Source organism: Microbacterium sp. NPDC064584 (genome assembly GCF_040687315.1).
Classification (GTDB): domain Bacteria; phylum Actinomycetota; class Actinomycetes; order Actinomycetales; family Microbacteriaceae; genus Microbacterium; species Microbacterium lacus.
In genome coordinates, this window is record NZ_JBFBMZ010000003.1 from 170,889 (window position 1) to 228,032 (window position 57,144).

Here is a 57,144-nt window from a genome sequence, read left to right on the forward strand (position 1 = left end):
CGACGTGACGGTCCTTGCGTCCCGTCCGGGTCAGGGCCCGTGACACGCCGTCCGCCCAGCTGAGGGAGCTGGACGCGTGCGAGGACTCCACGACGTCGTGCGGGCTCTCGGAGCGCTGGGGGTAGCCGGCCAATCCCCCGCGCGAGCGCAGTCCGGTGAAGTCCTGGCGCCCGGTGAGCATCTTGTGGACGTACGACTGGTGCCCCGTGTCGAAGATCATCGGGTCGTTCGGCGAGTCGAACACGCGATGCATGGCGATCGTGAGCTCGACGATGCCGAGGTTGGGACCGAGGTGCCCGCCGGTGCGGGAGACGTTCTCGATGAGGAACGCGCGGATCTCGGCGGCGAGCTGCTCGAGCTGCTCGAGGCTGAGCGCGTCGAGGTCCCGCGGAGTCGAGATCGATGACAGCAACGACATCCTGGTTCCTTTCGGGGCCACGGACGGGCCCTGTCAGTCTAACGGCGGTGGGTGCGCGAAAGGGCGGGGTGAAGCCACCCCGCCCCCCGTGGAACGCTCGGATCAGACGAGCGAACGCAGGACGTACTGGAGGATGCCGCCGTTGCGGTAGTAGTCCGCTTCTCCGGGCGTGTCGATCCGCACGACGGCGTCGAACTCGATCGGCTCCTTGCCGGCGGCGGAGAACTCGCTCGGCTCGGCCGTCACCCGGACTGTCTTCGGCGTCACGCCGTCGTTCAGCTGCTCGAGCCCGTGGATCGAGACGATCTCGGTGCCGTCCAGGCCGAGCGACTCCCAGCTCTCGCCCGCCGGGAACTGCAGCGGAACCACGCCCATCCCGATCAGGTTCGAGCGGTGGATGCGCTCGAAGCTCTCGGTGATGACGGCCTTCACGCCGAGCAGGCTCGTGCCCTTGGCCGCCCAGTCGCGCGACGAGCCGGACCCGTACTCCTTGCCGCCGAAGATCACGAGCGGCGTGCCCTGAGCCTGATAGTTCTGGCTCGCGTCGTAGATGAACGACTGCGGGCCGCCCTCCTGCGTGAAGTCGCGCGTGAAGCCGCCCTCCACGACCGCGCCGTCGTTGACCGCGCTGACGAGGGCGTTCTTGAGCCGGATGTTCGCGAACGTGCCGCGGATCATGACTTCATGGTTGCCGCGGCGGGATCCGTAGGAGTTGAAGTCCTTCTGACCGACCCCGTGCTCGGTCAGGTACTGCGCGGCGGGCGTGCCGGCCTTGATGTTGCCGGCCGGGCTGATGTGGTCCGTGGTCACCGAGTCGCCGAGGGTCGCGAGTACCCGGGCGCCGGTGATGTCTGCGACCGGGGTGAGCTCCATCGACATGCCGTCGAAGTAGGGCGCCTTGCGGACGTACGTCGAGTCCGCGTCCCACTCGAACACGGGTCCGGTCGGGGTCGGCAGGTTCTTCCAGCGCTCGTCGCCCTCGAAGACCGTCGCGTACTGCGTGATGAACTGCTCGCGCGAGATCGAGGAGTCGATGATCTCCTGCACCTCGTCGGGCGCCGGCCAGATGTCCTTCAGGAAGACATCGTTGCCCGCCTCATCCTTGCCGAGCGCGTCGGTCTCGAAGTCGAAGTTCATCGAGCCGGCCAGCGCGTAGGCCACCACGAGGGGCGGCGAGGCGAGGTAGTTCATCTTCACGTCGGGGCTGATGCGACCCTCGAAGTTGCGGTTGCCCGAGAGGACGGCCGTCACGGCGAGGTCGTGATCGTTCACCGCGGCGGAGACCTCCTCGATGAGCGGTCCCGAGTTGCCGATGCAGATCGTGCAGCCGTAGCCGACGGTGTAGAAGCCGAGTCCTTCGAGGTCCTTGTCCAGGCCGGACTTCTCGTAGTAGTCGGTGACGACCTTGGATCCGGGGCCGAGCGTGGTCTTGACCCACGGCTTCTGCTTCAGACCCTTCTCGCGGGCCTTCCGGGCCAGCAGGCCGGCGGCGATCATGACCGAAGGGTTGGACGTGTTGGTGCACGAGGTGATCGCCGCGAGGGTGACCGCGCCGTTGTCGAGCACGTACGGCGACCCGGTCGGCGGCGTGATGCGCACCGGCCGCGAGGCGGCAGCGGGCCCGCCGCTGGAGATCAGGATCTCGCCCGTGTGGGTCTCCTCCTCGCCGGGGACGGAGCCCGGGTCGGATGCCGGGAAGGACTGATCGACCTCGAGGTCGACGATGGAGTCCGAGGAGGTCGCCGTGGCGTAGTTGAGGATGTCCTTTTCGAACTGGCTCTTGGCCTCCGAGAGCAGGATGCGGTCCTGGGGGCGCTTGGGACCGGCGATCGAAGGCACGACCGTCGACAGGTCGAGTTCGAGGTATTCGCTGAAGACCAGTTCGCGGGACGCGTCGTGCCAGAGCGACTGCTCTTTGGCGTAGGCCTCCACGAGCGCGACCGTCTGCTCGTCACGACCCGTCAGGCGCAGGTAGTCCAGCGTGACGTCGTCGATCGGGAACATCGCGGCGGTGGAGCCGAACTCCGGGCTCATGTTGCCGATCGTGGCGCGGTTGGCCAGGGGCACGGAGGCCACGCCCTCGCCGTAGAACTCGACGAACTTGCCGACCACGCCGTGCTTGCGCAGCATGTCGGTGATCGTGAGGACCACATCGGTGGCGGTCACACCGGCGGGGATCGCGCCGGTCAGCTTGAACCCCACGACGCGCGGGATGAGCATCGACACGGGCTGACCGAGCATCGCGGCCTCGGCTTCGATGCCGCCCACGCCCCAGCCGAGGACGCCGAGTCCGTTGACCATCGTGGTGTGCGAGTCCGTGCCGACGCACGTGTCGGGGTATGCGCGCAGCGTGGCGTCGACCGTGCGGTCGTAGATGACTTTCGCCAGGTGCTCGATGTTGACCTGGTGGACGATGCCGGTGCCGGGGGGCACGACCTTGAAGTCGTCGAATGCGGTCTGGCCCCAGCGCAGGAACTGGTACCGCTCGCCGTTGCGCTCGTACTCGATCTCGACGTTGCGCTCGAGGGCGTTCTCGGTGCCGAAGAGATCGGCGATCACGGAGTGGTCGATCACCATCTCTGCGGGCGAGAGCGGGTTGATCCGGTTCGGGTCGCCGCCGAGAGCGGTGACGGCCTCACGCATCGTCGCCAGGTCGACGATGCAGGGCACGCCGGTGAAGTCCTGCATCACGACGCGCGCGGGCGTGAACTGGATCTCGGTGTCGGGCTCGGCCGCGGCATCCCAGGAGCCGAGGGCCTCGATCTGGGCCTTCGTCACGTTCGCGCCGTCCTCGGTGCGCAGAAGGTTCTCCAGGAGCACCTTCAGGCTGAACGGGAGCTTCTCGAAGCCCGGCACCGTATCGATGCGGAAGATCTCGTAGTCGGTGCTGCCGACCGTCAGGGTGCTCTTCGCACCGAAGCTGTCAACCGTGGACACGTGTGTCTCCTTCGTCGGCGGCGGAGCGGATCTACGACCCGGAATCCCCATCTTCCCCGTCCTCACGGGCACTGGCTAGCAAGGCTCGCCTAACTGGAGGAACAGGGCAATTTATCTCGATGTCAAGATAAATGTATCACTTGGCCGGCGCGGGGTAGAGCGCTCGCACCGCCAGCCAGGTGACCGCCACGAGCGGCGCGAACAGCGGCAGCCCCATGATGAGCTTGAGGGTTCCGAGCGCGGTGACGTCGCCCGCGAAGTAGAGCGGGAGCTGCACCGCGAGCCGGAAGGCGAACAGGCCCGCCCACGCGATCGCGAGCCAGAAGAACACCCTCCGCTTGCGCTTGTCCGACCGCCACCGTGTCCCTTCGTTCATGAGGAACCCGACCGCCAGACCGATGAGCGACCAGCCGATGAGGGCCGAAACGAGGAACGCGGTGCCGTAGGCGGCGTTCGTGATGAATCCGAAGACGAAGTTGTCCTGCCCACGTCCGGTCAGAAGGGCCAGGGCTGCTGCGCCCGCGGTGGCGACGAGGCCTCCGATCGCCGCGCCGGCGGGTGATCTGGTGAGCAGCCGGATGAGCGTGAACACCGCGGCGAGGCCCACGGACAGTCCGAGCGAGAGCCAGAGGTCGCCGCGCTGGGTCTCCGGGTCGTACGTGACGGTGAACAGGATCACGAAGACGAGGCTCGGCAGCACCGATTCGAGGATGCCGCGCCATCCGCCCATGGCCCGCCAGACCACGTGCCCGGTCGGTCCGCCGGCGGACGGGTCGAGCCCGGCCCGGCGCGCGGCGTCGCCGAGCGCGGCGCCGACCAGCTCCGAGGCGGAGGGAGGCGTGAGGGAGGGAGCGCGCTCCGGCTCGGGCGCGGCGGACTCGGGCGAGCGCGGGGCGTCGGTCACGCGGAACCCGGGGTCGCGGGCATCTTGAGTGGGATCAGATCGCGGGGCGGCATGGGCGTCCCGCCCCGGACGACGACGATCGACCGGAACAGGTCCTCCACCTGCGCTGCGGCATCCACGTCGGCGGTCGCCGCGCCGCCGATCACCCCGCGGAGGAACCAGCGCGGACCGTCCACGCCCACGAACCGCGCCAGACGCTTACCGGCCGGTGCGTCGGCGGTGGCGGCCACGGGCACCTCGGCCAGCAGCTCGGCGCCGAGGGGGCCCTCGCGCTCTTCCACACGTCCGCCCTGCTGGCGGATCTGCTGTCGGATCTGCTCGCGCGTCTCCTCCCACAGTCCGCTCGATCGGGGCGCCGCGAACGGTTGCACCTGCAGGGTCGAGCCCGCGTAGTCCAGTCCCACCGCGACGATGCGCTTCGTCTGCTCCTCGACCTCGAGGCGGAGGTTCAAACCTTCCCGCGGAAGGATCTTGATGCCGCCGAGATCGATGTAGGGACGGACCGGATTGGCTTCGGACTCGTCGAACGGACCGGTCACGGCCCGCTCCCCCGAACTCTCCGGCTGGGCGCTCTGCGCGGGTGTCGCGTCGGTCATGCTCGGACTCCGTCCTTCTGCTGGTAGCCGGTCGAGCCGAAGCCGCCGTCCCCGCGCACGCTCTCGGGGAGGTCGTCGACCGGGATGAATCGGGCACGTGTGACCGGCATGACGATCAGCTGGGCGATGCGGTCGCCGACCGCGATGTCGTACGCCTGGCGGGCATCCGTGTTCAACAGGGTCACCTTGATCTCGCCACGGTAGCCGGCATCTACCGTGCCCGGACTGTTGACGATCGTGATGCCGTGCTTCGTCGCCAGACCACTGCGCGGAACGACGAACGCGGCGTAGCCGTCGGGCAGGGCGATCCGCACCCCGGTTCCGACAAGCGCGCGTTCGCCGGGCTCGAGGCGAAGCGCCTCGGCGGAGACGAGGTCGGCGCCGGCGTCGCCCGGGTGCGCGTACGCCGGAACGTCGGGGGCGATAATGAGGACGTCCGCAGTTTCAGCCACGCAACGAGGGTAGTCCAGAACACCGTGACCGATGTCCGAGGTGCCACCGCCGTCCGCTACCGCGAGCGGCTCAGTCCGTCGCTGTGGGCGATCGTGAGCGCCGCGGTCGCTGCGCCCATGGCCGCGCTCGTGCTCACGCGCATCGACACGACGCTCGCGCTGGTCGGCGGCATCCTGGTCGGCGTCGCGATCATCGCGCTCATGATCGCCGGCTCGCCGTCGGTCGGCGTGCAGGACGGTGTACTGACCGCCGGCCGGGCGCACATCGACCTCGCGCACACGGGCGAGGTCGTCGCCCTCACCGGCGACGAGGCGCGCTACGCGCGGGGACCGGGACTCGAGCCCCGCTCGTGGCACGTCATCCGCGGCGGGATCGACGGCGTGGTGATCGTTCAGATCACGGATCCGGACGACCCGGCGCCCTCATGGGTGATGTCCTCGCGGACGCCCGATCGACTCGCCGCGGCGGTGCGCCGTGCGCAGGCTACGCCGCGCATTCCTTACAGATAGGGCCGTGTGCACCGTCGTGGTCCAGCTGCGAGCGGTGCTTCACCAGGAAGCAGTTCGAGCAGGTGAACTCGTCCTCCTGCGCGGGCAGGACGACGACGTCGAGCTCGAGGTCCGACAGGTCCGCACCCGGCAGCTCGAAACCCGACGGGTTGTCGGCGTCCTCCACATCAACCGCGCCCGAGAGCTTGTCGGGCACGCGCTCCTTCAGGGCCTCGATCGACTCGCTGTCGTCTTCGGTCTTGCGGGGGGCGTCGTAATCCGTAGCCATGCGTGAACGTCTCAACTTCCGGGGAATAGCAGGGGTGCCTGACCCTCTCGGGCGGCGATAGTTTGCACGACCTGAACCTGATTCGCAAATGCGCGGTCCGATCCCGTCCTGCGTTGCCGTGAAACTCGCGGCGCGCGCGGGATATTCCCGGCGAGCGGCGACCCCTGTGACACCATGAACGCACACCGCTGGATCGGAGGGGCGTTTCGCATGGAACAGCTCAAAGTCATCGGAACCGAAGACGATGTGCTCGTCCTGGTCACCGAGTCGGGTGATCGGTTCTCGCTCGCCGTCGACGATGTCCTGCGCGTCGAGCTGCGCAAGGCGCGTCGCGAGCGCGAGGCCGACGCAAACGTCGTGCGCCCCAGTCCGCGCGAGGTGCAGATGCACATCCGCGCCGGGATGTCGGCGCAGGAGGTCGCCGAGCTCCTCGGTGCCCGCGTCGAGGACGTGGCGCGATTCGAGGGTCCCGTGCTCGCCGAGCGCGAGCACATCGTGAGTCAGGCGCTCGCGGTCCCTGTCCTGCTGGGAGCCGACATCGACCCCGATGTGCACCCCACGTTCGGCGGTGCCGTCCGGGCGAAGCTCGGCGAAGCGGGCGCGGTCGGTGAACGCTGGACGAGCTGGAAAGAGCCGACCGGCTGGGTCGTCAAGCTCGAGTTCACCGCCAACCAGGTGGATCACGACGCGCGCTGGGGATTCGACCCGCGCCGGAGCACTCTGTCGCCGCTCAACTCCGATGCGATCCAGCTGTCCCGGCAGGGATCCCTCCCGGAGGGTCTGATCCCGCGGCTGCGCGCTCTGGACTCCGCGCCCGCGAAAGACGACTCCCGTTTCGACAGCGGCGCCTTCGGTCCGCGTCGGCTGCCCGATGCCGACTTGGAGAGCCCCGACATCCGGGAGCCCGTCGCGCCCGCCGTGCAGGAGGCGGCTATGAAGAGGGCTGATTCCACGGCGGTGACCTCATCCGAGACCGCGGACCTGCTCGAGGCTCTCCGCCGTCGACGAGGGCAGCGCGAGCCGCTTCCCGGCGCCGATGAAGCGGACGCCCCGCGCCCCCAGGCGCCCGTGGCGCTCTTCGACGCGCTCGAGCCCGGATACGAGGAATCGCCGCCCGAACCGACGGCCGTCCAGAGCGGGATCGAGAACGAAGCGGTGAACGAAGGTCCGGGTCGGCGCAAGGGTCGCACGTCGATGCCGTCGTGGGACGAGATCGTCTTCGGAGCACGCACGGACGACTGAGCGTCGGTCGCGCTCAGGCGAAGGCGCCCAGCCTGATCAGCGGGACGACCCGCTCTTCGAGCGTGAGCGAGCCGTGCTGGCCCACCATCCGCTGCGGTCCTTTGTCGTCCAGGCGATCGTCGTAGTAGGCGATACCCGAGCGGGCCGCCACCACCACGTCGCCGATGCGCGGCGCGACCGCGGGGTCGACGGTGCCGAAGACGCCGGACGCGACGGCTTCGTCGCGTGAGAGCACCCACGACCTCCCCGCCTCGGCCGCGACCCATCGCCGATGGACGCCGGCAGCCGCGCCGGGCTCGGTGTACAGGTGCAGCATCCGCGGTTCTCCCCCGATGTGCCGGATGCCGCTCAGCAGGTCACCGTCGTCGGAGAGCAGGACGTGCCGGTGCCGTGGAACGTCGATCATGCCGTGGTCGGCGGTGACCACCACACCGGTCTGCGTGGTGGCGGCGTCGGCCAGGAGCCGGGCTGCGGCGTCCACGCGCTCGAGTGCGGCGACCCACTCATCGGACTGCCAACCGCGCTTGTGCCCCACGGCGTCGAGTTCCGGCGCGTAGAGGTAGACGAAGGCGCCCGCATGCCGGGCCGCGAGCTCGCCCGCGATACGGGCGCGCTCGGCAACGTCCACGGCGCCGACGAACTCGGCGCCGCGCATGGTCGCCGCGGTGAAACCCGTATCGGCGTACTCGGGCTTGGAGACGACGAACGACGGACGCCCCTGTTCGCTCCACTGCTTCGTCAGCGGACGCGAACGCTGCCATGATTCCTCGAGCCCGTCGGTGTCCCAGCCGCGGAGCTGGTTGAGCACGACGTCGCGCTCGGGAGCCAGGGCGCGGTACCCGACGATGCCGTGCCGGCCGACCGGAGAGCCGGTCAGCAGGCTCGTGAGGGCCGATGCGGTCGTGGAGGGGAAGACCGTGCGCGCGACGTCCTTCTTCGAGCCGGCCGCTGCGAGGAAGCGCGCGTGACCCGACCGGGCGGCCAGATTGTGCGCGCCGAGTCCGTCCACGACGAAGACGATCGCGCTCCGGGCGGGCGCGAACCAGTCCGACGAGCCCCCGATCGCGGCGAGCATCTGGGGGACGACACCGGTGAGGCTCCGGGATCGCGGCGGGTCCGCGGGTAGGCTGAACGACATCGGGGCCAGTCTCGCACACCGGCGGCGAGCCGCTCCCGACCACCCGCAGCCGCCGTCACCTGAGGCCCGATCGCCATGCCCGCAGCGCCCACCGAACCCTCGCTCGCCCCCGAGCGCATCGAAGACGTCGACGTCTCGACGGAGATGCAGGGATCCTTCCTCGAGTACGCGTATTCGGTGATCTACTCCCGTGCCCTGCCGGATGCGCGCGACGGATTGAAGCCCGTGCAGCGGCGCATCCTGTACACGATGGCCGACATGGGTCTTCGGCCCGACCGCGGGCATGTCAAGAGCGCCCGCGTCGTGGGCGAGGTGATGGGAAAGCTGCATCCGCACGGCGACGCGCCGATCTACGATGCGCTCGTCCGTCTCGCGCAGGCCTTCTCCTTGAGGGTTCCGCTCGTGGACGGACACGGCAACTTCGGGTCCCTCGACGACGGACCCGCGGCGCCGCGATACACCGAGGCGCGCCTGGCGCCGCCCGCCCTGGCGCTCACGGAGAATCTCGACGAAGACGTCGTGGACTTCATTCCGAACTACGACGGCCAGTTCCAGCAGCCCTCCGTCCTGCCGGCCGCCTATCCCAACCTGCTCGTGAACGGTGCGACGGGAATCGCCGTCGGCATGGCCACGAACATGGCGCCGCACAACCTGATCGAAGTGGTCTCGGCCGCGGTGCACCTGCTGGAGCACCCGGAGGCGAGCGTCGAGGATCTCATGGACTTCGTTCCGGGTCCCGACTTCCCGACCGGCGGAACGGTCATGGGGCTGGACGGCGTGAAGGACGCGTATTCGAAGGGCCGCGGCGCGTTCAAGATCCGGGCGAAGGTCGCCGTGGAGCCGCTCGGGCCGCGTCGGACCGGGCTCGTGGTGACCGAGCTCCCCTACCAAGTGGGTCCTGAGCGGGTCATCGAGAAGATCAAGGACGCAGTCCAGTCCAAGAAGCTCACGGGGATCGCCGACGTCACCGATCTCACCGACCGCAACCACGGACTCCGACTCGTGATCGGCATAAAGACCGGGTTCGACCCGCACGCCGTGCTGGAGCAGCTCTACCGGTTGACCCCGCTCGAGGACTCGTTCAGCATCAACAACGTCGCCCTCGTCGACGGCCAGCCGCAGACCCTGGGTCTCAAGGAGCTGCTGAGCGTCTATCTCGCTCATCGCATCGAGGTCGTCCGTCGACGCAGCGCCTTCCGTCTTGCCCGCCGCGAAGAGCGTCTGCATCTCGTGCAGGGGCTCCTCATCGCGATCCTCGACATCGACGAGGTCATCCAGGTCATCCGCACGTCGGATGACAGCGAGCAGGCTCGTACGCGTCTGCGCGAGGTGTTCGACCTGAGTCAGGTGCAGGCCGAGTACATCCTCGAGCTGCGTCTGCGCCGGCTCACGAAGTTCTCCCGCATCGAACTTGAGACCGAGCGCGACGCGCTCCTGGCGGAGATCGCGGCGCTGAAGGAGCTGCTGACAGACCCCGCCCTCATCCGTGCGCAGGTCGGTCGTGAGCTCGAATCGGCGGCGGACCTTTACGGCACGCCGCGGCGCACGGTGCTGATGAACGCCAAGCCGGCCGCGCCGCGGCCGACGCGTGGTGCGCCCGCGCCCGATCTGCAGATCGCGGACGCACCGACCGTCGTGGTCCTGTCCACGACCGGGCGTGCCGTGCGTGTCGACCTGACCGAAGGCTCCGAGCTCGTCGCGCCCGCGCGACGCAGCAAGCACGACGCGATCCTCTCGCGGGTCCAGGCGACGACCCGTGCCGAGCTCGGTGCGCTCACGAGCGCAGGCCGCGTGGTGCGCTTCAGCCCCGTCGATCTACCGTCCGTGCCTCCGGCGTCGGTGCAGCTCGCCGCCGGTGTCGCCCTCCGTGACTATCTCGGCATCACCGCCAAGAACGAACGGGTGCTCGCACTGCTCACATTCGGCGACGGCCCGGTCGCGCTCGGCACGCGACAGGGCGTCGTGAAGCGGCTCGTCCCGTCCGCGCTGCCTGCACGTCCCGAGGTCGAGGTCATCGCCCTCAAGGCGGGCGACGAGGTCATCGGCGCCGCGTCCGCTCCGGATGCCGCCGAACTCGTCTTCGTGACCTCGGACGCACAGTTGCTCCGGTTCGGTGCGGGGAGCGTGCGCCCGCAGGGAGCGGCCGCCGGCGGCATGGCGGGCATCAACCTGGCCTCGGGCGCCGAGGCGATCTTCTTCAGCGCCGTCACGGATCCGGAAGCCGTCGTGGTGAGCGTGTCCGGAGCGCAGGGCGTGCTCGTCGGCACGGACCCGGGCAGGGTCAAAGTGTCGGCCTTCGGCGAGTTCCCGGCGAAGGGGCGCGCGACCGGCGGTGTGCGCGCACACGCGTTCCTGAAGGGCGAGGACCGGCTCATGCTGGCCTGGGCGGGGCCGGCTCCCGCGCTGGCGGTCGGCCCGGACGGCGCGGTGCGGACCCTCCCCGAGGCAACCGCGAAGCGCGACGCGTCGGGTCAGGCGCTCGACGCGGTCATCGGCTCCGTGGGCCGGCGCCTGGCGTAGCGCTCAGGCGTCGATCGACTCGCGCGAGAGCCGGTCGGACGAGTCCACGATGAAGTCGCGGCGCGGCGCGACCTCGTTGCCCATGAGCAGCTCGAACACGGACCCGGCGGCTTCGGCATCCTCGAGCCGCACCCGCCGCAGCAGCCGCCCGGCGCGGTCCATGGTCGTCTCGGCCAGCTGGTCGGCATCCATCTCGCCGAGACCCTTGTAGCGCTGGACGGGCTCCTGCCAGCGCTTGCCCGCCTTCGTGAGTTTCGTCAGCAGCGCGTGCAGCTCCTGCTCGCTGTACGTGTAGACGGTCTCGTTAGGCTTGGACCCCGGATTGACCACGATCACGCGGTGCAGCGGAGGCACGGCGGCGAACACGCGTCCGGCCTCGATGAGCGGCCGCATGTATCGGAAGAACAGCGTGAGCAGCAGCGTGCGGATGTGCGCGCCGTCGACATCCGCGTCACTCATGATGATGACCTTGCCGTAGCGGGCCGCGCTCAGATCGAACGTGCGTCCGGAGCCCGCGCCGATCACCTGGATGATCGAGGCGCACTCCGCGTTGGAGAGCATGTCCGACACGGAGGACTTCTGGACGTTCAGGATCTTGCCGCGGATGGGCAGCAGCGCCTGGTACTCGCTGTTGCGGGCGTCCTTCGCGGTTCCGAGGGCCGAGTTGCCCTCCACGATGAAGAGCTCGGACTGCTCGACCTCGGAGGATCGGCAGTCGACGAGCTTGGCAGGGAGCGAGGACGACTCCAGGGCATTCTTCCGGCGCTGCGTCTCCTTGTGCGCCCGCGCGGAGATGCGCGCCTTCATCTCGGCGACGACCTTGTCCAGCAGGAGCGCAGTCTGCGCCTTGTCGTCGCGCTTGGGCGAGGCGAACCGGGCGGTCAGCTCCTTGCGGACGACCTGAGTGACGATCTGTCGCACCGCCGGGGTGCCCAGAACCTCTTTCGTCTGGCCCTCGAACTGAGGCTCGGGCAGACGCACCGTGAGCACGGCCGTCAGGCCCGCCATCACGTCGTCCTTCTCGAGCTTGGGCGCGCCGGCGCCGCCGACCTTCAAGCGCCGGGCGTTCTGCTCGACCTGTCCGCGCAGCACCTTGAGCAGCTCCTGCTCGAACCCCTGCTGGTGGGTGCCGCCCTTCGGCGTGGAGATGATGTTGACGAAAGACCGCGTGACGGTGTCGTAGCCGGTCCCCCATCGCACGGCGATGTCGACCTGACACTCCCGCTCGAGCTCGGTCGGCACCATCGCCCCGTTCGCCTGGAGCACGGGCACCGTCTCGGTGAACGTTCCACTGCCGGTCAACCGCCACGTGTCCGTGACTGCGGAGTCGGTCGCGAGGAACTCGGCGAACTCCGAAATGCCTCCGTCGAAGCGGAACGAGGTCTCATCGACCTCGGTGCCGCGTTCGTCGCGCACCGTGATCTCCAGGCCCGGTACGAGGAAGGCCGTCTGCCGCGCCCGCGTGGCGAGCTCCTCCCGCTGGAAGACCGCGTCCTTCGTGAAGATCTGGCGATCCGCCCAATACCGGATGCGCGTGCCAGTCACGCCGCGCGGCGCCTTGCCGATCACGCGCAGTTCACTGCGATCCTCGAACGGACGGAACGGCGCATCCGGAGACGGTGCGCCGGTGTCGGCGAACACGCCGGGCTCGCCGCGGTGGAACGACATCGCCCACGTCTTCCCTCCGCGGTCCACTTCGACGTCGAGGCGTTCGGAGAGTGCGTTGACGACGGACGCGCCGACGCCGTGCAGTCCCCCGGAGGCCGCGTAGGATCCGCCGCCGAACTTGCCGCCGGCGTGCAGCTTGGTGAAGACGACCTCGACGCCGGACAGTCCGGTGCGCGGTTCGATGTCGACCGGGATGCCGCGGCCGGTGTCGCGGATCTCGACGCTGCCGTCCTCGTGCAGGACGACGTCGATGCGGGACCCGTTGCCGGCCAGAGCCTCGTCGACCGCGTTGTCGATGATCTCCCAGACGCAGTGCATGAGACCGCGGGAATCGGTCGAGCCGATGTACATGCCGGGCCGCTTGCGGACCGCTTCCAGTCCCTCGAGCACCTGCAGGTGGTGGGCGGAATACTCGGAGGTCACAAACGTCAAGAGTATCGGCGGTGCCTCCCAGGAGCCTGCACAGACACGGGGGCGGGAGGCCGCCGTACGCGCTGAGCGAAATGTGGCGGCATCCGGGCATCCCCCCATGTCCCGCGTGGTTGTATGTGATGCAACCCGCACAGGGCGATCGAGATACGAGCGACGCACCGAGGAGGACCCGAGATGACCACGCTATCCACCCCCACCGAGCCCGCCGTTCTCGACTACCGCCTCACGGCGCTGGATCGCTGTGACTCGTGCGGCGCCCAGGCCTACATCGCCGCAGAGGTCAACGGCAGCGAACTGCTCTTCTGCGCGCACCACGGCCGCAAGTACGAAGAGAAGCTCCGCTCGGTCGCGACCAGCTGGCACGACGAGACGGCGCGCCTGCTCGAGTCCGTCTGATCAGAGCCCGCGGTAGTTCCGCGGGATGAGCGGGGAGATCCGCACGAGGATCTCCTCCCCCACCGTGCCGATCGCTTCTGCCAGATCGGTCGCGGAGGCCGCTCCATCACCGAAGACCGTCACTTCGTCCCCGATCTTCGCGCCGGGCGGAAGTTCGATCACCGTGTGGACGAGTGCGATCTCGGCGATCCTGCGGGCCGTACCGTCGACTTCGAGCGCCGCACGGGGGGCGAGCGCGGACGGCAGACCGTGCAGCGATCCCACACCCAGCGTCGCGCTGTGATCCGCCACATGCGTGATCGGCGCGCGCAGCGCGGCGATGGGGACGATCCCGAGCTCTCGCCCGGACGGGCCGCCTACTGACCGCACGCCGTAGCAGAACGCGCCGACCCGGACGAGGTCGTACCGGAATTCGGGCCGCGCGTGCGAGGCGGCGCTGGCCGAGAGATGGCGCGCCTCCAGCGCGAAGCCCGCAGCCTCGGCGGCGCCGAACGCGCGATCGAAGAGGGTTCTGGCCTCGTCGTCGTCGGCGTCGCTCGCCTCGGCGATGTGACTCCAGACGCCGACGAGTCGGAGCACCCCCTCGTCTTCGAGGACCCGCGCTCGGCGCAGCGCGCCGTCCCAGTCCTCGGGCCTGATCCCGTTGCGGTGCAGTCCGGTGTCGATCTTGAGGTGGATGCGGGCGGTCGCCTGCTCCGCCCGCGCGACCAACGCGATGTCCTCCAGGAACGTCGCGTCCCCGACGCCCAGATCGATGTCCGCGCGAAGCGCCTGGGCGATCTCCTCCCGCCCGACGGTGAGCCAGGAGAAGATGCGTGCGTCGGGACCCGCCGCGTGCCGTGCGCGCAGCGATTCGCGGACGTCGAACGCACCGAACCACCGCACGCCCTCTCTCGCCGCGCGGCGGACGATTGCGTCGAGTCCGTGCCCGTAGGCATCGTCCTTCACGACGAGCATGAGCTCAGCGGGCGCCGTGCGCGCGCGCACGGACCGGATGTTCGCGGCGAAGACGTCGAGGTCCACGTGCAGCACGGGCCCGCTCATGCGACATACTCCCGGTGGTTGCGAAGCCCGACGGCGCACGCGATCTCGGCCGGCGTCAGGCCGCCGGCGGCGGCCCATTCCGCCACGGCCGGGCCCTCGGGGGACTCGTCGAAGAACGTGACCTCGTCGCCGCGGCGGACGCGGGGCCGGGGTCCGACGTCGACGACGCAGACGTCCATCGCGACGCGGCCGACGATCGGATGCCGCTCCCCCGCGATCCGCACCGTGACGGCGTTTCCGAGCGCGCGCAGGACGCCCTGCGCGTAGCCGCCGGTGACCAGGGCGATCACGGTGTCCCGCGGCGTGCGGAAGGTGTACCCGTAGGAGACCGCCTCGCCCGTCTTCAGTTCCTTCAGACTCAGCACGCGCCCGCGCAGACTCAGCACCGGGATGAATCCGGCGCTGAGTCCGTAGACCGGGTCGCCGATCGCCGACGGCGATCCGCTCACGAGCACAGCCGCGGGCACGACACCGTCCAGTTCTCGGCGACCCTCCTCGTCGACGATCAGGGCGCGCACACCGCTTTCCAGGGCGGTCTGTGCGACGAACCCGAGTCCGTGACCCCAGCCGTCCGCGCGGACGTCGATGGCGGCATCCGGTTGCGTCGACAGCACCGCCCGCAGGTTCAGTCGGAGAGCCGACCGCGAGATCACGGCCGTGGGAGACACGCGATCCGGGAGATCGGGTGCTCGCCCGGGGCGGCCAGGGTTGCCGGAGGTCACGCCATCTAGACTATCCGGGGCGCTCTGCGCACCTTCCCCGTTCCCTGCCCCCGGAGTCCGCATGCCTCAGCAAGGCCTCGGCATCGCGCCGCGCCTTCGTTACCTCGTCGGCCGCGCGCGTCGGATCGATGTCGGATCCGTCCTCGAGCGCGCCAAGGAGGCGTCCGCCCAGCACAAGAAGTGGACCCCCGCCGTCGTGGTGGACATGCTGTGGCAGGCGGGTTTCCGCAACGTCGGATTCCAGGACTACATCGACTACGACTTCGCGATCCTCACCGCCGCGGAGCGCGCGACCTACATGACCCATCCGGTCTCCAACCAGCTCTCGCAGAAGTTCGATCACCCCGATTTCCGCTACATCTTCCAGGACAAGGTGGAGTTCGACCGGGTGTTCTCCGAGCACCTGCACCGTGAGTGGATGGTGGTCGAGGAGGGCAACGCCGCGGAGGTCTTCGCCTTCGCGCAGCGCCACGGGACGATCGTCACGAAGGAGCCGGTCGGCCAGGCGGGGACGGGAGTGCACCGCTATCACGCTGCGGAGATCACGGAGGCCGAGGAGTTCCATCGCGGGCTCCTCGCGCGCGGCGAGCTGCTGATCGAAGAAGTCATCGTGCAGCACGCGGCCCTCGCCGCGGTGTGCCCGGGCACGGTGAACACGACCCGCATCACGGCGTTCTTCGACGGGGAGCGCACGCACATCCTCGCGATGGCGCAGAAGTTCGGCCGCGGCGCGGTGAGCGATCAGATGACGTTCGGCGGCTTCTACACGATGCTCGACGACGACGGGCGCGCCGTCGGGCCGGGCTATGACTCGCACGGGCACGTGCACGCGCGGCATCCGGATTCGGGCTTCGTGATCGGCGGCTTCCAGCTGCCGATGATGGACGAGGTCCGCTCGTTCATCGACCGCGTCGCCCGGGTCGTCCCGCAGGTGCAGTACGTGGGATGGGACGTCGTGGTCACCCCCGACGGGCCTGTTCTCGTCGAGGGCAACTGGGGTGCCGGGGTGTACGAGAACAAACCCAGCGCGACCGGCATCCGCACCGGGCACAAGGCCCGCTACCGCGAGGCGATCGGCTTCTAGTCCCCCGCTGCGCGGACGACGCCGAGGGGCGTGGACTCGTGACCCTGTCCGAGCGGATTGTCCTTCAGGATCGCGACCAGCCGCCTTTCGGCGGCCTTGTCGAGCGTCGAGCCCAGGATGTTCCCGCCCAGGTCGTTGATGTCGACGACCGCCACCTCGGCCATCCCGCCGATCAGCGTCTTCAGATGGCGCGCGACCTCGCGCGGCCGCTCCGGTCCGAGCACGACGGCCTTGTTGTAGGGCGGGATCGTGCCGCTCGTAGGGCCGTCGATCGCACGGGCCTTGTCGCCGGCGATGCGGTAGAAGTCGCCCTTGCGGCCGAAGAGCTTCGTGACGGCGGAGACCGCCGCGGCGAACAGGATGCGGATGGTGCCGCACTCGCGCAGCGCCATCTCCATCGTCTCCGGCATGCCCAGACCGATGCCGTACGGAGTGCGCACCACGAACTTCGACAGGAACAGGGCGAGTCGGCGCGGGGTGATGTCCTCGACCAGGTACGACCGTCCCTGGGTGATCGCGACGATCTTCTCGGTCACGAAGAAGATGTCACCGGGTTTCACCACGTCCGTCGCGTATTCGCGGACGAAGGCGTCCAGATCGTCCCCCGGCATCACGACGCGCGTGCGGATCGGGATGCGGGAGTACGACGATCCGTCGACTTCGACCGTCAGCGCCTTGCCGGCGTTGGCCGCGCTCATCACTCGAGGTAGTCGCGCAGCGACTGCGACCGCGACGGGTGACGCAGCTTCGCCATCGTCTTGGACTCGATCTGGCGGATGCGCTCGCGCGTCACCCCGAACGTGTCGCCGATCTGATCGAGCGTCTTGGGCTGACCGTCACCGAGACCGAAGCGCATCCGGATGACACCGGCTTCGCGCTCGCTCAGGGAGTCCAGGAGCGACTCCAGCTGACGCTGCAGCATCGTGAAGCCCACCGCGTCGGCGGGAACGACCGCCTCGGTGTCCTCGATCAGGTCGCCGAACTCGCTGTCGCCGTCCTCGCCCAGCGGGGTGTGCAGCGAGATCGGCTCGCGGCCGTACTTCTGAACCTCGATGACCTTCTCGGGCGTCATGTCGAGCTCGCGGCTGAGCTCCTCGGGCGTGGGTTCGCGACCGAGGTCCTGCAGCATCTGGCGCTGGACCCGCGCGAGCTTGTTGATGACCTCCACCATGTGGACGGGGATGCGGATCGTGCGGGCCTGGTCGGCCATCGCGCGCGTGATCGCCTGCCGGATCCACCATGTCGCGTAGGTGGAGAACTTGAAGCCCTTCGTGTAGTCGAACTTCTCGACCGCACGGATCAGACCCAGGTTGCCCTCCTGGATCAGGTCCAGGAACTGCATGCCGCGGCCGGTGTAGCGCTTGGCGAGCGACACGACCAGGCGCAGGTTCGCACCGAGGAGGTGGCTCTTCGCGCGCTGACCATCGCGGGCGACCCACTGCAGGTCGAGCCCGGTCTGGCTGGACTTCTCCGCCGGGGTCATGTGCGAGAGCTTCTCTTCGGCGAACAGGCCCGCCTCGATGCGCATCGCGAGCTCGACTTCTTCCGCCGCGTTCAGCAGCGGGACCTTGCCGATCTGCTTCAGGTAGTCCTTGACCGGGTCGGCCGTCGCGCCGGTGATCATCGTCGAGTAGACGGGCACCTCGTCGTCGTCACCCGAGGAGATGACGATCGCGCCGGTGGGAAGAGGCTCGGAGAAGGCCGGCTTGGTCTCCTCCTCTTCCTCGTCATCCTCATCGGATGCGTCCGCCTCGCCGTCGGCGGCGGGTGCAGCCTTTCCCTTGCCCTTCGTCGCCTTGGGCTTCTCGTCGTCCTCGGCGTCGTCGAGGCCTTCGACGGCGTCGTCGATCTCCACCTCGTCGTCGAGTTCGACGTCATCCGCCAGATCTTCGACGTCGGCATCCTTCGAGGCGGCCTTCTTGGCCGTGCTCTTCGCCGGGGTCTTCGCGGCCGCCTTGGGAGTCGCCTTCTTCGCGGGCGCCTTCTTCGCGGGGGTCGTCGCGGTCTCCTCCGCGGAATCCTCCACCGCGGTGTCCTTCGCGCTGCGCGCGCGGGTCGTGGTCTTCGTGCCTGAGGTCACGGTTCGCCTTTCACCGTCGGGCGTCGGGACGCCCCTCGGTAGATTTCGGACACTAGTAAGACCCTTGTCAAGTCCCCACTCCGGCGAGGAAGCCTCGCAGAGCCGGTTGACAACGGGTCAGGTCATCCATTATCGCACATCCGTCGCGCACATCCGACGTGCGCCGTTGTTCTTCTGGTGCAACCCGATCGCACCATCGGGAATTCCCCGCCTCAGGCGCCGCGCTTCTCGTCGTCTCCGGTGGGCCGATTGGCCAGGAACCGCTCCAGCTCGGCTGCGAGCTCGTCCGCGCTCGGCAGATCGCCGGTGTGGATGATCGGGCTCCCGAGCGTGGATCCCGCCATGTAGGAGTCGTAACGCTCTTCGAGCCCCTGCACCATCCGCGAGAGATCGTCGCTGCCGGCGACCTGCTCGTCCACCTTGGCGAGGTACTCGCGGTTCTCTTCGCGCAGTTCGTCGCCGGCGAAGACGAGTCCCGTCGCCACGGTGAGACTGTCGAGCCCTGCCAGCGCCGCCGCGGGGTACTCGGTGTCCCCGAGGTAGTGCGGAACGAGCAGCACGAACCCCGCCACGAGAGCCCCGGCTTCGGCGAATCGGTATTCCAGGAGATGCCCGGCGGTCGCGGGAACCTGGGTGTGCGGCTGCCACACGGAATGGGCTTCCGTCAGTTCGGCGCGCGTGCCGCTCACGGTCGTGCCGATCGGCCGGGTGTGCGGCACGGGCATCGGGATCGCGTGCACCCACGTGACGGACTCGACGTCGTAGGCGGCGGCGAAGTCGAGGACGGCATCCGTGAAGGCGTCCCACGCGAAATCGGGCTCGTATCCTGCGAGCAGCAGGAACGGCTGCCCGAGCGAGTCGTGAGCGAAGGACAGCTCCAATCGCGGCGGGCGATAGTCCGAGAGGTGATCCTGGTCGAAGGAGATGAGGGGGCGCCGGGCTCGGTAATCCAGCAGCACGTCGTTGGAGAAGACGGCGACCGGTGTCGGTTCGAGCGAATCCCGGAAGTAATCCACGACTCGGCTCACGGCGCTTCCGGCGTCGGTGAACCCGGTGAGCGCGATCACGAGGGGCAGTCCGCGCGGAATCGGCGGCGCCGAGGCGACGCGCTCGTACAGCGGACCGGAGAGAGCCATTCCCCCATGCTACGAGCCGACGTCACGCGTCGAGGTCGCGCGCATCCCGCTCAGAGCGAACAGTCGCGCTCCTAGGATGGAACCCATGTCGTTTCCCGACCTCTCCGTGCACACTACCCCCCTCCGAGAGACGGACGCCACCGCAGTGCTGCTGGTCGTGCCGTCCTTCGATCCCGCCGAACCACCGGTGGACGACGACTGGCCAGGGCTGTTCGAAGCCCTCTCGGCCACGGGCTTCAGCGGCTCGCTCCATGCATTCCAGCGTGTCTACGCGCCGCAGAGCACGACTCTCCCGCTCGCTGTCGTGGGCGCCGGCTCGGGGGCGGATCCCGCCGCGATCCGCGAGGCCGTCGGCACCGGCATCCGCCTTCTCACCGGCTTCGAGAGCGTCGCCGTCGGTGTGCTCACGGCCGACTCCGAGCACTGGCGCCCCGCCGCCGAAGGCGCGACGCTGGGCGGATATCGCTTCGACGGCTACAAGAGCGAGCAGCCCAAGCCGCGGGCCCGGCGCGTGCAGGTCCACGCCTCCGTCGAGCCCGCTGCCGAGGATGTCGCCGCTGTCGTCGCCGAGGCCTCGGCCGTCGCGCTCGTGAAGGATCTCGTTTCGATCCCCGCCGAATGGCTGGGCCCCGCCGATTTCGCCGAGCGCGCGGTCGCCTCCGTGGCCGATCTTCCCGTGACCGTCGACGTCTACGACGAGGAAGACCTCCGCGACGGCGGATTCGGCGGCATCCTCGGCGTTGGACAGGGATCGGACCGCCCACCGCGCCTCGTGCGCGTGGACTACGCCCCGGAGGACGCGCAGCGCCACGTGGCGCTCGTCGGCAAGGGAATCACGTTCGACACCGGCGGACTCTCGCTCAAACCGCCGGCCTCGATGGTCGGGATGAAGTACGACATGTGCGGCGCGGCGACCGCGTTGGCGGTCGTCCGGGCGGTCGCGACCCTGGGACTGCCCGTGCACGCGACCGCGTGGCTGTGCATCGCCGACAACATGCCCTCCGGAAACGCCACCCGGCCGGGAGACGTGCTGCGCATCGCCGACGGCACGACGGTCGAGGTGCTCAACACGGATGCGGAAGGGCGTCTCGTCCTGGCCGACGGACTCGTGGCCGCGAGCCGCGAGCATCCGGACGTGATCGTGGACGTCGCGACGCTGACCGGAGCGATCACGATCGCCCTCGGCAATCGCCACGCGGGCGTGATGGGCGAGGACGCCGCCGTCGCCGACTACCTGGCCGTCTCGGCGGATGCGGGAGAACTCGCCTGGCAACTGCCGCTGCCGGCGCACATGGTGGACGAGCTCGACTCCCCCATCGCCGATCTGCAGAACGCCAAGATCGGCGATCCCGCCGGAGGCTCCCTGTTCGCGGGACTCTTCCTGCGCCACTTCGTGGGTCGGGTCTCGGACGAGCCCGATGCGCCGCGCATCCCGTGGGTGCACCTCGACATCGCGGGGGTGGGCATGAACAAGGGCGCCGGCTACGGCTTCACCGACAAGGGACCCACCGGCGCGACGGTCCGATCGCTCATCCGCTTCGTCGGACGGGAGGAGACCCGATGACCGATCACACTTTCGACGTCGTCATCCTCGGAGGCGGCAGCGGCGGCTACGCCGCGGCGCTGCGCGCGGCCGAGCTCGGCAAGTCCGTCGCCCTCGTGGAGAAGGACAAGCTCGGCGGCACATGCCTGCACCGCGGGTGTATTCCGACCAAGGCGCTCCTGCACGCGGCCGAAGTCGCCGATGTCGCCAGGGATGCGGCATCCATCGGCATCAGGGCGACGCTCGAAGGCGTCGATCCCGCCGGGGTGCGTGCGTACCGCGAGGGCATCGTCGCCAAGAAGTTCAAGGGACTCGAAGGTCTCATCGCGGCCCGTGGCATCACGGTCGTCCGCGGCGAGGGCCGGCTGGAGCAGGGGCCCGCCGTGCGCGTGGGCGACGACCTCTATCGCGGCGGTGACGTCGTGCTCGCGACAGGGTCGTACAGCCGAACCCTGCCCGGACTGGAGATCGGAGGACGTGTCCTCACGAGCGAGCACGCCCTCGAGCTCGAAGAGATCCCGCGCCGTGTCGTCATCCTCGGCGGTGGGGTCATCGGCGTCGAGTTCGCGAGTGTGTGGCGGTCCTTCGGCGTCGAGGTGACGATCGTCGAGGCGCTGGATCACCTCGTGCCCAACGAGGACGTCGCGATGAGCAAGGGGCTCGAACGCGCCTTCCGGCGCCGCGGCATCGCCTCCTCGCTCGGCGTGCGCTTCCAGTCGGTCACGCAGACCGCGGATGCCGTCACCGTCACGCTCGAGGACGGCAAGAGCTTCGAGGCCGACTATCTTCTCGTCGCGGTCGGCCGGGGGCCGGCGACAGCCGGCCTCGGCTTCGAAGAGGCCGGCGTCGGGATCGACCGCGGCTTCGTGCAGACCGACGAGCGACTGCGCACCGGGGTGGAGCACGTGTGGGCCGTCGGCGACATCGTGCCGGGGCTCCAACTCGCGCACCGCGGGTTCCAGCAGGGCATCTACGTCGCCGAGCAGATCGGAGGGCTGGACCCCGTACTGATCCCCGATGTGCAGATCCCCAAGGTCACCTACAGCCACCCGGAAGTGGCCTCCGTGGGAATCACCGAGGCGCAGGCGATCGCCGCGCACGGGGCCGATCAGGTGATCTCCTACGAGTACAACCTGGCCGGCAACGGCAAGAGCGAGATCATCGGCACGGGCGGGCTGGTGAAGGTCGTCCGTCGCAAGGACGGGCCCGTGCTGGGCGTGCACCTCGTCGGGGATCGTGTCGGCGAGCTCATCACCGAGGGGCAGCTCGCCGTGGGCTGGGAGGCCCATCCCGAGGACATCGCCCCGTTCGTCCACGCCCACCCCACGCAGAGCGAAGCGCTCGGCGAAGCGTTCCTCGCGCTGGCCGGAAAACCGCTTCACGCGCTCTGAGCGCGGCCGACGCGCGATCGCGGCGGCATCACTAAGCTAGAACGACATCGGCATTCTGAAGGAGTCATGCACATGAGCACTTCCGTGGTCCTCCCCGCGCTCGGCGAGAGCGTCACCGAGGGAACGGTCACCCGCTGGCTCAAGAACGTCGGCGACACCGTACAGGCGGACGAAGGACTGCTGGAGATCTCGACGGACAAGGTCGACACCGAGATCCCTTCACCGATCAGCGGCGTGATCGAGGAGATCCTCGTACAGGAGGACGAGACCGTCGAGGTCGGCGCCGTCCTGGCCAAGATCGGCGACGGTTCCTCGGCGCCGGCCGCGGACGATTCTCCCGCGCAGGCTGCGCCGGTCGAGGAGCCCGCACCCGCCGCGGAGGCCCCGGCAGCCGAGCAGTCACCGGCGGAGCAGGCACCGGCCGAACCGGCGCCCGCCGAAGCAGCCGCGCCTTCGCAAGCGCCCGCCGCGGGCGGCGAGGGCAAGGATGTCGTCCTACCCGAGCTGGGTGAGAGTGTGACCGAGGGAACCGTCACCCGCTGGCTCAAGAGCGTCGGCGACGCCGTCGAGGTGGACGAGGCGCTCCTGGAGATCTCGACCGACAAGGTCGACACCGAGATCCCCTCTCCGTTCGCCGGCGTGCTGCAGCAGATCTTCGTGCAGGAGGACGAGACCGTCGAGGTCGGCGCCGCGCTGGCGCGCATCGGCGACGGCGCTGCCGCGCCGCAGGAGGCCGCCCCGCAGCAGGCGCCCGCGGCCGAAGAAGCCCCCGCCCCCGCACCCCCGGCAGAAGCCGCCCCCGCCGCTGCTCCGGCTCCGGCCGCTGCTCCTGCCCCCACCGCTCCGGCTCCGGCTCCCGCCGCTCCTGCCGCAGCTCCGGCTCCGTCCGCGCCCGCTCCGGCAGCCGCGGACAGCGACGACGACGTGACCGCGTACGTGACGCCGCTCGTCCGTCGCCTGGCGCAGCAGCAGGGCGTGGATCTGGCCGCCGTGAAGGGCACCGGCGTCGGCGGGCGCATCCGCAAGGAGGATGTCCTGCAGGCCGCGCAGAAGGCGGCTGCGCCGGCCGCTGCGGCCGCGCCCGTCTCTGCCGCACCTGCGGCGGTCGAGGTCTCCCCTTTGCGGGGAACCACGCAGCCGATGTCTCGGCTGCGCAAGGTGCTCGCGGAGCGCGCCGTGGCCTCGATGCAGGCGACCGCTCAGCTCACCACCGTCGTCGAGGTGGACGTCACCAAGCTCGCGTCCTACCGCGATGCGGTGAAGGCCGACTTCCTGGCCAAGACCGGAGACAAGCTGTCGTTCCTGCCCTTCTTCGCCCTCGCGGCGGCGGAGGCCCTGCAGTCGAACCCCGTGATCAACGCCACCGTCGACGGTGACCAGATCGTGTACCCCGCATCGGAGAACCTCTCGATCGCGGTCGACACCGAGCGTGGACTGCTCACGCCGGTGCTGCGTGACGCGGCCGCGAAGAACGTGGCGCAGATCGCGCACGAGATCGCCGATCTCGCCGCACGCACGCGCAGCAACAAGCTCAAGCCCGACGAGCTGGCCGGTGGCACGTTCACCTTGACCAACACGGGTTCGCGCGGTGCGCTTTTCGACACGCCGGTCGTGTTCCTGCCGCAGTCGGCCATCCTCGGGACGGGCGTCGTCGTCAAGCGGCCCGGTCTGGTCCAGGTCGACGGGAAGGACGCGATCGCGATCCGCTCGTACGTCTACCTCGCTCTCTCCTACGACCACCGGATCGTGGACGGCGCGGACGCTGCGCGCTTCCTCACCACGGTGAAGAAGCGTCTGGAGGACGCGTCGTTCGAAGGCCAGCTCGGCATCTGATCCCCTTGGTCACTGCGAGACGTCGTGGACGTCACGCAGTTCCCAGCCGTCGCCGAGCTTGACGATCACCACGAGCTGCGGGCCGGTGCTCGCGTCGAGCGCCTCCACCCGCAGCACGGCTGCGCCGCCGAACTCGTCGAGCAGCACGAGCGAGCGTCCGTCCACCGGCAGGTCGATGACCCCCGCGGGGAATGCGGCATCCGGCGACTCCTGAACGCCCACCAGACATGTCGGCTCCCCCGCGCATGCCACCCGTGCGGAGAGCAACTCTGAGGCGACCGTGACGAGGTCGGTCGGGTGCGCACCGGAATCGAGGACGTCCGAATGCGGCTCGGCTCCGGGTGACGGCGACGGTGTGGGCTCCGACGGGGGCGGGGTCGACACCGCGCCGTCCGAGCCGTTCGGTGTCTCCGCCGTCGCCGACCCTGACGGGACGGTCGGCCACAGCAGGCCGGCGATCAGGACGGTCGCGGCAGCACCCGCCGCGACGAGCCAGGGGCGCCGTGCTCGCTCCCGAGAGCGCAGCGCCCGCCACGCGCCCGTCGTCGTCCGCGAGAGCAGGTCTGCCCAGTCTGCGTCGACGTGACGGACCAGCGCGTGCAGCAGCGCGGGAGGCCGAGGCGCGTCCGCGACGACCTGGGCCTCGATCCGACGCGGCTCGGGCGACGTCCGCGCGCGTCGAGGACCGAACGTGCTCGTCGCGAGGGCTGCCGGTTCGGCGAGGTCGAACATCTCCGTCTCGAACCGCGTGCACTCCCGACGTCGCGTCCGAGGCTCGGCCATCCCGTCGTGCGCGGCCAGGACGGCATCGGCGACCTCGGGCACGGCACCCGCGAGTTCCTGCAGCCGCGCGAGCGTCTCGTCGATGCACACCCGATCACCGCTGTCGACGGCGAGGACGGGGCGACCGTCTTCTGTGAGCCACCACGCGCCGGTGCTCGTGTCCGCCGCATCCCCCGCCTCCATGAGGCCGCGCGTCATGCTCACCGCGAGCGTGACCGCCTCCCCGGCCATGAGATCGCCGGCGTCCGTGCGCCGCCGGAGGAAATCGGCGATCCGCTCGACGCACGGAGGCAGCAGGAGGTCGTGGCCGTCGTCGCGCCGCAGGATGTCGTGTGGCGCGAGCACATGAGAGTGCCCGTCGGCCTGCCAGCCCGGCCACCCGGAACCGAATCGCGCGGCATCCACGACGAACGTCGTCGTTCCCGTCGGATCGGCCGCGAGCGCCCCGGGCCAGGGAACGGCGGCGTCGTCGCGAACGATCCGGATCACCCGGAGGCCCGCATGCAGAAGGTGCTCGTCATCCTCGATCACCCTCCGAGCGTGCATGCCGCAACACTCCCGGTGGACCCGCGCAGCCTCATCTGTGCACAACGTCCCGGAGGACGGCGCAGGGAAGGAGCGGATGCCGCGGACGCGGAAAGGTAGGCTGGTGCCATGGCAGCACGCAGTACGGCGCCCGAGAAGCGGCCCGGATTCTTCTCGCAGATCCGCACCCTGTTCACGTTCACGCGCAAGGCGTACCCCTGGCTGCCGTGGCTGCTGATCGGCATCATGATCCTCGCCACCGGGCTCGGCGTCGCGATCGGCTTCCTGCTGCCGCCGGTCGCGCTGTGGAGCATCATCCTCTGGGCGATCACGGGCGTCATGCTCGGCATCCTCGCGTCGCTCATGACGATGACGCGCCTGTCCACGAGCGCGATGTACAAGCAGATCGACGGGATGCCGGGCGCGGCCGGCCATGTGCTGTCGACGTCGCTGGGACGCAAGTGGCAGTCCAGCGAGATGCCGGTCGGCGTGAACCCCAAGACGCAGGAAGCGGTTTACCGCGCCGTCGGGCGCGGTGGAGTCGTCATCGTCGGCGAAGGGGCCCGCGGCCGGCTCACCCGGCTCGTGAACGACGAACGCTCGAAGGCTCAGCGCGTCGCCGCCGGCGTGCCCGTCACCGTCCTCTACGTCGGGCACGGTGCCGACGAGGTGCCGATCGCGAAGCTCGCCTCGACGATCAAGGCCCTGCCGACCAAGATCGACCGCGCGACGATGGCTGCGGTCATCAAGCGGCTCGAGTCCGTCTCCCAGTCGCTGGCGTCGCTGCCCATCCCGAAGGGCATCGACCCCACGAAGGCGCGCGCCCCGCGCCCGCGCTAGTCCGGCGGCGCGCTAGGCGCGCACAAGCACGGTGCCGGCCGCTTTGTCGTGCAGACCCCTGTTGTCGGCATCCCAGATCACCGCGGGGATCACGAGGCCGAGGAGCACCGAGCGCACGACCGGGCGCCACAGTCCCGGCCATTCCCCCGTCACCCGCTGGACGCGCATGCCCAGGAGCCGGTGACCGGGACTGCCTCCGATCGTCGGGATGAAGATGATCTGCACGACGACGAAGACGAGCGTGGTCGCCAGCGGCGCATAGTCGAAGAACGAGATCGAGATCACCACGGCGCAGGCCCAGTCGATCAGGATCGCCCACACCCGGCGACCGAGCTTTGCGAGGCTCCCGCGGCCTTCCTCAGGGAGTCCGAGACGCTCGCCCGGGTATCCGCCGGAGGGAAGCGCATCGGGTGAGACCATGTGGTCAGCCTAACGAGCGTCGCGTAACATGCCGGAAACAATGGTGTCACTGCCGGGCAATGCCCTCCCGGTACGGTTCGTGAAAGCCCGCTTGCGGGCGGCAGTTCCCGATGCCCTAACTCTGGAGCCTTCATGTTCAAAGATTCATCCGAGGTGCTCAAGTTCATCAAGGACGAGGACGTCAAGTTCCTCGACATCCGTTTCACGGATCTTCCTGGTGTGCAGCAGCACTTCAACATCCCCGCCTCGACCGTCGACGAGGAGTTCTTCACCGTCGGCCAGCTGTTCGACGGCTCCTCGATCCGCGGCTTCGCGAACATCCACGAGTCGGACATGCAGCTCATCCCGGACGTGTCGACGGCGTACCTCGACCAGTTCCGCGAGGCGAAGACCCTCATCATGATCTTCGACATCTACAACCCGCGCACGGGCGAGATCTACCACAAGGACCCGCGTCAGGTCGCCAAGAAGGCCGAGAAGTACCTCGCCTCCACCGGTATCGCCGACACGGCGTACTTCGCCCCCGAGGCGGAGTTCTACATCTTCGACGACGTGCGCTTCGAGATCAAGCAGAACTCGAGCTTCTACTCCGTCGACTCCGAAGAGGGCGCGTGGAACTCGGGCCGTGTCGAAGAGGGCGGCAACCTCGCCAACAAGACCCCGTACAAGGGCGGCTACTTCCCCGTCAGCCCGGTCGACAAGACCGCCGACCTGCGCGACGACATCACGCTCAAGCTCATCGAGGCGGGTTTCACCCTCGAGCGCTCGCACCACGAGGTCGGCACCGGTGGACAGCAGGAGATCAACTACCGCTTCGACACGATGGTGCACGCGGCGGATGACATCCTGAAGTTCAAGTACATCGTCAAGAACACCTCGGAGCAGTGGGGCAAGGTCGCGACCTTCATGCCCAAGCCGCTGTTCGGCGACAACGGCTCGGGCATGCACGTGCACCAGTCGCTGTGGCTCGAGGGCAAGCCGCTCTTCTACGACGAGGCCGGCTACGGCGGACTCAGCGACGTCGCCCGCTGGTACATCGGCGGCCTGCTGGCCCACGCGCCCGCGGTGCTCGCCTTCACCAACCCGACGATCAACTCGTACAAGCGACTCGTCAAGGGCTACGAGGCGCCGGTCAACCTCGTTTACTCGGCGGGCAACCGGTCCGCGGCGATCCGCATCCCGATCACGGGCTCGAACCCCAAGGCCAAGCGCCTCGAGTTCCGGGCACCGGACGCCTCGGGCAACCCCTACCTCGCCTTCGCGGCGCAGCTCATGGCCGGCCTGGACGGCATCAAGAACCGCATCGAGCCGCACGAGCCGGTCGACAAGGACCTGTACGAGCTTCCCCCCGAGGAGGCCAAGAACATCCCTCAGGTCCCGAACTCGCTCCTGGACTCGCTGGACGCCCTCGCGGCCGATCACGAGTTCCTCCTCGCCGGCGGCGTCTTCACGCCTGAGCTGATCGAGACCTGGATCGAGTACAAGATCGAGAACGAGATCAAGCCGATCGCCGCGCGACCGCACCCGTTCGAGTTCGAGCTGTACTTCGGCGTCTGAGACACGTCGACGAAGAAGGGGTCCCACATCGCGGGGCCCCTTCTTCGTGTGCGGCGGACGCGGCGGCTCAGCCGTAGAACAGCTTCTCGAACACGCGCCGGGCGCGACGGGTCGCGCCCAGATAGTCCTCCTCGACCGCGGTCGCGGAGCGCGGCGGATATCCGAGCAGCCGGCCGATGCCGTCGAGCTTCTTGCGATCCGTCGGCAGCACGTCGCTCGTCTGACCGGACAGCAGTGTGTTGGCCGACCGCAGCCGGCTCGCCAGACGCCACGCGTCCGCGAGGCGCTGTGCATCGGTCTCCGCGACGATCCCGGCATCCCGCGCGGCCCGCAGGGCGTCCATGGTCGAGGTCGTCCGCATCCCGGGGACCCGGTGCGCGTGCTCGAGCTGCAGCAGCTGGACGAGCCACTCGACGTCGCTGAGCGAGCCGGGACCGAGCTTGAGATGTCGTGCGGGATCCGCCCCCTGCGGCAGCCGTTCGTTCTCCACCCGCGCCTTGATGCGCTTGATCTCGCGCAGACCCTGCGGATCGACCGTCGCGGGATAACGGACGTCGTCGGCGAGCTCGGTGAAGGCCCGGATGAGCTTCGTGCTGCCGGCGACCCCTCGCGCGCGGAGGAGGGCCTGCGCCTCCCACGACAGCGACCAGCGCCGGTAGTACTCGCCGTAGGCCGCGAGGGAGCGGGCCATCGGCCCGTTGCGCCCCTCGGGGCGCAGCCCGGCATCCAGATCCAACGGGACGCGATGGTCCTCCGAGTGCTTGCGCAGACCCGCGACGAGCTGCAGCGAGAGCTCGTGCGCGCGCTGAGGGTCCACCCCGTTCGCCCGGTACACGTACATCACATCGGCATCCGACCCGAATCCCAGTTCTCCGCCGCCGAATCGACCCATCGCGATCACCGAGAAATCGAGCGCGGAGTCCTCCTCGGGGACGACCTCTCGGCGGACAGCCCGCAGCGTCGCCTGGATCGTCACCTCCGTCACGGTGGTGAGCGCGTGGGCGATCTCCTCGATCGTGAGGGTGCCCAGGATCCCGGCCATTGCGATGCGCAGCAACTCGCGCCGTCGGAGGCCGCGCACCGAGCGCATCGCGTCCTCGATCGAGGCGTGGCGCGACTGGATCGCGCGCGCCTCTTCCTGGAGAGCCACGCCTGACCGGGGCTGCAGAAGCTCGGGGTCGTCCAGCCACGCCGCGGACTCCGGGATCCACTCCATGAGCTCGCCGACATAGCGTGAGCTGGACAGCACCCGGGTGAGGCTCTCCGCCGCGCCCGACGAGTCGCGGAGCATCCGCAGGAACCACGGCGTCGCGCCGAGGCGCTCGCTGATGCGCCGGAACGCCAGAAGCCCGTAGTCCGGGTCCACGCCGTCGGCGAACCAGCGGATCATCACGGGCATCAGGTGGCGCTGGATCGTGGCCCCGCGGCTCAGACCCGTTGTGAGCGAGGCGATGTGCCGTAGCGCCCCGACCGGATCGGTGAACCCGATCGCCGCGAGGCGATCGTGCGCCTGAGCGGGCGAGAGCGAGCGCTCCTCCTCGTGGAGCGAGGCGACCGCGGACAGCAGCGGCCGGTAGAACAGCCGGACGTGGATGTCGCGTACCTCGCGCTTGATCTTCTCCCACAGCTCCCAGACCTTCTCGCCCGACTCGGCCAGACCGCTGGCGCGCGCGAGGACGCGGCGCTCGTCCGGCCGCTCCGGCATCAAGTGGGTGCGACGGAGCTGACGCAGCTGCACGCGATGCTCGAGGAGACGCAGCACGCGGTAGTCGTGCGAGAAGGTGGCGGCGTCGGCTCGGCCGATGTAGCCCTGTGCCACGAGGGCGTCGATCGCCTCGAGCGTGCCGCGCTGGCGGATGCGGTCATCCGACAGCCCGTGCACGAGCTGCAGGAGCTGCACCGTGAACTCGATGTCGCGGATGCCGCCCGGCCCGAGCTTGAGCTGGTAGGGCACCTCCGCGGCCGGGATGTGCTCGGTCACGCGCTCGCGCATGCGCTGAACGCTGTCCACGAAGTTCTCGCGGGCGGCGCTCGTCCAGATCTTCGGCTGGACGGCGCGCACGTACTCGTCGCCGAGTTCCCTGTCCCCCGCGATCGGCCGCGCCTTCAGCAGCGCCTGGAACTCCCAGCTCTTCGCCCACCGGTCGTAGTACGACAGGTGGGAATCCAGGGTGCGCACGAGCGCGCCCTGCTTTCCTTCAGGCCGGAGGTTCGCGTCCACCTCCCACAGCGGCGGTTCGATCTCGGCGCCGGAGATCCCGCGCATCGTCTGCACGGCCAGTCGCGTGGCGATGTCCACCACGCGACTCTCGCCGGCTTCGGCGAGCACCACTTCGTCCGCGCCCGCGACGAAGATCACGTCCACATCGCTCACGTAGTTGAGCTCGCGGGCGCCGGTCTTGCCCATGCCGATCACGGCGAGGCGGGTGCCGGCGACCTGCTCACGCGGGAATCCTCCCGTGCCGGGCAGTCCCCGGACGACCCGCGCGCGCGCCACGCACAGCGACGCCTCGAGCGCCGCTCCGGCCGCATCTGCCAGACGGGCTGCCACCAGGGCGACCTCGTCCACCGGGGACGCGCTCAGCAGGTCGTACGCGGCGATCGCGGCCAACTGGCGCCGGTAGCGGATACGCAGCGCCACCCAGGACCGCTCGTCCGGATCGACGGCGAAGCCATCCTCGGCGTCGACGGACTCCAGCAGGGACGCGCGCAGCTCCTCCTCCGTCGGAAGGGACCGACCCGCTGCGACGAGGTGCGAGAGTTCTTCCGGATGCCGCAGATAGAAGTCGGCGAAACCGCTCGAGGCACCGAGCAGCGCCCACACCGCCGCCCAGCCGTCCGCGTCGGCGTGCAGAGCACGCAGCGCCCTCGCGTCGCGTCGTGCGATCCGCGTCATCGCCGACACAGCCGCGTCGGGATCGGCGGATCGGGCCGCGGGAGCCGTCAGCGCCTCGCGCTCGAGCGCGAGCAGTTCCTCGAGCTCGCCCAGATCCCTGTCCGCCTCCGCGAGACGGCTGAACCCGATCCGAGCGAGATGGGTGAGGGACTGCGAACGCTCCGTCGTCATCGCCGCGAGGTGCCGGTCAGAGCATCTCGAGGTTGCTCTTCAACTCGAAGGGCGTCACCTGCGAACGGTACTCCTGCCATTCCTTGCGCTTGTTCAGCAGCACGTAGTTGAAGACCTGCTCACCGAGCGTCTCGGCGACCAGTTCGGACTCCTCCATGTACTCCAGAGCGTGATCCAGGCTCGCCGGCAGTGGTGCGTAGCCGAGGGCCCTGCGCTCGGCATCCGTCAGCGACCAGACGTTGTCCTCCGCCTCGGGCGGGAGCTCGTAGCCCTCTTCGATACCCTTCAGACCCGCCGCGAGCATGAGCGCATACGCGAGATAAGGGTTCGCCGCCGAGTCCAGACCGCGGTATTCGACGCGCGAGGACTGACCCTTGTTGGGCTTGTACATCGGCACGCGCACCAGCGCGGATCGGTTGTTGTGACCCCACGTGATGAAGCTCGGGGCCTCGTCGCCGCCCCACAGGCGCTTGTAGGAGTTCACGAACTGATTCGTCACGGCGGAGATCTCGGCGGCGTGACGCAGCAGCCCCGCGATGAAGTGGCGCCCGGTCTTGGACAGCTGGTAGGTCGCGCCCTCCTCGTAGAAGGCGTTCGTGTCGCCTTCGAAGAGCGACATGTGCGTGTGCATGCCACTGCCCGGCTTGCCGCCCAGCGGCTTGGGCATGAACGTCGCGTAGACGCCCTGCTCGATGGCCACCTCTTTGATCACGGTGCGGAACGTCATGATGTTGTCGGCCGTCGCGAGGGCGTCCGCGTACCGCAGATCGATCTCGTTCTGGCCGGGGCCGCCCTCGTGGTGGCTGAACTCGACCGAGATCCCGAGGTCCTCCAGCATCCGCACCGACCGCCGACGGAAGTCGTGCGCCGTCCCACCCGGGACGTTGTCGAAGTACCCGGCGGAATCGACGGGTTCCGGTCCCTCCGGTCCGAACGCCGACGACTTCAGCAGGTAGAACTCGATCTCGGGGTGCGTGTAGAAGGTGAAGCCCGCATCGGCGGCCTTCGCGAGCGACCGCTTGAGCACGTGCCGGGGGTCGGCCACCGCGGGCTGGCCGTCGGGCGTGGTGATGTCGCAGAACATGCGCGCCGTCGGATCGATCTCGCCTCGCCACGGCAGGATCTGGAACGTCGTGGGATCGGGGTGAGCGAGCAGATCGGATTCGTACGAGCGGGTCAGGCCCTCGATCGCCGACCCGTCGAAGCCGAGCCCCTCGCTGAAGGCGCCCTCCACCTCGGCCGGCGCGATCGCGACCGACTTGAGGGTCCCGATGACGTCGGTGAACCACAGCCGGACGAACTTGACGCCCCGCTCCTCGATCGTGCGCAGAACGAAGTCACGCTGCTTGTCCATCGAATTCCCCTCGGATGCCGCTCAGGAAGAGCAGGATCAGTTCTCGTCGTCTGCGGCGCCGGAACGCGGCGCATTCTCGCGGCGGTCTTCGTCTGCCCAGGCCCGAGAGCGCTCGCGGATGATCTCCGGTGCGCGCGCGGCCTCCTCGGCCGTGTCGAAAGGTCCCGCGCGGTCGACGTGCGGCGAGACGTAGCCGCGCTCGACCTCTCCGGTCTCGAGGTTGTACCAGTACTTCTCGCTGTCCTCGGCCACAGTCCGCTCCTCTCGACCGTCCACCACACGCGTGCGCGGTGCCACTCGCTCGATCCTACTGATCGGGCGCGCGCTCCTGGATAGGCTGGCCCCATGGCAAAGGACAAGACGCGCGCGGTCGGCGTGGACATCGGCGGCACGGGCATCAAGGCGGCGATCGTCGACCTGGAAGCGGGAACCCTGCTCAGCGACCGCGTGAAAGTCGCGACCCCGCAGGGGGCGGAGCCGGAGGACGTCCTGACGGCGGTGCTGACGGTCCTGGACACGCTCGGTGTCCGTGAGGACGCGATCCCACTGGGTGTCGCCTTCCCGGCGATCGTGAAGTCGGGGCGCACGCTGTCCGCAGCGAACGTGTCGCAGCGGTGGATCGGCTTCGAGGCCGAGAAGTTCTTCGAGGACGGTCTGGGGCGCGACATCCACTTCGCGAACGACGCGGACGTCGCTGGCGTCGCCGAGATGCGCTACGGCGCGGCGCGCGGCATCCAGGGCCTCACGATCCTCACGACCCTCGGCACCGGCATCGGGTCGGCGGTGATCTACAACGGCGTCCTGATCCCCAACTCCGAGCTCGGCCACCTGCAGCGCGCCGGACACAAGCGCGACTTCGAGGCGTGGACGGCCTACTCGGCGATGGAGCGCGAGACCCTCGACTGGGCTCAGTGGGCGGAGCGTCTGCAGGTCTACTACAGCCACGTCGAGTTCCTCTTCACGCCCGATCTGTTCATCGTCGGCGGGGGTGTCTCCAAGCACGCGGACCAGTTCCTGCCGCTGCTCAAGCTCAACACGCCGATCGTGCCCGCGATCCACCGCAACAACGCAGGGATCATCGGCGCGGCGGCGCTCTCGCTGGGAGCCGCACCGGAACTGGACACGACGGTCACGCGCGCCTGACGAGAGGGCGAATGGGCCGGCCTGTACGCCGGGTTCTGTCCGGGGGCGTGAGCCCCGTGGACGGTCATCTCTCTCGGCGACACGTTGCCGTGCCGCTCCAGCGGCCTACCCGGGGACTCGGCGGGCCGCGTCCACATCCCCTGTCTGGCCTTGCTCCGGGCGAGGTTTACCTTGCGGGTCGTCTCGCGACGACCCCGGTGGTCTCTTACACCGCCGTTTCACCCTTACCGGGGTCTCCCCCGGCGGTCTGTTCTCTGTGGCACTGTCTCGCGGATCACTCCGGGTGGGTGTTACCCACCGCCCTGCCCTGTGGAGCCCGGACGTTCCTCGGCGCGACACGGCGAACCGCGCGCGACGCGACCGTCCAGCCGACCCATTCGCGTCGCCCACTCTAGCCCGGCATCCCGGGTCGTCAGTCCTTGCCGGCGTCCGCGGACACTCGGACCTCGAGGGGGAAGTCGATCGGGAACCCTCCGAACAGCAGTCGGCCGGCCGCGGCGGCGGCCTGCTGCACCGCCTCCGCCACCTCGTCGGCGTGCTCCTGCGGGGTGTGGACCATGACCTCGTCGTGCAGAAAGAACGCGAGGTGAGCGCGGTCGGCGAAGACCGGGCCGGATCGGGGCGCGGTGCGCGCGGAAGCCACGGCGGGCAGAGCGGCAAGGCGACCTCGCAGATCGGCGAGCCAGGCGGATGCCCACTCCGCCGCCGTGCCCTGGACGACGAAGTTGCGGGTGAACCTGCCGCGGTCTCGGGCCCACCGTCGGGCCCTGCTCTCATCCGCTCCCGACGCCTCGGCGTCGCCCGCTCGAGACTGTGCATCCCGCCACCGCGCGGACGGCGGGGGCGAAGTGCGACCGAGCCAAGTCGACACGACCCCGCCCTGCTCGCCGGTTCGAGCGGCATCGTCCACCAGCGCCATCGCGCGGGGGAACGTCCGTCGCAGCCGGGGAACCAGGAGCCCGCTCGCGCCCGTCGTCGCGCCGTACATCGCGCCGAGCATCGCGACCTTGGCCTCCGCCCGGCTCGGCACCGCGCCGGCGGCGACGATGCCGGCGTACAGATCCGCCCCGCGCGCGGCGTCCGCGAGGGCGGCGTCGCCGGACATCGCAGCGAGCACCCGCGGTTCGAGCTGCGCGACGTCGGCGACGACGAGCCGCCACCCCGGGTCGGCGCGCACCGCCGTCCGCAGTTGACGGGGGATCTGCAGTGCACCGCCGCCGGCGGAGGCCCACCGACCGGTCACGACGCCCGCCGGCACATAGGTCGGACGGAAGCGGCCGTCGCGGACCCACTCGGTGAGCCACGCCCACCCGTTCGCCGTGAGCAGCCGGGAGAGCTTCTTGTACTCCAGGAGGGGCTCGATCGCCGGGTGGCGGTACTCGGCCAGTTCCCAGCGGCTCGTCGATGTGACGAGGATGCCGGCGCGATGCAGTGACCGGAGGAGTTTCTGCTGCGAGTCGAGGTTCACCGTCGGATCCCCGAGCGCCTCCCGGACGCGACGCGCGGCATCCTCCATGCGTCGAGGTGCGCCGCCGGACGCGGGTCGCTCCCCCAAGACCTCGTCGAGGATGCGGCGGTGCTCGCGCACGTCCCACGGGAGCCCGGCGGCCTGGAGCTCCACGGCGATCAGCGCGCCGGCGGCCTCCGCCGCGATCAGCAGCCGGAGCCTTCCGGAGTCTGCAGATCGGCTCACCGCGTCGCGCTGGCGGCGGAATTCGTCCAGGCACTCGTCGGTCCCGATCGGGGGACCCGCCGCGGCCGCCGCACCGTCGAGGTCGAACAGCGCCGGGGCGGGCGCGTCCTCGCCGGTGAAGGGCGGGCAGTCCCAGTCGGTCGGCGACCCGGCACTCGCATCACTGTGCGCGACGAACCCAGGTGTCAGGGCCGAATCGCGCAGGATCGCATGAGACAGGCGCAGATCGTGGCATCGCGAGACGCGGACTCCCGAACCGAGGAGAGCGGCGTACCAGCGCGGCGTGTCGTTCCAGACCCACCGCGGCGAATGGGCGCGCTCGAACGTGCGCACCCACTCCCCCAGGTCCGCTTCCGCGAGCGTCAGACGCTCCCGCTCCGCGCCGTCGATGTCCAACACCGCGGCTGAAATCCCGCCGGCGGCGCGCCCCAGAACGACGAAAGCCTGATCGTCATCGCGATGCACGGCGGCCCCTCCCACCAGGCACGGCGGCGAGGGGTGGGATCACAAGCCGGAATCCTCCGCGCGCACCAGGATGCATCCGCATTCAGGGCACGTGACGACGGCATCGGTCTGGGCGAGGCGGATCGTCTGCAGGTCGGTGCCCGCGATCATCATGTGGCACCCTTCGCACGTCCGGCGTCGCAGATAGGCGGCCCCGGCGCTGCGTGCCGCCACCTTCTCGTACATCGCGACGAGGTCCGCGGGGATGGCGGCGACCAGCGCGCCGCGGTCGCGGGTCGCAGCATCGAAAGCGGCGGTGGCTTCGGCCACGATCCGCTTCGCCTCGGCACTGAGAGCCGTGCCCTCGTCGTTCGTCTGCGCGATGAGCGCTTCCTGTTCGGCGACGGCGGCTTCGGCGACCTCGAGCCGCTCCATGAGTTCGAGCTCAGCATCCTCGAGGTCGTTCTTGCGGCGGGCGAGGGACTGCAGCTCGCTCTCCAGCCCCTGCGCTTCTTTCGCGTTGCTCGTCGCCGCGAGCCGCTCCGCGTCGCGGGCGCGACGGGCGTCCACCATCGCCACGTCGGATTCGATGCGGGCGAGATCCGCCCGCAGATCGTCGCGGATGCCGAGACGCGATGTCAGCTCCTGCGACAGCGTCTGACGCTGCGTGATCAGCGCCTGCACGCGGGCAGCCTGAGGCGGATTGCGACGCGCGTTCTCAGCCTGTCGGATGCGGGTGTCGAGCTCGGCGAGTTCGACGAGACGGCGCTGGTCGGCGGGAAGTGCATTCACGTGGGCCCTGCCGGGATCGAACCGACGACATCCACGGTGTAAACGTGGCGCTCTACCAGCTGAGCTAAAGGCCCTTGCGGCAAGTCTAGGACGCGGCGCCCGCGACGACTTCGTACGACGGGATACTCGCTAGGCTGGCAGACGGTGCGTTGTGCCCGCTCGACAAAGCCCGCTGCGCATCGCTTGCGATCACCTGGCACGATCTGCCAGAGAACGAAAGGTCTTCCGTGACTGTTCACGACCAGGATCCGTATTCACAGGGCCCCCTCGACAGCGATCCCGAAGAGACCGCGGAGTGGCAGGAATCCCTCGAGCAGCTCGTCGCCGCGAAGGGCCACGGCCGCGGCCGCGAGATCATGCTCAGCCTGCTCAAGCGCTCGAAGGACCTGCACCTCGGCGTGCCGATGGTCCCGACGACCGACTACATCAACACGATCGCCCCCGAGAACGAGCCGGACTTCCCCGGCGACGAGGAGATCGAACGCCGCTACCGCGCCTGGATCCGCTGGAACGCCGCGGTCACGGTGCACCGCGCGCAGCGCCCCGGAATCGGGGTCGGCGGTCACATCTCCACGTACGCATCCTCCGCGTCGCTGTACGAAGTGGGCTTCAACCACTTCTTCCGCGGCGCCGACCACCCCTCCGGCGGCGACCAGATCTTCATTCAGGGTCACGCGTCCCCGGGCACGTACGCGCGTGCGTTCCTGGAAGGTCGTCTGACCGAGAAGCAGCTCGACGGCTTCCGCCAGGAGAAGTCGGCTGCGCCGAACGGCATCCCTTCGTACCCGCACCCGCGCCTCATGCCGGAGTTCTGGCAGTTCCCGACCGTGTCGATGGGCCTCGGCCCGATCAACGCGATCTACCAGGCGATGACGAACAAGTACCTCACGAACCGCGGGATCAAGGATCTGTCGGACTCGCACGTGTGGGCGTTCCTCGGCGACGGCGAGATGGACGAGGTCGAGAGCCGCGGTCAGCTCCAGGTGGCCGCGAACGAGGGTCTGGACAACCTGACCTTCGTCGTCAACGCGAACCTGCAGCGACTGGACGGGCCCGTCCGTGGGAACGGAAAGATCATCCAGGAGCTGGAGAGCTTCTTCCGCGGCGCCGGCTGGAACGTCATCAAGGTCGTGTGGGGTCGCGAGTGGGACGAGCTGCTGTCGCGCGACACCGACGGCGCGCTGCTGAACCTCATGAACGTCACTCCGGACGGCGACTACCAGACCTACAAGACGGAGGACGGCGCGTACGTCAGGGAGAACTTCTTCGGCCGCGATGAGCGCACCCGTGCGCTCGTGAAGGACTACACGGACGACCAGATCTGGGGTCTGAAGCGCGGTGGTCACGACTACCGCAAGGTGTACGCGGCGTACAAGGCCGCCGTCGAGCACAAGGGTCAGCCCACCGTCATCATCGCCAAGACCATCAAGGGCTACGGCCTGGGCAAGCACTTCGAGGGTCGCAATGCGACCCACCAGATGAAGAAGATGACCCTCGACGACCTCAAGCACTTCCGCGACGAGATGCACATCCCGGTGACGGATGCCCAGCTCGAGGAGAACCCGTACCTGCCGCCGTACTACAACCCCGGTCAGCAGGACGAGACGATCCAGTACCTCATGGAGCGTCGGCGGGCTCTCGGCGGCTTCCTCCCCGAACGTCGTTCCACGCACGTGGGCCTCCAGCTTCCCGACGACTCCGCGTACGCGCAGCCCAAGAAGGGCTCCGGCACGCAGGAGATCGCCACGACGATGGCGTTCGTCCGACTGCTGAAGGACCTGCTGCGCGCGAAGGGATTCGGCAACCGCATCGTGCCGATCATCCCGGACGAGGCCCGCACGTTCGGCATGGACGCGTTCTTCCCGACCGCCAAGATCTACAACCCGAACGGCCAGCACTACACCTCGGTCGACCGGGAGCTGCTGCTCGCCTACAAGGAGAGCCCGCAGGGTCAGATCATGCACGTCGGCATCAACGAGGCGGGCGCCCTCGCCGCCTTCACCGGCGTCGGCACGTCCTACTCGACCCACGGCGAACCGCTCATCCCGGTCTACATCTTCTACTCGATGTTCGGCTTCCAGCGCACCGGCGACGCCCAGTGGGCCGCCGGCGACCAGATGGCGCGCGGCTTCATCATCGGCGCGACCGCCGGTCGGACGACTCTGACCGGTGAGGGTCTGCAGCACGCCGACGGGCATTCTCACCTGCTCGCGTCGACGAACCCCGCGACGGTTTCCTACGATCCCGCGTACGGCTACGAGATCGCCCACATCGTGCGCGCGGGCCTGGACCGGATGTACGGCGGCCAGCACGAGGATCCGAACGTCATGTACTACCTCACGGTGTACAACGAGCCGCTCGTGCAGCCCGCGGAGCCGGCCGATGTCGACATCGACGGCATCGTGCGCGGCATCCACCGCATCTCGCGGGGGGAGGGCGACGGCCCCCGCGCCCAGCTCCTCGCCTCGGGCGTCGGTGTGCCGTGGGCGCTGGAGGCGCAGCAGCTGCTGAAGGACGACTGGGGCGTGATCGCGGACGTGTGGTCGGTGACGTCGTGGACCGAGTTGCGTCGCGACGGTCTCGCCGCGGACGAGCACAACTTCCTGCATCCCGATCAGGAGCCGCGCACGGCGTACATCACGGAGAAGCTGCGTGACACGCCCGGTCCCGTGGTCGCGGTCAGCGACTACATGCACGCCGTCCAGGATCAGATCCGGCCGTGGGTGCAGCACAACTTCGCGACCCTCGGTGCGGACGGCTTCGGCTTCTCCGACACACGGGCCGCGGCGCGCCGGTTCTTCAAGATCGACGGCCCGTCGGTCGTCGTGCGTACGCTCCAGTCGCTCGCCGAAGAAGGATCCGTCGATCGGTCGCTGGCGGCGCAGGCGATCGAGAAGTACCGCCTCCACGACGTGACCGCCGGAACCAGCGGCAACGCGGGCGGCGAGAGCTGACCGCACGCATGGCCTCCCGCCCGGCGCAGATGGACAAGACCGAGACCCTCGCGTGGCTGAGGAAGATCTCGGGCGACCTGGCGAGTGCCACGATCAAGCGGCTCGAGGACACCCTTCCGTGGTACGCCGAGATGCCGCCTGCGCGACGCTCCGCCGTGGGGCTTGTCGCGCAGGCGGGCATCTCGTCGTTCATCCAGTGGTACGACGACCCGACGTCCACCCCGTGGATCGCCGCGGACATCTTCGCCGCCGCTCCGAGGGAGCTGCTGCGCAGCGTCAGCCTGACCCAGACTCTGCAGCTGATCCGGGTCACCGTGGAGGTCACCGAAGAGCGCCTGGTCGGAAAAGGCGACGACCTGCGCGAAGGCATCCTGCGCTATTCGCGAGACGTCGCCTTCGCCGCGGCGGACGTGTACGCGCGGGCGGCCGAGGCGCGCGGGCTCTGGGACGCGCGCCTGGAGGCGCTCGTCGTCGATTCGATCCTGACCGGTGAGGCCGACGAGGAGCTGCCCAGCCGCATCGCCGCCCTCGGCTGGCACGGGCACGGCGAGGTGGCGGTGCTCGTCGGCACCACTCCCCCGCAGTTCGACGTCGATCAGCTCCGGCGCAGTGCACGCAAGCTCGGTGTCGACGTGCTCATCGGCGTGCAGGGGTCCAGACTCGTGCTCGTCCTCGGTCGCGCGGAGCTGCCGGGACGCCCGGACGACGAGCCGGAACTGCCGTTCCCCGAGATCGCCAAGCGGCTCGAGCCGGGGTTCGGACCGGGCTTCCTCGTGCTCGGTCCTGCCGTCCCCGCCCTCGTGGACGCGAGCCAGAGCGCCCGCGCGTCGCTCGCCGGATTCGCCGTCGCCCGCGCCTGGCGCAACGCGCCGCGTCCGGTCGAGGCCGACGACCTGCTGCCGGAGCGCGCACTCGCGGGCGACCCCCTCGCGAAGCAGACCCTGGTCGAGCGGATCTACCGCCCCCTGCAGTCGCACAGCGCGGACCTGGTCACCACGCTCTGGAGCTATCTCGACAACGGTCGCTCCCTCGAGGCCACGGCGCGCGAGCTCTTCGTGCACCCGAACACGGTGCGGTACCGCCTGAAGCGCGTCTCGGACGTCATCGGGTGGGATGCGACGGGTCCGCGAGAGGCGCTCATCCTGCAGACCGCCTTGATCCTGGGCTCGATCGGGGGCGATTCCGCGCGCCGCCGTATCCCGTCGCTGCGGCGGAGCACGAACTGATCACGACCGCCGCCCGGCGACGCTCTGTGCGGCGCGCACAAAGCCTCGGCCGATTGTTGTGACGAGATCGCCAGAACCGCTCGGATGATCCTTGGCAGGATGGGATGGTGATGATCGCCGTCTTCCCGGGCCAGGGTTCCCAGACTCCCGGATTCCTCAGCCCGTGGCTGTCCGTCGACGGCGCCGCCGAGCGCGTGTCCTCGTATTCCGAATGGGCGGGGGTCGACCTCCTCGCCGCCGGTACGGAGTGGGACGCTGACCGCATCCGCGACACGCAGGTCGCACAGCCTCTCATCGTCGCGGCGAGTCTGCTCTCCTGGCACGCATTGGCCGACCGCTCCGCGGTCGCGGGCGTCGCCGGTCACTCCGTGGGCGAGTTCGCGGCGGCCGCCGCTGCGGGCGTGCTCTCCGATGAGGACGCGCTGCGACTCGTCGGCATCCGTGGTCGTGCGATGGCCGCGGCGGCCGCCGCGGAGCAGACGGGCATGAGCGCAGTCATCGGCGGCGATCAGGATGCCGTCGTCTCCCGGCTGGAGGAGCTCGGGCTCACCCCCGCCAACTACAACGGCGCGGGTCAGATCGTCGCGGCAGGATCCCTCGCCGGGCTCCAGGCTCTGAGTGCGGAGCCGCCGCAGGGCACGCGCGTCATCCCACTGCAGGTCGCGGGTGCCTTCCACACCGACTACATGGCTCCCGCCGTGCAGGTGCTCCGTGCGGCGGCCGACGCCGTGCAGCCCGCAGATCCCGGCGTGACACTCTGGTCGAACCGCGACGGCGCGCCGGTCGAGTCCGGGGCCGCCTTCGTCGCCGCCCTCGTCGATCAAGTGGCCTCGCCCGTGCGGTGGGATCTGTGCATGGACTCCTTCGCCGAGGCCGGGGTGACCGGTATCGTCGAGCTGTCGCCGGCGGGCACCCTGACAGGCCTGGCCAAGCGTGCACTCCGGGGAGTTCCGAGTGTCGCCGTCAAGACGCCCGACGACCTCCCCGCCGCTCAGACGCTTCTGAGCGGATCTCAGGCATGACCGGAGCAGCGCATATGGCCCCCACCCTCATTCAGTCGACCGGCGCCGCGCACACGCGCATCTACGCATACGGCGCCGCGCGCGGCGAGATCGCCGTCCCCAACGAGGATTTGATCGGGCCCATCGACTCGAGCGACGAGTGGATCCGCCAGCGCACGGGGATCGTCACGCGCACACGAGCCGTCCACGACACCGACGCGATCGATCTGGCGACGGATGCCGCGCGCGAGGCGATCGAGAAGTCCGGGGTGGCGGCATCCGACATCGACGCCGTGATCGTCGCGACGATCTCGAACCCGAAGCAGACTCCATCCGTCTCGGCGATCGTGGCCGACCGCGTCGGCTCGAACCCGGCCGCCGCCTACGACGTGAACGCGGCCTGCGCCGGATTCGCCTACGGTGTCGCACAGGCTGACGCGCTCATCCGGGCGGGCGCGGCGCACTACGCGCTCGTGATCGGCACGGAGAAGCTGAGCGACGTCGTCGACCCGACGGATCGGAGCATCTCGTTCCTCCTCGGTGACGGAGCCGGCGCCGTGGTGGTCGGTCCGAGCGAGACGCCGGGAATCGGTCCCACGATCTGGGGGTCCGACGGTTCCAAGGCGGAAGCGGTCGGGATGAACGGCACGCTCACGCAGTTCCGCGACGGTGAGGTGCCGTGGCCGACACTTCGCCAGGAGGGACCGACGGTCTTCCGCTGGGCGGTGTGGGAGATGGTCAAGGTCGCGCGCCAGGCGCTCGAGGCGGCCGGGGTGACGGCATCCGATCTGGCGGCCTTCGTCCCCCATCAGGCCAACATGCGCATCATCGACGAGTTCGCCAAGCAGCTGAAGCTGCCCGACACCGTCGTGATCGGCCGTGACATCGAGACGACCGGGAACACGTCGGCCGCGTCGATCCCGCTCGCGACGCACCGACTGCTGCAGGAGCACCCCGAGCTCAGCGGCGGGCTCGCGCTGCAAATCGGCTTCGGCGCCGGTCTCGTGTTCGGCGCCCAGGTCGTCGTCCTTCCCTGACCCAGCCGACCCCCGACTCTAGACTGAACAGGGCCCCGACCGGGCCACCCCGAAGAACAGGAGAAACCATGGCATTCAGCAACGACGAGGTCCTCGCGGGACTCGCCGAGCTCATCACCGACGAAACGGGGATCTCGGCCGACGAGGTCGCCCTGGAGAAGTCGTTCACCGATGACCTCGACATCGACTCGATCTCGATGATGACGATCGTCGTCAACGCCGAGGAGAAGTTCGGCGTCACGATCCCCGACGACGAGGTCAAGAACCTCAAGACCGTCGGCGACGCCGTCACCTTCATCACGTCCAACCAGGCCTGACCGCGTTCCCGGGTCCGCTCGGATCCCGGTCCTTCGACGCACATTCCGGTGGGGGCGAACGCCCCCACCGGCTCACCTTGAGGATGAGACACACGCATGAGCACCCCCCGCATCGTCGTCACCGGCATCGGCGCGTCCTCGCCGCTGGGCGGCACCGCCCCCGAGAGCTGGTCCGCCCTTCTCGACGGCGTCTCCGGCGCGCGCACCCTCGAGTACGACTGGGTGGAGCAGTACCAGCTGCCGGTGACGTTCGCCGCCGAGGCGAAGGTGCGCCCGGACACGGTGCTCGAGCGGCCGCAGGCCAAGCGCCTGGACCCGTCCTCGCAGTTCGCGCTCGTCGCCGCCATGGAGGCCTGGGCGGACGCCGGGAGCCCTGACGTCGATCCGGACCGCCTGGGCGTCGACTTCGCCACCGGGATCGGCGGTGTCTGGACGCTTCTGGACGCGTGGGACACGCTTCGCGAGAAGGGGCCGCGGCGGGTGATGCCGATGACGGTCCCGATGCTGATGCCCAACGCCGCAGCCGGCAACCTCTCGCTGCACTTCGGCGCGCGTGCCTACGCGCGTACCGTCGCGAGCGCGTGTGCGTCGAGCACGGAATCGATCATCAACGCGATCGAGCACCTGCGCGCCGGCCTCGCCGACGTCGTGATCGCGGGCGGCACGGAGTCGGCCATCCACCCGATCACGATCGCTTCCTTCGCCTCGATGCAAGCGCTGTCCAAGCGCAACGACGACCCCGCGCACGCCTCACGCCCCGGCAGCATCGACCGCGACGGCTTCGTCATGGGCGAGGGTGCCGGCGTCCTCATCCTCGAGACCGAGGAGCACGCGCGCGCCCGCGGGGCCAAGATCTACGCCGCGGTCGTCGGCGGCGGGGTCACGGCCGATTCGTACCACATCACCGCGAACGACCCCGAGGGCACCGGTGCTGCCCGTGCGGTGCGCGCCGCGCTGGAGATGGCGGATGCCGCTCCCGGCGACGTCACGCACATCAACGCGCACGCAACCTCGACCCCCGTCGGCGATCCGAACGAGTACGTCGCGCTCAAGACGGTGTTCGGGGATCGGATCGACGAGATCCCGGTCTCGGCGACGAAGGCGTCGACCGGTCACCTCCTGGGTGGAACGGGCGCGCTGGAGGCGATCTTCACGGTCCTCGCGCTGCAGGACCGTGTGGCTCCGCCGACGATCAACCTCACCGAGCAGGATCCGGCGGTCCCGTTCCGGATCTCCGGCGAGCCGCAGCCGCTGGGCGACGGCCCGCAGCTAGCGATCAGCAACTCGTTCGGCTTCGGCGGCCACAACGCCGTCGTCGCCTTCGCCTCCGTTTGAGACAACGGTGCGCGACCGCGCACCGCGCTTCCCGTCGAGATGGTGGGTTTCCCGGCGAGATGGTGGGTTTCCCGTCGAGATGGTGGGTTTCCCGTCGAGATGGTGTGCACCGTCTCGGTGGAGGATGGACCGTCTCGGCGGAGGATGCACCGTCTCGGCGGAGGATGCACCATCTCGGTGGAGGTTGGACCGTCTCGGTGGAGGATACGGAGGGCGAAGCGGATGCCGGGAACGGCGGCCGCGGCGGAACCGCGGTGCGCATCCACGACACGAAGACGCCCCCGATGAGTTCGGGGGCGTCTGTCGTTTCAGGCGGCGATTCGCGGTCTCGGCGTCCGGGAGCAGAGTCTCCGACCGCCGGTAATGGCGCCTGCGCCGCCCGAGGCCCGGGTCAGCCGACCTTGTGCAGCCACACCACGGAAGCATCGTCGCTGGCATGGCGGAAGGGCTCGAGCTCCTCGTCCCACGCGGCGCCGAGCGCCACCTGGAGTTCGTGCTGCAGTTCGGCCGGGTCGCCCGCGGCGAGTTCCATCGCGTAGCGGATGCGATCCTCTCCGATCACGACGTTGCCCGCGGTGTCCGTCTGGGCGTAGTGGATTCCGAGACCCGGGGTGTGCAGCCACCGACCGCCGTCACTGCGGGGCGACGGATCCTCGCTCACCTCGAAGCGCAAGTGCTCCCACCCGCGGATCGCGGTCGCGAGCGCGGCTCCCGTGCCGGCGGCGCCCTCCCAGTAGAACTCGGCCCGACGGCTGCCGGCGAGCACCGGCTGATCGCTCCAGTCGAAGCTCACGGCGTAGCCGAGGGCACGACCGACAGCCCACTCCAGGTGCGGGCACAATGCTCGTGGCGCAGAGTGAATGAAGATCACTCCACGCGACTGTGGTGAAGCCATGATCTCTCCGTTTCGTCAGGTGCGTCTTCCCCTACGACCTGAACGGAGCATCTCGGCGAGTATCCGGTTGTCCTGCCATTATCGCCGGAAGGGCGCCCGAATCACAAGCGTGTGATTCGGGCGCCCTTCGCGGATCGAGCGGTCGCTCAGGCCTCGCTCATCGCCTGGACCTCGACCTGTCCCTTTGCGGCGTAGTACGCCGCACGTGCGGCATCCTTCCGCGCCTGCTCGGCGTATCCGGCGTCCAGGACATCCTGCGGAACCTCGACGCTCTCGACGTGGTTCACGCCGTTGTACTTCTCGATGTAGGCGTCCAACTCCGGCCCCGACGTCCAGGAGGTGATGAGGCAGTAGCGCGGCTCGGTGCCGTTGTGGGTGGCCGCGTGCCACAGGCGCTGCGTGTCGATGATCAGCTGGGCGCCCGCCGGCAGCGCGATGCGCACCTCACCGGCCGGATCCGTGCGGTTCTCGCGCAGCACGAAGTAGCTGTCCTTGTCGTCGGTGAGGTTGAAGAATCCGCGAACGACCCAGCCGGTCCCGTCGGGGTTCAGTCGGTTGTTGTCGTCCTGGTGCAGGTTGTAGAGGCATTCGCCGTACGGGGTGGGCTGCAGCTCGATGACACGGCAGCGACCGACGTTCGCACCCGGCTCCTGGGCACGGCGCGTGAGGTTCGGTGCCTTCTCGACCTGGGAGTCGATCCAGACGCCGTCCTTGTCGGTGCGCGGCGGCTTGTGGTTCCAGAATCCGTTGCACTCGATCTCGCCGAATGCGCTGGCCAGCGGCGCGAAGCGCGTGTCGCCGGAGGACTTCCAGTCGTTGTACTCGATGTCCAGCCATTCCTTCGGATCGAGTTCCTGGTTGTAGCGGTCGAGGACGACATAGCCGGTCTCTTCGAGAGCGGCGGAGGTGATGTAACCCATGAGGTGGATCGGCCTTTCGTAGGGAGCCAGCACGTTTTAACAGGCTCGACTTAGGCAAGCCTATCCCGCGGTCCTGAACGCGCCACGGAGGCGGCCGTGAATAACCGGGCCCGGCGGGGGTCGCGGCTAGACTCGACAGTCGGATCATCCAGGGGGCGGAAACACCACATGACGACGGCCACGAACATCGAGGCGACAGCCGTCAACACCCTCTCCTGGCTCGCCTCCCTCGACGCGACGATCGTGGTCCCCGTCTACCAGCGGCAGTACCGCTGGGACATCGGCGGATGCGAACAGCTGCTCTCCGATGTCCGCGCGGTGGCCGACTCCGATCCGCACCACATGCACTTCATCGGTTCTGTCCTGTCCTCGACCGATGGCGACGGGGATGACCTCGTCCTGATCGACGGGCAGCAGCGCATCACGACGCTCATGCTCCTGATCGCCGCACTCCACCACACCGTGCAGCACGATGACACCGAACTCGCCAGCGTCCTCGAGCGGGTGCTCACCGGCCCGGACGGACGGACCAAGCTCCGCCCGCACGAGGCGTGGGCGGACGTCTTCGAGAGCGTCGTCTTCGACGACCGGCCGGCCGACGGCTCTCTCCGGGACTCACGGTTCGACGACAACTACGCGTTCTTCCGCAGCAAGATCAGCCGAGGCGATGCCGCGCACATCTGGCGCGGACTGCAGAAGCTCGAGCATGTGGCGATCACGCTCGGCGCGGGGGCGAACGCGCAGCAGATCTTCGCGAGCCTGAACTCGACCGGCGAACCGCTGCGCGACCACGAGCTCATCCACAACTACGTCCTCATGGGCCTGTCCCACGCGCAGCAGCGGCAGATCGAGGAGGAGTTCTGGCTCCCGATCGAGCGCAACACGGGTGCATCGATTGCGGCGTTCTGGCGCCACTACATGGTGATGCTCACGGGACGCGAGGTCGCGGCATCCGGTGATCACGGCGTCTACGGCGAGTTCCGTTCGCGCTTCCCTCGTCTGGATGTTGACACCCTGCGCCGCCACGCCGCCCACTGGCGGGCGAGCTCCGAGGTCTATCGCACCCTGCTCGAGCCCGAATCCGAGACGGATGCCGAACTCTCGCAGCGTCTGCGACAGCTCGCGGTCGTCGGCAAGGGCATGAATCCGCTCGTGATGCGTGCCCTGATGGAGCTGCGGAGCGGGGAGGCGGAGCGGGAGACGGTCCTGCGCACGCTGGATGCCGTCCAGACGCTGCTGCTGCGTCGCGCGGTCGCAGGACTCCCTCTCGATCGCCTTGTGGCGCGCCTGTGTCGCGCGCGGGACGAGTCGGAGAGCGCGCTCACTGCGGCGATCGCGAGGATCACGCCGTCCGACGAGCGGATGCGGGCGGCCCTGCGATTCGCCGAGCTCCCCCATCCCGCCTACGTGCTCGCGCGGCTGGCGGGCATCGAGGACAGCCGGGAATTCGCGGTCGACCACATCGCTCCCCTGTCGCCCGCGGCGACGTGGAGCGGTGACGGCGAGCGGGTCTGGGCCGATTACACCGATGACGAGCAGAACAGCCACCGCGCCCTCGCGAAGACGCTCGGCAACCTGGCTCTCCTCGAGGACGAGCTGGCGCTGCGCGTCCTGGACGCGTCGTTCGTCGACAAGCGCGACCGTGCCTACGCACGCAGCGCGGTGGCGCAGACCCGGGCGCTCGCGGACGTCGGCGCGTGGGACACCACGGGGATCGCCGCACGGGCGAGGGTGCTGACCGAGCGTTTCATCGAGGTGTGGCCGCGTGCGGACATCGTCGGGATCGACGACGACGGGCTGACGCCTGTTCTGGATGCCGTGCTCCGGCGCGGATTCCCCCCGGGGTGGCAGCGGGAGTTCGCCTACGTCGAGTACCGCGGCGAGCACTGGGAGGTTCCGGACGTCAAGTACCTTTTCAACCGGATCTTCAAGCGCCTCTGGGCCGACGACCGGGACAGCGTCGTCCGCTTCAGTGCGCGTCGCGGTGGCCCCGTGTACGGATCGAAGGCCTGGAACGGGCAGTGGGACGCTCTCGATGAGGCCCACTTCCTCTACATGGGCTGGGACCTGCACTACATGCTCTCTGCGGTGCAGGGAGTGCTCGGCGAGGCAGGCTTCGCGCCGGAGGTGTTCGTCAAGTACTCCTACATCGGCAACGCGATGTGAATCTCGGTGGGGCGGGTGGGACTTGAACCCACGATCGTCGGGTTATGAGCCCGCTGCCTTGACCAGCTTGGCCACCGCCCCGCGAGGATCGAGCCTACCGTCCCTCGGGGAGGTGGACCGACCTCAGCGACGTGACGGCTTGTCGTCGTCGACGGGCGGGTTCGGCCACACCTTCGCGACGGCTTCGTCGAACTTCTCGGAGTTCGTCTTCGGCGCGCCGGGGTCGCTCTGCGTGCTCCCCCGCTGGATCGGCAGTGCCTGGCTGTCGCTGAGCACCTGAGGGTGGTTGCGTGCGAGATCGTAGACGCCGATCACGGCGATGACCCCCGCGACGCCGAAGCCGATGTAGGCCCACAGCGGCGCGTTCGCGGCCTCGCCGAGGACGGTGAGACCGATGATGATCGCCACGATCGGATCGATGACGGTGAGGCCCGCGATCACCAGGTCGGGGGGACCCGACGAGTACGCCGTCTGCACGAAGTACGCGCCGATCCCGGCCGCGAGGAGCAGGGCGACCAAACACATCACGGTGAGCCACTCGAAGTCGCCGGACTGGATCCGGCTGATCACGACCTTCGCCAGCGTCGCGACGAATCCGTACATCACGCCCGCGCCGATGATGTAGAACAGCGCCTTCATCCGGCGCCGGAGCCATAGCCACAACGCCGCGAAAGCAATCATGACGACGGCGAGGATGACGAGGATCGTGATGAGCTGAGAGGTCGTGACCGGCTCATCGGTGGCGACGAGCGCGGCGATCGTGACGAAGATGAAGATGCCGCCGACGCATTCGATGATGGCTCGGATGGAGCGCTTCGTCGGGCGGTGGCCGCTGATGCGGGCGTTGAGGAGCGTCGTGATCACGAGCGCGATCGCCCCGAGCGGCTGCACCACGATGAGCGGGGCGAACGACAGGGCGCCCAGCTGGCAGCCGATCGCGAGTCCCAGCATGACCGTCCCGACGACCCAGGAGGGACGCGTGAGGAGGCGCCCCAGCTGGGCGGCGGTGAGACCTCCCGCAGCCGCACCGCCCGAAAGGGTCTCGACCTTGGTGACGCCGCGGTGCTGATACTGCGCGCCGAACGACATGAAGACGGCGCCCAGCAGCGCCAGCGGGATGCCGATCAGAAGCGACGGATTGTCGAAGACGCCGACCAGGGCGTCGCCGACGTCCTGGATATTGTCGATTTCGCTCCCCGGCCACATCACCCTCCGACACTAACCGCACGCCTCGCTCGATAGGCTCAAGGCGTGGCCGTTCTGCCGATTCGCATCATGGGTGATCCGGTGCTGCACGCACCCGCTGCCGCCGTCGAGGAGATCACCGAGGAGGTGCGGACTCTCGTCGAGGACATGTTCGAGACGATGGATGCCGCTCCCGGCGTGGGCCTCGCGGCCCCGCAGGTGGGGGTCGGGCTGCGGATCTTCACGTACAGCTACCAGGACGACGACGGGCAGCCCTGGCGCGGGGTGATCATCAATCCGACGCTGTGGATCGCCCCTCTCGAGCCGGGCGAGCCGGATCCGGACGAGGAATCCGAGGGGTGCCTCTCCTTCCCGGGCGAGCGCTTCCCGCTCCGGCGATCTGAACGTGCCCTGATCACCGGACAGGATCTGGATGGCGCGCCGGTGCGCATCGAGGTGGACGGCTGGCGGGCGCGCATCCTTCAGCACGAATTCGATCACCTGGACGGCGTCCTCTACGTCGACCGCCTCGACGACGGCGATTGGAAGACCGTGCAGAAGATCGCGCGCAAGCGCGGGTGGGGGCGGCCGGGCAGCTCATGGATGCCGGGCGTCGACGACATCGACGCGTGAGTCCCGGTTCTGCGGAAACGAAGAACGGCCTTCGGAGTGGAGTCCGAAGGCCGTTCGCTCCCCGGCTTGGACTCGAACCAAGAACCTATCGGTTAACAGCCGATTGCTCTGCCAATTGAGCTACCGAGGAATGCGCCCGCGAGCGGGCAACTCGAAAAGCTTAGCAAACCACGAGGCGACCTCGTGACGTCATGACGCGATCAATCTGTGGTCGTCGTCTCCCCCGGGTGTCCACAGCAGGTCGGTCATCCCGTGCCCGTAGGCGACGGCATGGCCGCTGCGCAGCACGAGCACATCCGCGTCCAGTCCGCTGACGACGTCGGGGTCGTTCGTGGCGACGACCGTGGACATGCCGTACTCGCTGCGACGCCGCAGGATCGCGTCGCGGGCGGCGAGTCGGACTTCGACGTCCATGTTCGCGAAGGGTTCGTCGGCGATGAGCACGCGCGGCTGAAGGACGAGCGCGCGTGCCAGCACGACGCGCTGGCGCATACCGGCGCTCAGTTCGTACGGGTACCTGGCGGCGGCGCCGAGCGGGAGCATCAGTTCGTCCAGCAGCGTGGCGACCCGCACGGCCAGGGCGCGCTGGTTCACGCGCCGGTCGCGGCTCGTGATCGGCTCGCCGATCACGTCGGCGACGGTCAGTCGGGAGGGGAGGCGTGCGCCCGCCGATTGCGCGAGGTGGCCCGTGAGGTAGGTGAGGGTGCGGTGGGCCCGCCCGGGACGGCGGACCGGGATGCCCTCCACGTGGGCTTCGCCCCCGACGACGGCGAGTCCGGGCTCGTTCGCGCCGGCGAGAACGGCCAGCAGGCTGGACTTGCCGGACCCCGTCGGCCCCATCACCGCGAGCGTCTGCGCGTGCGGCAGCACGAAGGAGACTCCGTCGATCACCCGGACATCCGGGCCGCCGCGCGATGCGCGGGCGATCGACAGGTCGGTCGAGCGGATCGCGACGTCGGCGTCGAGGCGGCGGGGCATCTGTTCATCTTGCCCCGGCGCGCCGCTGCGCGCCACCGTCCGCATCAGGATGTGCCGGTCCGAGGGTCGATCACTCGTCCGCCGTGAGCCGCTGACGCTCGGCATCCAGCTCGCGCAGCCGCATGCGGATCGTGCGACCTTCCGTCGAATCGGGTGCGACGCGCTGGATCGCCCCAAGGAGCTCGGACTTCTCCTGCTCGACCGCGCGGACGACCAGCCTCCGGGCGAGCGAGGCGGTCGAGGTGCTCGCCGCCTCGTCGGTCAGGGCTGGGAAGTCGGTGGTCAGCAGCTCTGCGGCCAGGGAGCGGTAGGGCTCCCGCACCGCGGACACGGCATCCGCCGCCCACCCCGGGCGGGACAGGTCGGGGACGGCAGCGACCGAGGTCCGCACCGCATCGAGCGCGGGGTGGCGGAAGGGGAGCGCGAGGGCACGGTGGAGCAGTGCGGGATCCAGTCGGTGACCGAACTGCAGGATGCCCATGAGGGCGTCGCGCTCCAGTGCGACGTCCGGCGTCCGCGGCAGGGTCGCGATCGAGACCCGCAGCTGGGGCGGTGCCTCACCGTTCGGATCCTCGGGTGCGGGCGCCGCCGGCCGCTCGGAGCGGGGGTCGCCGCCGCCCTGCCGTGCCGCCCGCTCGACGGCTGCGCGGACTTCGCCGATCTCCAGACCCAGCCGCCGCGCCAGCACGCGCACGTAGCCCGGGCGCAGCGAGGGATCGCGGATGTCCGCGACGATCGGCGCCGCCGCGCGCAGGGCGCCGGCACGGCCCTCGACCGTGCCCAGGGCGAACCCGGCGAGCCGCTGGTCGATGACGAACTCGAACATGGGCACTTTCGTGTCCATCAGGGCCCGCACGGCTCCGTCGCCGCGCTGCAGCCGCAGGTCGCAGGGATCGAGTCCCTCCGGAGCGACCGCGACGTAGGTCTGTGCGGCGAAGCGCTTCTCGTCGGCGAATGCGCGCAACGCCGCCTTCTGCCCGGCAGCGTCCGGATCGAACGTGAACACCACTTCCCCCGACGCGGTGTCATCCCCCATGACACGACGCAGCACCGTGATGTGGTCGGCGCCGAACGCCGTGCCGCAGCTCGCGATCGCGGTGGTGATGCCGGCGAGGTGACAAGCCATCACGTCGGTGTACCCCTCGACGACCACGACGCGGTGATCGCGGGAGATGTCGCGCTTGGCGAGGTCGAGTCCGTACAGCACCTGCGACTTGCGGTAGACCGGCGTCTCGGGGGTGTTGAGGTACTTCGGCCCCTGGTCGTCGTCGTAGAGCTTTCGCGCTCCGAAGCCGATCACCTGACTCGTCACGTCGCGGATCGGCCACACCAGGCGCCCTCGGAAGCGGTCGTACACTCCCCGCTGTCCCTGCGAGACCAGTCCGACGGTGCTCAGCTCCTCATCGGTGAACCCCTGCGCGTGCAGCGCATCCCGGAGATTCGACCATCCCTTGGGCGCGTACCCGACGCCGAAGTGCGCCGCAGCACCGGCATCGAATCCCCGTTCGCCGAGGAAGCGACGACCCGCCTCTGCTTCGGCGCCGGCCAACTGCGCGCGGAAGAACTCCGCGGCGGCGGCGTTCGCGGCGTACATCCGGGCGCGGCCGGTGGACTGCGGAGCGGCTCCGCCGTCCTCGTAGTGCAGGGTGTAGCCGATGCGGCCGGCGAGACGCTCGACGGCCTCGGTGAACGACACGTGGTCCATCGCCCGGAGGAACGAGTACACGTCGCCGGACTCGCCGCAGCCGAAGCAATGGTAGAAACCCGCCTGCGGCCGCACGTTGAAACTGGGGCTGCGTTCGTCGTGGAAGGGACACAGGCCCTTCATGGCGCCGACGCCGGCGCTCTTCAGCGCGACGCGCTCCCCGATGATGTCCGCGATGTTCGTGCGGGCCTTGACCTCATCGACGTCGGCCTGCAGGATCCGGCCCGCCATCAGTGCGGCGCTTCCGCGACACGGCCGCGGGCGGACGGGGCCCAGACGCCGAGCGAAGCGGCGTCGACCTCGCCGACGAGCCGTCCGTGCCACGCGATCGCGTATTGGTCGGTCAGACTCGCGACCTGGTCGACTATCACGCGCCGGCGTGCGGCGTCATCGGATGCCGCGTCGAAGTCCTCGGCGTACATCGGGTCGAGCGCCTCGGGCTGCTCCCACAGCGCCGAGGCCAGGCGCTTGAGCACGCGCCGCTGTTCGCGGTAGACGCTCTTGCGCCCCTCGATCGAGACGACGACCGCCCCGATGATGCCTTTCAGGACGGCCATCTCGGCCTCGACGACCCGCGGGACGACGACGTGCGCCCGATAACGCGTGAGCGCGACCGACGACGTGGCCTCCCGCGTCGCCGTCGTGGCGGCACGCGCGAATCGGCCGATCAGATCCGACGTCAGGTTCTTCAGCCGCGCGTGGGAGGCGCGCGTGGCGTCGAAGGACGTGATCCACTCCGGAAGCCTCATGAGCCGGTACAGCGCGTCTTCGAGCTCGTCGCGGGCGAAGTCGAAGCCCACCCACGTCTGGATCGCGTCCAGCAGCGCGGTGTGCTCGTCGCGGGACGCCAGCCGAGCGGGGTCGAGATAGCCGTTCACGATCGCGTCCTCGAAGTCGTGCACGGAGTACGCGATGTCATCGGAGAGGTCCATGACCTCTGCCTCGATGCAGCGCACCCGCCCCGGCGCGTCGACGCGGAGCCAGCGGAACACGTCCTCGTCCTCGGGATACACCCCGAACTTCAGCCGTCCCCCCGCGTCCGGCAACGGGTGGCTCGCCGTCCACGGGTACTTGCACGCGGCATCCAGGCTCGCCCGAGTCAGGTTGAGCCCATGGCTGCGGCCGGCGTCGTCGATGACCTTCGGTTCCAGCCGCGTGAGGATCCGCAGGGTCTGCGCGTTGCCTTCGAAGCCGCCGATGTCCTCGGCCCAGTCGTTCAGTGCCCGCTCGCCGTTGTGTCCGAACGGCGGGTGCCCGAGGTCATGACTCAGGCACGCCGTGTCCACGACGTCGGGAGACAGCCGCAGCGCCGTCGCGAGCTCGCGCCCGACCTGTGCGACCTCCAGGGAGTGCGTCAGCCGGTTGCGCGCGAAATCCGCCGGGCTTGCGGGACTGAGCACCTGCGTCTTCGCCGCGAGCCGGCGCAGGGCCGCCGAGTGCAGCACGCGTGCGCGGTCGCGCGCGAAGCCGTCGCGCTGCGAGCGATGACGCTCGACGAAGAATCGTGCGGCATCCGCTTCGTCGTACCCGTCCGGCCGTTCGGATGCGGCCCGTACCGCGCCGTCAGCCGCCACTGTGGTCCAGTTCCGCCTCCGCGAGGGCGTGGGATGCCGTCGCGCCGAGATCCCGCGACTGCAGCCACCCCTCCGGCAGGGCGGGGCGCTTGGGGGTCCCCGCGCGACCGCGCTGTCCTTCCGCCGCCGCACCCGGGTACGGCGCGTCGAGATCGAGCGTCGCGAGCAGGTCGTCGATCTCCGCGAGCGTCGAGACGGTCGCCAGGGCCGCGCGGGTGTCGCCGCCCACCGGGTAGCCCTTGAAGTACCACGCGACGTGCTTGCGGATATCGCGGCAGCCGCGCTGCTCGTCCTCGAAGAATTCGACGAGGAGCTCCGCGTGACGGCGGAACGCGTCCGCGACGAATCCGAGGGTGGCGTCCACGGCCGGTCCGGCCGCGGCCTCCCGGCCGCCGAGGTGACGGGCCAGATCGCCGAACAGCCAGGGGCGGCCGAGGCAGCCGCGCCCCACCACGACGCCGTCGCAGCCGGTCTGCTGCATCATCCGGGCCGCGTCCTGCGCGGACCAGATGTCCCCGTTCCCGAGGACCGGGATGCTGGTCACCGCATCCTTCAGCGCGGCGATGGCCGCCCAGTCCGCGGTGCCGGAGTAGAACTCCGCGGCGGTCCGGGCGTGCAGGGCCACCGCCGAGACGCCGGCGTCTTCGGCGATGCGACCCGCGTCGAGATACGTCAGATGGTCGGAGTCGATCCCCTTGCGCATCTTCACGGTGAGCGGCACGTCACCGGCGGCCGCGGCGGCGCGCGACACGATCTCGCGGAACAGTCCCAGCTTCCAGGGCAGCGCCGCTCCCCCGCCCTTGCGGGTGACCTTGGGTACCGGGCAGCCGAAGTTGAGGTCGATGTGGTCGGCGCGGTCCTCGTCGACGAGGATCCGCACAGCGCCCTCGACCGTCGCCGGATCCACGCCGTACAGCTGGATGGAGCGCGGCGTCTCGGACTCGTGGTGGGTGATGAGGCGCATGGTGGTGGCGTTGCGCTCGACGAGCGCGCGCGACGTGATCATCTCACTGACGTAGAGGCCGGCACCGTACTCGCGGCACAGGCGGCGAAACGCGGTGTTGGTGATCCCGGCCATCGGCGCGAGCACGACGGGTGCGTCCAGCGCGATCGGCCCGATGCGCAGTGTGCGGTCGGGAGCGAGAGTAGGAGTCACCTGCATATTCTCCCAGACCCGCGACCGCCTTCGGTGAACGGCCAATAACCTGTGGGTATGACCGCTTCCTCCGCCGCCCCGATCCTCGACATCCCCTTTGCGACCGCCGACGGGGGTCAGGCCACTCTCGCCGACTACGCCGGAAAGGTTCTGCTCATCGTGAACGTCGCCTCGCGCTGCGGGCTCGCTCCGCAGTACGAGCAGCTCGAGCAGCTGAAGAAGACGTACGGTCCTCGCGGCTTCGACGTGCTGGCGTTCCCGAGCAACCAGTTCCTGCAGGAGCTGTCGAAGATGGACGACATCCTCGAGTACTGCTCCACGACGTGGGGCGTCACGTTCCCGGTGATGGACAAGGTCAAGGTGAACGGGAAGAAGGCCGCACCGCTGTATCAGGAGCTCACGAAGGCTCCCGACGGAAACGGCAAAGCGGGCCGCGTCGAGTGGAACTTCGAGAAGTTCCTCGTCCTCCCCGATGGCCGCGTCGCGCGTTTCCGCCCGCGCACGAAGCCGGACGACCCGGCGATCGTGTCGCTCATCGAGGCGAACCTCCCGGGCTGAGCCGTCAGTGCGTCAGACCGTGGCCGGGCTCTCCCGGTGCTCGGCCCACACCTGGCGCACGATCTGGGCGAAGGCGTCGGCGGGCTGCGCGCCGGAGACGCCGTACTTGCCGTCGATCACGAAGAACGGCACTCCCGAGATGCCGTAGGCCGCAGCCTGCGCCTGATCGGCACGCACGGCAGGCAGGAATCTCTCGGACCGCAGCGCTTCGCGCGCGGCATCCGCGTCCAGGCCTGCATCGGCCGCGAGAGCGACGAGCTCGTCCTCTTGGCCGAGGTGGCGACCCTCGGTGAAATACGCGGCCATGAGTCGCTCGGTCATCTCCGGTTGACGTCCCCGCTCCTTCGCGAAGTGCAGGAGCTCGTGCGCCTTCACGGTGTTCGTGTGCTTGAGCAGGTCGAACCGGTACTCCAACCCGGCATCGGCAGCGACACCGGTCACGCGGTCCAGCATCTGCTGCGCCTGATCGGGCGAGATGCCCTTGTGGTGGGAGAGGTAGTCCGCCTCGCCGCCGTCGAAATCGACCGGGGTGTCCGGCGAGAGCTCGAACGAGTGGAAGACCACCTCGACCT

At 69.3% G+C, this 57,144-nt stretch carries 48 protein-coding genes, 3 tRNA genes and 1 other RNA gene (2 of these 52 running past the window's edge); 20 read left to right on the plus strand and 32 right to left on the minus strand.

The annotated features are described in order from the left end of the window. The 5 genes from dxs to dut all read right to left on the minus strand — a co-directional run. Positions 1-418 carry the beginning of a 1-deoxy-D-xylulose-5-phosphate synthase gene (gene dxs, locus AB0P18_RS06975; protein WP_344053647.1) on the minus strand. 1,550 nt of this gene lie to the left of the window's left edge, so only the first 418 of its 1,968 coding nucleotides appear in the window; it begins with the start codon at positions 416-418; its stop codon lies beyond the left edge, outside the window. Positions 419-520: 102 nt separating this feature from the next. Further along, positions 521-3,406 carry an aconitate hydratase gene (locus tag AB0P18_RS06980; protein WP_363359537.1) on the minus strand — a complete coding sequence of 962 codons (2,886 nt, stop codon included), beginning with the start codon at positions 3,404-3,406 and terminating at the stop codon, positions 521-523. An 85-nt stretch (positions 3,407-3,491) separates the two neighbouring features. Then, on the minus strand, positions 3,492-4,175 hold the full coding sequence (locus AB0P18_RS06985; RefSeq protein ID WP_344055829.1) for a DUF3159 domain-containing protein: 684 nt from the start codon (positions 4,173-4,175) through the stop codon (positions 3,492-3,494). An 80-nt stretch (positions 4,176-4,255) separates the two neighbouring features. Then, on the minus strand, positions 4,256-4,855 hold the full coding sequence (locus AB0P18_RS06990; protein WP_344053649.1) for a DUF3710 domain-containing protein: 600 nt from the start codon (positions 4,853-4,855) through the stop codon (positions 4,256-4,258). After that, positions 4,852-5,307 carry a dUTP diphosphatase gene (gene dut / locus AB0P18_RS06995; protein WP_344053651.1) on the minus strand — a complete coding sequence of 152 codons (456 nt, stop codon included), beginning with the start codon at positions 5,305-5,307 and terminating at the stop codon, positions 4,852-4,854. The genes AB0P18_RS06990 and dut overlap by 4 nt, the downstream gene beginning before the upstream one ends. Positions 5,308-5,331: 24 nt before the next feature. Here dut and AB0P18_RS07000 point away from each other — a divergent pair, with 24 nt between their 5' ends. Continuing rightward, entirely contained in the window at positions 5,332-5,817 is a 486-nt protein-coding gene (locus tag AB0P18_RS07000) for a DUF3093 domain-containing protein (RefSeq protein WP_363359469.1), read from the plus strand. On the opposite strand, the gene AB0P18_RS07005 is transcribed toward AB0P18_RS07000, so the two are convergent. Further along, a complete protein-coding gene (locus tag AB0P18_RS07005) occupies positions 5,792-6,085 on the minus strand; it encodes a DUF4193 domain-containing protein (protein ID WP_344053654.1) in 294 nt (97 codons plus the stop codon). The genes AB0P18_RS07000 and AB0P18_RS07005 overlap by 26 nt on opposite strands. Before the next feature lie 210 nt (positions 6,086-6,295). Here AB0P18_RS07005 and sepH point away from each other — a divergent pair, with 210 nt between their 5' ends. Then, entirely contained in the window at positions 6,296-7,327 is a 1,032-nt protein-coding gene (gene sepH, locus AB0P18_RS07010; protein ID WP_344053655.1) for a septation protein SepH, read from the plus strand. Between the two features lie 13 nt (positions 7,328-7,340). Here sepH and AB0P18_RS07015 read toward each other — a convergent pair whose 3' ends face one another. Next, complete coding sequence (locus AB0P18_RS07015) at positions 7,341-8,465, minus strand: alkaline phosphatase family protein (RefSeq protein WP_363359470.1); 1,125 nt, start codon at positions 8,463-8,465, stop codon at positions 7,341-7,343. Positions 8,466-8,540: 75 nt separating this feature from the next. Here AB0P18_RS07015 and AB0P18_RS07020 point away from each other — a divergent pair, with 75 nt between their 5' ends. Next, entirely contained in the window at positions 8,541-10,985 is a 2,445-nt protein-coding gene (locus AB0P18_RS07020; protein ID WP_363359471.1) for a DNA topoisomerase IV subunit A, read from the plus strand. A 3-nt stretch (positions 10,986-10,988) separates the two neighbouring features. Here AB0P18_RS07020 and AB0P18_RS07025 read toward each other — a convergent pair whose 3' ends face one another. Beyond that, positions 10,989-13,076, minus strand: coding sequence for a DNA topoisomerase IV subunit B (locus tag AB0P18_RS07025; protein ID WP_363359472.1), 2,088 nt, complete (start codon positions 13,074-13,076; stop codon positions 10,989-10,991). Between the two features lie 183 nt (positions 13,077-13,259). Between AB0P18_RS07025 and AB0P18_RS07030 the strand changes: the two genes are divergently transcribed. Further along, entirely contained in the window at positions 13,260-13,481 is a 222-nt protein-coding gene (locus tag AB0P18_RS07030; RefSeq protein WP_314502266.1) for a hypothetical protein, read from the plus strand. Here the strand turns inward: AB0P18_RS07030 and AB0P18_RS07035 are convergent, their stop codons facing one another. Both AB0P18_RS07035 and AB0P18_RS07040 read right to left on the minus strand, forming a co-directional pair. Further along, positions 13,482-14,525, minus strand: a complete 1,044-nt coding sequence (locus AB0P18_RS07035; protein ID WP_363359473.1) for an alanine racemase — start codon at positions 14,523-14,525, stop codon at positions 13,482-13,484. After that, complete coding sequence (locus tag AB0P18_RS07040) at positions 14,522-15,247, minus strand: alanine racemase C-terminal domain-containing protein (protein ID WP_363359474.1); 726 nt, start codon at positions 15,245-15,247, stop codon at positions 14,522-14,524. The genes AB0P18_RS07035 and AB0P18_RS07040 overlap by 4 nt, the downstream gene beginning before the upstream one ends. A 61-nt stretch (positions 15,248-15,308) precedes the next feature. Between AB0P18_RS07040 and AB0P18_RS07045 the strand changes: the two genes are divergently transcribed. Continuing rightward, positions 15,309-16,331, plus strand: a complete 1,023-nt coding sequence (locus AB0P18_RS07045; protein WP_363359475.1) for a sugar-transfer associated ATP-grasp domain-containing protein — start codon at positions 15,309-15,311, stop codon at positions 16,329-16,331. On the opposite strand, the gene AB0P18_RS07050 is transcribed toward AB0P18_RS07045, so the two are convergent. From AB0P18_RS07050 to AB0P18_RS07060, 3 genes are all read right to left on the minus strand, one after another. After that, a complete protein-coding gene (locus AB0P18_RS07050; RefSeq protein WP_363359476.1) occupies positions 16,328-17,029 on the minus strand; it encodes a coenzyme F420-0:L-glutamate ligase in 702 nt (233 codons plus the stop codon). The two genes, AB0P18_RS07045 and AB0P18_RS07050, sit on opposite strands and share 4 nt — an antisense overlap. Continuing rightward, positions 17,029-18,411 (minus strand): RNA polymerase sigma factor, encoded by a 1,383-nt coding sequence (locus AB0P18_RS07055; RefSeq protein ID WP_363359477.1) that lies wholly within the window; start codon positions 18,409-18,411, stop codon positions 17,029-17,031. The genes AB0P18_RS07050 and AB0P18_RS07055 overlap by 1 nt, the downstream gene beginning before the upstream one ends. A gap of 212 nt (positions 18,412-18,623) precedes the next feature. After that, a complete protein-coding gene (locus AB0P18_RS07060; protein WP_344053675.1) occupies positions 18,624-19,547 on the minus strand; it encodes a PAC2 family protein in 924 nt (307 codons plus the stop codon). 85 nt (positions 19,548-19,632) lie between these two features. Between AB0P18_RS07060 and AB0P18_RS07065 the strand changes: the two genes are divergently transcribed. The 3 genes from AB0P18_RS07065 to sucB all read left to right on the plus strand — a co-directional run bounded on the left by AB0P18_RS07065 (position 19,633) and on the right by sucB (position 24,314). Beyond that, a complete protein-coding gene (locus AB0P18_RS07065) occupies positions 19,633-21,111 on the plus strand; it encodes a leucyl aminopeptidase (RefSeq protein WP_363359478.1) in 1,479 nt (492 codons plus the stop codon). After that, positions 21,108-22,481, plus strand: a complete 1,374-nt coding sequence (gene lpdA, locus AB0P18_RS07070) for a dihydrolipoyl dehydrogenase (protein ID WP_344053678.1) — start codon at positions 21,108-21,110, stop codon at positions 22,479-22,481. The genes AB0P18_RS07065 and lpdA overlap by 4 nt, the downstream gene beginning before the upstream one ends. 72 nt (positions 22,482-22,553) lie before the next feature. After that, positions 22,554-24,314 carry a 2-oxoglutarate dehydrogenase, E2 component, dihydrolipoamide succinyltransferase gene (gene sucB, locus AB0P18_RS07075; RefSeq protein WP_363359479.1) on the plus strand — a complete coding sequence of 587 codons (1,761 nt, stop codon included), beginning with the start codon at positions 22,554-22,556 and terminating at the stop codon, positions 24,312-24,314. A 9-nt stretch (positions 24,315-24,323) separates the two neighbouring features. Here the strand turns inward: sucB and AB0P18_RS07080 are convergent, their stop codons facing one another. After that, positions 24,324-25,628 carry a hypothetical protein gene (locus tag AB0P18_RS07080; RefSeq protein WP_363359480.1) on the minus strand — a complete coding sequence of 435 codons (1,305 nt, stop codon included), beginning with the start codon at positions 25,626-25,628 and terminating at the stop codon, positions 24,324-24,326. Positions 25,629-25,751: 123 nt separating this feature from the next. Between AB0P18_RS07080 and AB0P18_RS07085 the strand changes: the two genes are divergently transcribed. Then, on the plus strand, positions 25,752-26,462 hold the full coding sequence (locus AB0P18_RS07085) for a DUF4191 family protein (RefSeq protein WP_344053686.1): 711 nt from the start codon (positions 25,752-25,754) through the stop codon (positions 26,460-26,462). Positions 26,463-26,474: 12 nt separating this feature from the next. On the opposite strand, the gene AB0P18_RS07090 is transcribed toward AB0P18_RS07085, so the two are convergent. After that, complete coding sequence (locus AB0P18_RS07090) at positions 26,475-26,882, minus strand: RDD family protein (protein ID WP_344053688.1); 408 nt, start codon at positions 26,880-26,882, stop codon at positions 26,475-26,477. 132 nt (positions 26,883-27,014) lie between these two features. Here AB0P18_RS07090 and glnA (AB0P18_RS07095) point away from each other — a divergent pair, with 132 nt between their 5' ends. Next, positions 27,015-28,439, plus strand: coding sequence for a type I glutamate--ammonia ligase (gene glnA / locus AB0P18_RS07095; protein ID WP_344053690.1), 1,425 nt, complete (start codon positions 27,015-27,017; stop codon positions 28,437-28,439). Positions 28,440-28,506: 67 nt separating this feature from the next. Here glnA (AB0P18_RS07095) and AB0P18_RS07100 read toward each other — a convergent pair whose 3' ends face one another. From AB0P18_RS07100 to AB0P18_RS07110, 3 genes are read right to left on the minus strand one after another with little or no spacing between them, the layout of a single operon-like run. Then, positions 28,507-31,506, minus strand: coding sequence for a bifunctional [glutamine synthetase] adenylyltransferase/[glutamine synthetase]-adenylyl-L-tyrosine phosphorylase (locus AB0P18_RS07100; protein WP_363359481.1), 3,000 nt, complete (start codon positions 31,504-31,506; stop codon positions 28,507-28,509). Positions 31,507-31,522: 16 nt separating this feature from the next. After that, positions 31,523-32,860, minus strand: a complete 1,338-nt coding sequence (gene glnA, locus AB0P18_RS07105) for a type I glutamate--ammonia ligase (protein WP_344053694.1) — start codon at positions 32,858-32,860, stop codon at positions 31,523-31,525. 36 nt (positions 32,861-32,896) lie between these two features. Then, on the minus strand, positions 32,897-33,157 hold the full coding sequence (locus tag AB0P18_RS07110) for an SPOR domain-containing protein (RefSeq protein WP_344053696.1): 261 nt from the start codon (positions 33,155-33,157) through the stop codon (positions 32,897-32,899). Between the two features lie 48 nt (positions 33,158-33,205). Between AB0P18_RS07110 and ppgK the strand changes: the two genes are divergently transcribed. Continuing rightward, positions 33,206-34,003: a polyphosphate--glucose phosphotransferase gene (gene ppgK, locus AB0P18_RS07115; protein WP_344053698.1), complete on the plus strand. Its 798-nt coding sequence runs from the start codon at positions 33,206-33,208 to the stop codon at positions 34,001-34,003. Between the two features lie 8 nt (positions 34,004-34,011). Here ppgK and rnpB read toward each other — a convergent pair. The 4 genes from rnpB to AB0P18_RS07135 form a co-directional block, all read right to left on the minus strand. Further along, positions 34,012-34,379, minus strand: an RNA gene (rnpB, locus tag AB0P18_RS07120) — RNase P RNA component class A. A gap of 36 nt (positions 34,380-34,415) precedes the next feature. Beyond that, complete coding sequence (locus AB0P18_RS07125) at positions 34,416-36,161, minus strand: bifunctional 3'-5' exonuclease/DNA polymerase (protein WP_363359482.1); 1,746 nt, start codon at positions 36,159-36,161, stop codon at positions 34,416-34,418. Between the two features lie 39 nt (positions 36,162-36,200). Next, positions 36,201-36,932 (minus strand): C4-type zinc ribbon domain-containing protein, encoded by a 732-nt coding sequence (locus AB0P18_RS07130; protein ID WP_344053702.1) that lies wholly within the window; start codon positions 36,930-36,932, stop codon positions 36,201-36,203. 1 nt (position 36,933) lies between these two features. Next, a tRNA-Val gene (locus AB0P18_RS07135) sits at positions 36,934-37,006 on the minus strand. A gap of 153 nt (positions 37,007-37,159) precedes the next feature. On the opposite strand from AB0P18_RS07135, the gene aceE reads away from it, so the two are divergent. The 6 genes from aceE (at position 37,160) to AB0P18_RS07165 (ending at position 44,802) form a co-directional block, all read left to right on the plus strand. Continuing rightward, the gene (aceE, locus tag AB0P18_RS07140; protein WP_363359483.1) at positions 37,160-39,886 is read left to right on the plus strand and encodes a pyruvate dehydrogenase (acetyl-transferring), homodimeric type; all 2,727 of its coding nucleotides are present in this window, start codon (positions 37,160-37,162) and stop codon (positions 39,884-39,886) included. Positions 39,887-39,894: 8 nt separating this feature from the next. Further along, positions 39,895-41,112, plus strand: coding sequence for a helix-turn-helix domain-containing protein (locus AB0P18_RS07145; protein ID WP_344053706.1), 1,218 nt, complete (start codon positions 39,895-39,897; stop codon positions 41,110-41,112). A gap of 107 nt (positions 41,113-41,219) precedes the next feature. After that, positions 41,220-42,134, plus strand: a complete 915-nt coding sequence (locus AB0P18_RS07150; protein ID WP_363359484.1) for an ACP S-malonyltransferase — start codon at positions 41,220-41,222, stop codon at positions 42,132-42,134. Positions 42,135-42,148: 14 nt separating this feature from the next. Continuing rightward, positions 42,149-43,150 (plus strand): beta-ketoacyl-ACP synthase III, encoded by a 1,002-nt coding sequence (locus AB0P18_RS07155; protein WP_344053710.1) that lies wholly within the window; start codon positions 42,149-42,151, stop codon positions 43,148-43,150. Between the two features lie 68 nt (positions 43,151-43,218). Next, on the plus strand, positions 43,219-43,467 hold the full coding sequence (locus AB0P18_RS07160; protein WP_091706648.1) for an acyl carrier protein: 249 nt from the start codon (positions 43,219-43,221) through the stop codon (positions 43,465-43,467). Positions 43,468-43,563: 96 nt separating this feature from the next. Continuing rightward, a complete protein-coding gene (locus AB0P18_RS07165; protein ID WP_363359485.1) occupies positions 43,564-44,802 on the plus strand; it encodes a beta-ketoacyl-[acyl-carrier-protein] synthase family protein in 1,239 nt (412 codons plus the stop codon). A 391-nt stretch (positions 44,803-45,193) separates the two neighbouring features. On the opposite strand, the gene AB0P18_RS07170 is transcribed toward AB0P18_RS07165, so the two are convergent. Together AB0P18_RS07170 and AB0P18_RS07175 are read right to left on the minus strand one after the other, a co-directional pair. Beyond that, positions 45,194-45,697, minus strand: a complete 504-nt coding sequence (locus AB0P18_RS07170; RefSeq protein WP_344053719.1) for a DUF3145 domain-containing protein — start codon at positions 45,695-45,697, stop codon at positions 45,194-45,196. 146 nt (positions 45,698-45,843) lie between these two features. Beyond that, positions 45,844-46,617 carry a hypothetical protein gene (locus tag AB0P18_RS07175; protein WP_363359486.1) on the minus strand — a complete coding sequence of 258 codons (774 nt, stop codon included), beginning with the start codon at positions 46,615-46,617 and terminating at the stop codon, positions 45,844-45,846. 168 nt (positions 46,618-46,785) lie between these two features. On the opposite strand from AB0P18_RS07175, the gene AB0P18_RS07180 reads away from it, so the two are divergent. Then, complete coding sequence (locus AB0P18_RS07180) at positions 46,786-48,783, plus strand: DUF262 domain-containing protein (RefSeq protein ID WP_363359487.1); 1,998 nt, start codon at positions 46,786-46,788, stop codon at positions 48,781-48,783. A 7-nt stretch (positions 48,784-48,790) separates the two neighbouring features. Here AB0P18_RS07180 and AB0P18_RS07185 read toward each other — a convergent pair. Both AB0P18_RS07185 and AB0P18_RS07190 read right to left on the minus strand, forming a co-directional pair. Next, positions 48,791-48,864: transfer RNA gene (locus AB0P18_RS07185), tRNA-Ile, on the minus strand. A 42-nt stretch (positions 48,865-48,906) separates the two neighbouring features. Further along, entirely contained in the window at positions 48,907-49,989 is a 1,083-nt protein-coding gene (locus tag AB0P18_RS07190; protein ID WP_363359538.1) for a DMT family transporter, read from the minus strand. Positions 49,990-50,034: 45 nt separating this feature from the next. On the opposite strand from AB0P18_RS07190, the gene def reads away from it, so the two are divergent. After that, a complete protein-coding gene (gene def / locus AB0P18_RS07195; RefSeq protein ID WP_363359488.1) occupies positions 50,035-50,601 on the plus strand; it encodes a peptide deformylase in 567 nt (188 codons plus the stop codon). A 57-nt stretch (positions 50,602-50,658) separates the two neighbouring features. Here def and AB0P18_RS07200 read toward each other — a convergent pair. The 5 genes from AB0P18_RS07200 to dusB form a co-directional block, all read right to left on the minus strand. After that, positions 50,659-50,731 (minus strand) — tRNA-Asn (locus AB0P18_RS07200). 59 nt (positions 50,732-50,790) lie between these two features. Then, complete coding sequence (locus AB0P18_RS07205; protein WP_363359489.1) at positions 50,791-51,579, minus strand: ATP-binding cassette domain-containing protein; 789 nt, start codon at positions 51,577-51,579, stop codon at positions 50,791-50,793. 70 nt (positions 51,580-51,649) lie between these two features. Continuing rightward, positions 51,650-53,515: a DNA primase gene (gene dnaG, locus AB0P18_RS07210; RefSeq protein WP_363359490.1), complete on the minus strand. Its 1,866-nt coding sequence runs from the start codon at positions 53,513-53,515 to the stop codon at positions 51,650-51,652. Beyond that, positions 53,515-54,858 (minus strand): deoxyguanosinetriphosphate triphosphohydrolase, encoded by a 1,344-nt coding sequence (locus tag AB0P18_RS07215; protein ID WP_363359491.1) that lies wholly within the window; start codon positions 54,856-54,858, stop codon positions 53,515-53,517. The genes dnaG and AB0P18_RS07215 overlap by 1 nt, the downstream gene beginning before the upstream one ends. Continuing rightward, positions 54,848-56,020 (minus strand): tRNA dihydrouridine synthase DusB, encoded by a 1,173-nt coding sequence (dusB, locus tag AB0P18_RS07220; protein ID WP_363359492.1) that lies wholly within the window; start codon positions 56,018-56,020, stop codon positions 54,848-54,850. Before dusB ends, AB0P18_RS07215 begins: the two co-directional genes overlap by 11 nt. A gap of 51 nt (positions 56,021-56,071) precedes the next feature. Between dusB and AB0P18_RS07225 the strand changes: the two genes are divergently transcribed. Beyond that, a complete protein-coding gene (locus AB0P18_RS07225; RefSeq protein WP_344053743.1) occupies positions 56,072-56,572 on the plus strand; it encodes a glutathione peroxidase in 501 nt (166 codons plus the stop codon). Positions 56,573-56,584: 12 nt separating this feature from the next. On the opposite strand, the gene AB0P18_RS07230 is transcribed toward AB0P18_RS07225, so the two are convergent. Continuing rightward, positions 56,585-57,144, minus strand: partial view of a DsbA family oxidoreductase gene (locus AB0P18_RS07230; protein ID WP_363359493.1) — the 3' portion only. 118 nt of this gene lie beyond the right edge of the window; the window shows 560 of its 678 coding nt (coding positions 119-678); its start codon lies off the right edge, out of view; its stop codon occupies positions 56,585-56,587.

Excerpts from the sequence above, each read along its gene's own strand:
- AB0P18_RS06980 (WP_363359537.1), bottom strand. The coding sequence starts at position 3,406 with ATGGGGATTCCGGGTCGTAGATCCGCTCCGCCGCCGACGAAGGAGACA.
- AB0P18_RS06990 (WP_344053649.1), bottom strand. The coding sequence starts at position 4,855 with ATGACCGACGCGACACCCGCGCAGAGCGCCCAGCCGGAGAGTTCGGGG.
- AB0P18_RS07005 (WP_344053654.1), bottom strand. The coding sequence starts at position 6,085 with ATGGCTACGGATTACGACGCCCCCCGCAAGACCGAAGACGACAGCGAG.
- sepH (WP_344053655.1), top strand. The coding sequence starts at position 6,296 with ATGGAACAGCTCAAAGTCATCGGAACCGAAGACGATGTGCTCGTCCTG.
- AB0P18_RS07015 (WP_363359470.1), bottom strand. The coding sequence starts at position 8,465 with ATGTCGTTCAGCCTACCCGCGGACCCGCCGCGATCCCGGAGCCTCACC.
- AB0P18_RS07020 (WP_363359471.1), top strand. The coding sequence starts at position 8,541 with ATGCCCGCAGCGCCCACCGAACCCTCGCTCGCCCCCGAGCGCATCGAA.
- AB0P18_RS07030 (WP_314502266.1), top strand. The coding sequence starts at position 13,260 with ATGACCACGCTATCCACCCCCACCGAGCCCGCCGTTCTCGACTACCGC.
- AB0P18_RS07035 (WP_363359473.1), bottom strand. The coding sequence starts at position 14,525 with ATGAGCGGGCCCGTGCTGCACGTGGACCTCGACGTCTTCGCCGCGAAC.
- AB0P18_RS07045 (WP_363359475.1), top strand. The coding sequence starts at position 15,309 with ATGCCTCAGCAAGGCCTCGGCATCGCGCCGCGCCTTCGTTACCTCGTC.
- AB0P18_RS07050 (WP_363359476.1), bottom strand. The coding sequence starts at position 17,029 with ATGAGCGCGGCCAACGCCGGCAAGGCGCTGACGGTCGAAGTCGACGGA.
- AB0P18_RS07060 (WP_344053675.1), bottom strand. The coding sequence starts at position 19,547 with ATGGCTCTCTCCGGTCCGCTGTACGAGCGCGTCGCCTCGGCGCCGCCG.
- AB0P18_RS07065 (WP_363359478.1), top strand. The coding sequence starts at position 19,633 with ATGTCGTTTCCCGACCTCTCCGTGCACACTACCCCCCTCCGAGAGACG.
- lpdA (WP_344053678.1), top strand. The coding sequence starts at position 21,108 with ATGACCGATCACACTTTCGACGTCGTCATCCTCGGAGGCGGCAGCGGC.
- sucB (WP_363359479.1), top strand. The coding sequence starts at position 22,554 with ATGAGCACTTCCGTGGTCCTCCCCGCGCTCGGCGAGAGCGTCACCGAG.
- AB0P18_RS07085 (WP_344053686.1), top strand. The coding sequence starts at position 25,752 with ATGGCAGCACGCAGTACGGCGCCCGAGAAGCGGCCCGGATTCTTCTCG.
- AB0P18_RS07090 (WP_344053688.1), bottom strand. The coding sequence starts at position 26,882 with ATGGTCTCACCCGATGCGCTTCCCTCCGGCGGATACCCGGGCGAGCGT.
- glnA (WP_344053690.1), top strand. The coding sequence starts at position 27,015 with ATGTTCAAAGATTCATCCGAGGTGCTCAAGTTCATCAAGGACGAGGAC.
- AB0P18_RS07100 (WP_363359481.1), bottom strand. The coding sequence starts at position 31,506 with ATGACGACGGAGCGTTCGCAGTCCCTCACCCATCTCGCTCGGATCGGG.
- glnA (WP_344053694.1), bottom strand. The coding sequence starts at position 32,860 with ATGGACAAGCAGCGTGACTTCGTTCTGCGCACGATCGAGGAGCGGGGC.
- ppgK (WP_344053698.1), top strand. The coding sequence starts at position 33,206 with ATGGCAAAGGACAAGACGCGCGCGGTCGGCGTGGACATCGGCGGCACG.
- AB0P18_RS07145 (WP_344053706.1), top strand. The coding sequence starts at position 39,895 with ATGGCCTCCCGCCCGGCGCAGATGGACAAGACCGAGACCCTCGCGTGG.
- AB0P18_RS07155 (WP_344053710.1), top strand. The coding sequence starts at position 42,149 with ATGGCCCCCACCCTCATTCAGTCGACCGGCGCCGCGCACACGCGCATC.
- AB0P18_RS07160 (WP_091706648.1), top strand. The coding sequence starts at position 43,219 with ATGGCATTCAGCAACGACGAGGTCCTCGCGGGACTCGCCGAGCTCATC.
- AB0P18_RS07165 (WP_363359485.1), top strand. The coding sequence starts at position 43,564 with ATGAGCACCCCCCGCATCGTCGTCACCGGCATCGGCGCGTCCTCGCCG.
- AB0P18_RS07170 (WP_344053719.1), bottom strand. The coding sequence starts at position 45,697 with ATGGCTTCACCACAGTCGCGTGGAGTGATCTTCATTCACTCTGCGCCA.
- AB0P18_RS07175 (WP_363359486.1), bottom strand. The coding sequence starts at position 46,617 with ATGGGTTACATCACCTCCGCCGCTCTCGAAGAGACCGGCTATGTCGTC.
- AB0P18_RS07180 (WP_363359487.1), top strand. The coding sequence starts at position 46,786 with ATGACGACGGCCACGAACATCGAGGCGACAGCCGTCAACACCCTCTCC.
- AB0P18_RS07190 (WP_363359538.1), bottom strand. The coding sequence starts at position 49,989 with ATGTGGCCGGGGAGCGAAATCGACAATATCCAGGACGTCGGCGACGCC.
- AB0P18_RS07205 (WP_363359489.1), bottom strand. The coding sequence starts at position 51,579 with ATGCCCCGCCGCCTCGACGCCGACGTCGCGATCCGCTCGACCGACCTG.
- dnaG (WP_363359490.1), bottom strand. The coding sequence starts at position 53,515 with ATGGCGGGCCGGATCCTGCAGGCCGACGTCGATGAGGTCAAGGCCCGC.
- dusB (WP_363359492.1), bottom strand. The coding sequence starts at position 56,020 with ATGCAGGTGACTCCTACTCTCGCTCCCGACCGCACACTGCGCATCGGG.
- AB0P18_RS07225 (WP_344053743.1), top strand. The coding sequence starts at position 56,072 with ATGACCGCTTCCTCCGCCGCCCCGATCCTCGACATCCCCTTTGCGACC.